This is a genomic window from Flavobacterium sp. ASV13 (assembly GCF_000745775.1).
Taxonomy (GTDB): Bacteria; Bacteroidota; Bacteroidia; order Flavobacteriales; family Flavobacteriaceae; genus Flavobacterium.
Genome location: NZ_KN050752.1, coordinates 57,672 through 115,342, shown reverse-complemented (window position 1 = coordinate 115,342; position 57,671 = coordinate 57,672). Strand labels below are relative to the sequence as shown.

General features: G+C 34.2%; 55 protein-coding genes (2 of these 55 cut by a window edge). 34 read left to right on the top strand and 21 right to left on the bottom strand.

Annotated features, from left to right (window positions below; translation table 11 throughout):
- Both serS and GQ47_RS21125 read right to left on the bottom strand, forming a co-directional pair.
- On the bottom strand, positions 1-728 hold the 5' portion of the coding sequence (gene serS, locus GQ47_RS21130) for a serine--tRNA ligase (RefSeq protein WP_035652801.1). 544 nt of this gene lie to the left of the window's left edge; 728 of the gene's 1,272 nt are visible here — the first part of the coding sequence; its start codon is at positions 726-728; the stop codon falls past the left edge of the window.
- Positions 729-999: 271 nt separating this feature from the next.
- The gene (locus GQ47_RS21125; RefSeq protein ID WP_035652799.1) at positions 1,000-1,422 is read right to left on the bottom strand and encodes a lipocalin-like domain-containing protein; all 423 of its coding nucleotides are present in this window, start codon (positions 1,420-1,422) and stop codon (positions 1,000-1,002) included.
- Between the two features lie 232 nt (positions 1,423-1,654).
- Here GQ47_RS21125 and GQ47_RS21120 point away from each other — a divergent pair, with 232 nt between their 5' ends.
- Complete coding sequence (locus tag GQ47_RS21120) at positions 1,655-2,137, top strand: hypothetical protein (protein ID WP_035652797.1); 483 nt, start codon at positions 1,655-1,657, stop codon at positions 2,135-2,137.
- Between the two features lie 62 nt (positions 2,138-2,199).
- Here the strand turns inward: GQ47_RS21120 and GQ47_RS21115 are convergent, their stop codons facing one another.
- The 4 genes from GQ47_RS21115 to GQ47_RS23665 form a co-directional block, all read right to left on the bottom strand.
- Positions 2,200-3,750, bottom strand: coding sequence for a patatin-like phospholipase family protein (locus GQ47_RS21115; RefSeq protein ID WP_081909402.1), 1,551 nt, complete (start codon positions 3,748-3,750; stop codon positions 2,200-2,202).
- Positions 3,751-3,834: 84 nt separating this feature from the next.
- Positions 3,835-4,401 (bottom strand): hypothetical protein, encoded by a 567-nt coding sequence (locus tag GQ47_RS21110; RefSeq protein ID WP_035652790.1) that lies wholly within the window; start codon positions 4,399-4,401, stop codon positions 3,835-3,837.
- Between the two features lie 126 nt (positions 4,402-4,527).
- Entirely contained in the window at positions 4,528-5,070 is a 543-nt protein-coding gene (locus GQ47_RS21105; RefSeq protein ID WP_035652787.1) for a DMP19 family protein, read from the bottom strand.
- A 52-nt stretch (positions 5,071-5,122) separates the two neighbouring features.
- Positions 5,123-5,293 carry a hypothetical protein gene (locus GQ47_RS23665; RefSeq protein WP_193745237.1) on the bottom strand — a complete coding sequence of 57 codons (171 nt, stop codon included), beginning with the start codon at positions 5,291-5,293 and terminating at the stop codon, positions 5,123-5,125.
- 321 nt (positions 5,294-5,614) lie between these two features.
- Here GQ47_RS23665 and GQ47_RS21100 point away from each other — a divergent pair, with 321 nt between their 5' ends.
- The 4 genes from GQ47_RS21100 (at position 5,615) to GQ47_RS21085 (ending at position 8,499) form a co-directional block, all read left to right on the top strand.
- Positions 5,615-6,064, top strand: a complete 450-nt coding sequence (locus tag GQ47_RS21100) for a protease complex subunit PrcB family protein (RefSeq protein WP_035652784.1) — start codon at positions 5,615-5,617, stop codon at positions 6,062-6,064.
- A 54-nt stretch (positions 6,065-6,118) separates the two neighbouring features.
- Positions 6,119-6,676, top strand: coding sequence for a YdeI/OmpD-associated family protein (locus tag GQ47_RS21095; RefSeq protein ID WP_035652778.1), 558 nt, complete (start codon positions 6,119-6,121; stop codon positions 6,674-6,676).
- Positions 6,677-6,739: 63 nt separating this feature from the next.
- A complete protein-coding gene (locus tag GQ47_RS21090) occupies positions 6,740-7,642 on the top strand; it encodes a PhzF family phenazine biosynthesis protein (RefSeq protein WP_035652775.1) in 903 nt (300 codons plus the stop codon).
- A 122-nt stretch (positions 7,643-7,764) separates the two neighbouring features.
- Positions 7,765-8,499, top strand: coding sequence for a hypothetical protein (locus GQ47_RS21085; RefSeq protein WP_035652772.1), 735 nt, complete (start codon positions 7,765-7,767; stop codon positions 8,497-8,499).
- A 51-nt stretch (positions 8,500-8,550) separates the two neighbouring features.
- Here the strand turns inward: GQ47_RS21085 and GQ47_RS21080 are convergent, their stop codons facing one another.
- Both GQ47_RS21080 and GQ47_RS21075 read right to left on the bottom strand, forming a co-directional pair.
- Positions 8,551-9,678: a DinB family protein gene (locus tag GQ47_RS21080; RefSeq protein ID WP_035652769.1), complete on the bottom strand. Its 1,128-nt coding sequence runs from the start codon at positions 9,676-9,678 to the stop codon at positions 8,551-8,553.
- A gap of 132 nt (positions 9,679-9,810) precedes the next feature.
- Positions 9,811-10,038 carry a CDGSH iron-sulfur domain-containing protein gene (locus GQ47_RS21075; RefSeq protein ID WP_026727451.1) on the bottom strand — a complete coding sequence of 76 codons (228 nt, stop codon included), beginning with the start codon at positions 10,036-10,038 and terminating at the stop codon, positions 9,811-9,813.
- Positions 10,039-10,404: 366 nt separating this feature from the next.
- Here GQ47_RS21075 and metG point away from each other — a divergent pair, with 366 nt between their 5' ends.
- The 8 genes from metG (at position 10,405) to GQ47_RS21030 (ending at position 19,568) form a co-directional block, all read left to right on the top strand.
- Positions 10,405-12,540 (top strand): methionine--tRNA ligase, encoded by a 2,136-nt coding sequence (metG, locus tag GQ47_RS21070; RefSeq protein WP_035652765.1) that lies wholly within the window; start codon positions 10,405-10,407, stop codon positions 12,538-12,540.
- A gap of 103 nt (positions 12,541-12,643) precedes the next feature.
- Positions 12,644-13,528 (top strand): DMT family transporter, encoded by an 885-nt coding sequence (locus GQ47_RS21065; protein ID WP_035652763.1) that lies wholly within the window; start codon positions 12,644-12,646, stop codon positions 13,526-13,528.
- Between the two features lie 199 nt (positions 13,529-13,727).
- Positions 13,728-14,435, top strand: coding sequence for an HAD family hydrolase (locus tag GQ47_RS21060; RefSeq protein ID WP_035653506.1), 708 nt, complete (start codon positions 13,728-13,730; stop codon positions 14,433-14,435).
- Entirely contained in the window at positions 14,435-15,064 is a 630-nt protein-coding gene (locus tag GQ47_RS21055) for a chloramphenicol acetyltransferase (RefSeq protein WP_035652761.1), read from the top strand. Before GQ47_RS21060 ends, GQ47_RS21055 begins: the two co-directional genes overlap by 1 nt.
- Positions 15,065-15,170: 106 nt before the next feature.
- On the top strand, positions 15,171-16,307 hold the full coding sequence (locus GQ47_RS21050) for an OmpA family protein (protein WP_035652760.1): 1,137 nt from the start codon (positions 15,171-15,173) through the stop codon (positions 16,305-16,307).
- A gap of 155 nt (positions 16,308-16,462) precedes the next feature.
- Positions 16,463-17,914 (top strand): hypothetical protein, encoded by a 1,452-nt coding sequence (locus tag GQ47_RS21045; protein ID WP_035652757.1) that lies wholly within the window; start codon positions 16,463-16,465, stop codon positions 17,912-17,914.
- A 91-nt stretch (positions 17,915-18,005) separates the two neighbouring features.
- On the top strand, positions 18,006-18,524 hold the full coding sequence (locus GQ47_RS21040) for a ferritin (protein WP_035652756.1): 519 nt from the start codon (positions 18,006-18,008) through the stop codon (positions 18,522-18,524).
- Positions 18,525-18,875: 351 nt separating this feature from the next.
- On the top strand, positions 18,876-19,568 hold the full coding sequence (locus GQ47_RS21030; protein WP_035652752.1) for a DUF2461 domain-containing protein: 693 nt from the start codon (positions 18,876-18,878) through the stop codon (positions 19,566-19,568).
- A gap of 62 nt (positions 19,569-19,630) precedes the next feature.
- Here the strand turns inward: GQ47_RS21030 and GQ47_RS21025 are convergent, their stop codons facing one another.
- Positions 19,631-19,954, bottom strand: coding sequence for a single-stranded DNA-binding protein (locus tag GQ47_RS21025; RefSeq protein WP_035653503.1), 324 nt, complete (start codon positions 19,952-19,954; stop codon positions 19,631-19,633).
- 185 nt (positions 19,955-20,139) lie between these two features.
- Here GQ47_RS21025 and GQ47_RS21020 point away from each other — a divergent pair, with 185 nt between their 5' ends.
- Genes GQ47_RS21020 through GQ47_RS21000 form a run of 5 tightly spaced genes read left to right on the top strand, consistent with a single transcriptional unit; the run spans position 20,140 to position 25,740 of the window.
- Complete coding sequence (locus GQ47_RS21020) at positions 20,140-21,669, top strand: bifunctional GNAT family N-acetyltransferase/carbon-nitrogen hydrolase family protein (protein ID WP_035652749.1); 1,530 nt, start codon at positions 20,140-20,142, stop codon at positions 21,667-21,669.
- On the top strand, positions 21,666-22,013 hold the full coding sequence (locus GQ47_RS21015) for a hypothetical protein (RefSeq protein WP_035652746.1): 348 nt from the start codon (positions 21,666-21,668) through the stop codon (positions 22,011-22,013). The genes GQ47_RS21020 and GQ47_RS21015 overlap by 4 nt, the downstream gene beginning before the upstream one ends.
- 10 nt (positions 22,014-22,023) lie before the next feature.
- Entirely contained in the window at positions 22,024-24,417 is a 2,394-nt protein-coding gene (locus GQ47_RS21010; protein WP_035652743.1) for a M28 family peptidase, read from the top strand.
- A 32-nt stretch (positions 24,418-24,449) separates the two neighbouring features.
- The gene (locus GQ47_RS21005; RefSeq protein WP_035652742.1) at positions 24,450-25,319 is read left to right on the top strand and encodes a tetratricopeptide repeat protein; all 870 of its coding nucleotides are present in this window, start codon (positions 24,450-24,452) and stop codon (positions 25,317-25,319) included.
- A 1-nt stretch (position 25,320) separates the two neighbouring features.
- A complete protein-coding gene (locus GQ47_RS21000) occupies positions 25,321-25,740 on the top strand; it encodes an SRPBCC family protein (RefSeq protein ID WP_035652738.1) in 420 nt (139 codons plus the stop codon).
- Positions 25,741-25,877: 137 nt separating this feature from the next.
- On the opposite strand, the gene GQ47_RS20995 is transcribed toward GQ47_RS21000, so the two are convergent.
- Positions 25,878-26,273, bottom strand: a complete 396-nt coding sequence (locus tag GQ47_RS20995; protein ID WP_035653501.1) for a rhodanese-like domain-containing protein — start codon at positions 26,271-26,273, stop codon at positions 25,878-25,880.
- 147 nt (positions 26,274-26,420) lie between these two features.
- Between GQ47_RS20995 and GQ47_RS20990 the strand changes: the two genes are divergently transcribed.
- The 10 genes from GQ47_RS20990 to GQ47_RS20945 all read left to right on the top strand — a co-directional run bounded on the left by GQ47_RS20990 (position 26,421) and on the right by GQ47_RS20945 (position 37,208).
- Entirely contained in the window at positions 26,421-27,320 is a 900-nt protein-coding gene (locus GQ47_RS20990) for a LysR family transcriptional regulator (RefSeq protein WP_035652734.1), read from the top strand.
- Positions 27,308-27,757: a GNAT family N-acetyltransferase gene (locus GQ47_RS20985; RefSeq protein WP_035652733.1), complete on the top strand. Its 450-nt coding sequence runs from the start codon at positions 27,308-27,310 to the stop codon at positions 27,755-27,757. Before GQ47_RS20990 ends, GQ47_RS20985 begins: the two co-directional genes overlap by 13 nt.
- A 109-nt stretch (positions 27,758-27,866) precedes the next feature.
- Positions 27,867-28,682: an NAD-dependent epimerase/dehydratase family protein gene (locus GQ47_RS20980; RefSeq protein WP_035652731.1), complete on the top strand. Its 816-nt coding sequence runs from the start codon at positions 27,867-27,869 to the stop codon at positions 28,680-28,682.
- 68 nt (positions 28,683-28,750) lie between these two features.
- On the top strand, positions 28,751-30,628 hold the full coding sequence (locus tag GQ47_RS20975; protein WP_035652730.1) for a DUF2207 domain-containing protein: 1,878 nt from the start codon (positions 28,751-28,753) through the stop codon (positions 30,626-30,628).
- Positions 30,629-30,709: 81 nt separating this feature from the next.
- Positions 30,710-31,186, top strand: coding sequence for a methylated-DNA--[protein]-cysteine S-methyltransferase (locus GQ47_RS20970; RefSeq protein WP_035652727.1), 477 nt, complete (start codon positions 30,710-30,712; stop codon positions 31,184-31,186).
- Positions 31,187-31,276: 90 nt separating this feature from the next.
- Positions 31,277-31,990, top strand: a complete 714-nt coding sequence (locus GQ47_RS20965) for a 3'-5' exonuclease (protein WP_035652725.1) — start codon at positions 31,277-31,279, stop codon at positions 31,988-31,990.
- Positions 31,991-32,097: 107 nt separating this feature from the next.
- Positions 32,098-33,171 (top strand): winged helix DNA-binding domain-containing protein, encoded by a 1,074-nt coding sequence (locus tag GQ47_RS20960; RefSeq protein ID WP_035652722.1) that lies wholly within the window; start codon positions 32,098-32,100, stop codon positions 33,169-33,171.
- A 110-nt stretch (positions 33,172-33,281) separates the two neighbouring features.
- On the top strand, positions 33,282-34,721 hold the full coding sequence (locus tag GQ47_RS20955) for a nucleoside recognition domain-containing protein (RefSeq protein ID WP_035652720.1): 1,440 nt from the start codon (positions 33,282-33,284) through the stop codon (positions 34,719-34,721).
- 209 nt (positions 34,722-34,930) lie between these two features.
- Positions 34,931-35,392: an IS200/IS605 family transposase gene (tnpA, locus tag GQ47_RS20950; protein ID WP_035652718.1), complete on the top strand. Its 462-nt coding sequence runs from the start codon at positions 34,931-34,933 to the stop codon at positions 35,390-35,392.
- Positions 35,393-35,603: 211 nt separating this feature from the next.
- The gene (locus GQ47_RS20945; RefSeq protein WP_035652715.1) at positions 35,604-37,208 is read left to right on the top strand and encodes a fumarate hydratase; all 1,605 of its coding nucleotides are present in this window, start codon (positions 35,604-35,606) and stop codon (positions 37,206-37,208) included.
- Between the two features lie 104 nt (positions 37,209-37,312).
- Here GQ47_RS20945 and GQ47_RS20940 read toward each other — a convergent pair whose 3' ends face one another.
- Both GQ47_RS20940 and dinB read right to left on the bottom strand, forming a co-directional pair.
- Positions 37,313-37,813, bottom strand: coding sequence for a PAS domain-containing protein (locus tag GQ47_RS20940; protein WP_035652712.1), 501 nt, complete (start codon positions 37,811-37,813; stop codon positions 37,313-37,315).
- A 97-nt stretch (positions 37,814-37,910) separates the two neighbouring features.
- Complete coding sequence (gene dinB, locus GQ47_RS20935) at positions 37,911-38,993, bottom strand: DNA polymerase IV (protein ID WP_035652710.1); 1,083 nt, start codon at positions 38,991-38,993, stop codon at positions 37,911-37,913.
- Positions 38,994-39,132: 139 nt separating this feature from the next.
- Here dinB and GQ47_RS20930 point away from each other — a divergent pair, with 139 nt between their 5' ends.
- Both GQ47_RS20930 and GQ47_RS20925 read left to right on the top strand, forming a co-directional pair.
- Positions 39,133-39,867 carry a metallophosphoesterase family protein gene (locus tag GQ47_RS20930; RefSeq protein WP_035652707.1) on the top strand — a complete coding sequence of 245 codons (735 nt, stop codon included), beginning with the start codon at positions 39,133-39,135 and terminating at the stop codon, positions 39,865-39,867.
- Between the two features lie 47 nt (positions 39,868-39,914).
- A complete protein-coding gene (locus tag GQ47_RS20925) occupies positions 39,915-40,445 on the top strand; it encodes a DUF6646 family protein (RefSeq protein ID WP_035652704.1) in 531 nt (176 codons plus the stop codon).
- A 148-nt stretch (positions 40,446-40,593) separates the two neighbouring features.
- Here GQ47_RS20925 and GQ47_RS20920 read toward each other — a convergent pair whose 3' ends face one another.
- The 5 genes from GQ47_RS20920 to GQ47_RS20895 form a co-directional block, all read right to left on the bottom strand.
- Complete coding sequence (locus GQ47_RS20920) at positions 40,594-41,250, bottom strand: 3-oxoacid CoA-transferase subunit B (protein ID WP_035652701.1); 657 nt, start codon at positions 41,248-41,250, stop codon at positions 40,594-40,596.
- Positions 41,251-41,331: 81 nt separating this feature from the next.
- The gene (locus tag GQ47_RS20915; RefSeq protein WP_035652698.1) at positions 41,332-42,033 is read right to left on the bottom strand and encodes a CoA transferase subunit A; all 702 of its coding nucleotides are present in this window, start codon (positions 42,031-42,033) and stop codon (positions 41,332-41,334) included.
- Positions 42,034-42,200: 167 nt separating this feature from the next.
- Entirely contained in the window at positions 42,201-44,507 is a 2,307-nt protein-coding gene (locus GQ47_RS20905) for a penicillin-binding protein 1A (protein ID WP_035652693.1), read from the bottom strand.
- Positions 44,508-44,515: 8 nt separating this feature from the next.
- Positions 44,516-44,995, bottom strand: coding sequence for a gliding motility lipoprotein GldH (locus GQ47_RS20900; RefSeq protein WP_035652691.1), 480 nt, complete (start codon positions 44,993-44,995; stop codon positions 44,516-44,518).
- On the bottom strand, positions 44,979-46,331 hold the full coding sequence (locus GQ47_RS20895) for a PSP1 domain-containing protein (RefSeq protein ID WP_035652688.1): 1,353 nt from the start codon (positions 46,329-46,331) through the stop codon (positions 44,979-44,981). The genes GQ47_RS20900 and GQ47_RS20895 overlap by 17 nt, the downstream gene beginning before the upstream one ends.
- Before the next feature lie 226 nt (positions 46,332-46,557).
- On the opposite strand from GQ47_RS20895, the gene GQ47_RS20890 reads away from it, so the two are divergent.
- The gene (locus GQ47_RS20890; RefSeq protein WP_035652687.1) at positions 46,558-47,991 is read left to right on the top strand and encodes a hypothetical protein; all 1,434 of its coding nucleotides are present in this window, start codon (positions 46,558-46,560) and stop codon (positions 47,989-47,991) included.
- A 60-nt stretch (positions 47,992-48,051) separates the two neighbouring features.
- On the opposite strand, the gene GQ47_RS20885 is transcribed toward GQ47_RS20890, so the two are convergent.
- Together GQ47_RS20885 and GQ47_RS20880 are read right to left on the bottom strand one after the other, a co-directional pair.
- Entirely contained in the window at positions 48,052-49,410 is a 1,359-nt protein-coding gene (locus GQ47_RS20885) for an oxygen-dependent tRNA uridine(34) hydroxylase TrhO (protein WP_035652686.1), read from the bottom strand.
- 109 nt (positions 49,411-49,519) lie between these two features.
- Positions 49,520-50,479: a polyphosphate kinase 2 family protein gene (locus GQ47_RS20880; protein WP_081909400.1), complete on the bottom strand. Its 960-nt coding sequence runs from the start codon at positions 50,477-50,479 to the stop codon at positions 49,520-49,522.
- 248 nt (positions 50,480-50,727) lie between these two features.
- Here GQ47_RS20880 and GQ47_RS20875 point away from each other — a divergent pair, with 248 nt between their 5' ends.
- Genes GQ47_RS20875 through GQ47_RS20865 form a run of 3 tightly spaced genes read left to right on the top strand, consistent with a single transcriptional unit; the run spans position 50,728 to position 56,427 of the window.
- A complete protein-coding gene (locus GQ47_RS20875; protein ID WP_035652684.1) occupies positions 50,728-51,873 on the top strand; it encodes an efflux RND transporter periplasmic adaptor subunit in 1,146 nt (381 codons plus the stop codon).
- 20 nt (positions 51,874-51,893) lie between these two features.
- Complete coding sequence (locus GQ47_RS20870; RefSeq protein ID WP_035652681.1) at positions 51,894-55,067, top strand: efflux RND transporter permease subunit; 3,174 nt, start codon at positions 51,894-51,896, stop codon at positions 55,065-55,067.
- On the top strand, positions 55,060-56,427 hold the full coding sequence (locus tag GQ47_RS20865; RefSeq protein ID WP_035652679.1) for an efflux transporter outer membrane subunit: 1,368 nt from the start codon (positions 55,060-55,062) through the stop codon (positions 56,425-56,427). Before GQ47_RS20870 ends, GQ47_RS20865 begins: the two co-directional genes overlap by 8 nt.
- 171 nt (positions 56,428-56,598) lie before the next feature.
- Here the strand turns inward: GQ47_RS20865 and GQ47_RS20860 are convergent, their stop codons facing one another.
- Complete coding sequence (locus GQ47_RS20860) at positions 56,599-57,009, bottom strand: BrxA/BrxB family bacilliredoxin (RefSeq protein WP_035652677.1); 411 nt, start codon at positions 57,007-57,009, stop codon at positions 56,599-56,601.
- A 201-nt stretch (positions 57,010-57,210) separates the two neighbouring features.
- On the bottom strand, positions 57,211-57,671 hold the 3' portion of the coding sequence (locus GQ47_RS20855) for a tetratricopeptide repeat protein (protein ID WP_035652674.1). The gene runs 337 nt beyond the window's last position; the window shows 461 of its 798 coding nt (coding positions 338-798); its start codon lies beyond the right edge, outside the window — the gene reads right to left on this strand; its stop codon occupies positions 57,211-57,213.

Here is a 57,671-nt window from a genome sequence, read left to right as displayed (position 1 = left end):
CGGAATAAATTTGTAACCGGAACCTCAGCAGTTGGGATTAAATATAAATCATCAACCGTTGCATGGTACATTTGTCCTTCTTTATCTGGCAATTGCCCTGTTCCGTAACCTGAAGCTTCATTTACCAAATGCGGCACCTGAACTTCATTATATCCCGCAGCAGTATTTTTATCTAAAAAATAATTGATTAAAGCACGCTGTAAACGAGCTCCTTTTCCTTTGTAAACCGGAAAACCTGCGCCGGTAATTTTTACACCTAATTCAAAATCGATAATATCATATTTCTTTACCAATTCCCAGTGCGGTTGTGCACCTTCGTGTAAAACCGGAATATCTCCTTCTTGAAAAACATTCAAGTTATCATCTGGTGTTTTTCCTTCAGGAACAATATCAGCCGGAAGATTTGGCAAAGTGTATAATTTGTTTGTCAATTCAACAGCAAGAGCTTCAGCTTTTTCGCCAAGTTCTTTGCTTTTTTCTTTTAATGAAACTGTTTTTTCTTTTAAAATCGCTGCTTTTGATTTCTCTCCAGCTTTCATTAATTCGCCAATGTCTTTGGACAATTTATTAGATTCAGATAAAACATTGTCTAATTCTACTTGCGCAGCACGACGGTTTTCATCTAATTGCACCACCTCTTCAACAACACTTTTAGCATCGATATTTCGTTTTGCCAAAGCCTTGATTACTTTCTCTTGATTCTCTCTAATAAATGCGATTTGTAACATAGCTTAATTTTTGTAACTATTTTATTTTATAACGGAAGCAAATTTAAGGAAATGTTTCCTAAGATTGAGACAAAGTTTATCGGGAAAAAGTTATTTCACAGAGATGCACGAAGATTATGCAAAGATTTGCAAAGTTTTTTACGTGACTTTGTGTTTTTTCTCTATGAATCTCTGTATAATAATGACAATAAAAAACGGAAATAACTTTTAAAAAAGCTATTCCCGTTTCATTATAAATCCTGACAATTCAAGATTTAATATTCATAATTGATTATCTGGTATATACCGTAATCTTTCCACTTGCATCTCTAAGCTTAAGTTCTGAAAGCGTAAGATTTACAATATCTTGCGTTATACTTGCACCACCTGTAATAGAAATGGTTAAATTATTATGTGATCTTGAATAGATTCCTGTTTGCGTTGTTAAAGCACAAGCGCTTACAGTTGAATCATAATCTCCGATTGTTGCAGTGTTATCTAATTTCAACTGCAGATAATCTCTGTCGCATCCACTTTGATTTTGCGGTGCATCGATTAATGTTTCTGTACCTCCTACTGCTGTTCCTGTTTTACTAAGATTCCATTTTCCTTCTAGCGGAATTAGTGTTTCTCCTTCGTTGTCATCACTACTGCACGAAACAGTTGATAATCCAATACATAGTAATAACCCGAATAATATACGTCTAGTTTTCATGTTTGATTTCTTTTAAAAATTAATACTGCTAAATTAATTTTAAAGCATTGCAGGTTTGTTACATAACTTGCTCAAACGTTTATATAATTATTAGGAATTCGTAAGTAAATTCATAAATTTATTAAAAGCGTAAATAATTAAAAATCAATCCTGTGAAAATTATATTAAAAGATAACTTACTAAAATAATTCTGATATATTTGTTTTAACAATAATTTACAACGTTAAAACTTATGAAAAAAATTACTTTATTCCTCTTATTACTCATTTCTGTAGTGTTTACAAGCTGTAATCAGCAGACTACTACGAGTTATAACAATCAAATTGTAGAAGCTCATAAAAAACTTTTTGAAGCAAACGACGCGTTTCTGAACAGCAGTTTAAACTATATCGGTAAACCAGAATCAAAAAAAGATTTACTGAAATTGATCGCTTCAACAAGAAACAAATTAGTTGCTGCACAAAAACCAGTTGATCTTCTGATGCCGTTAAATTCAGATAGAGGTCTTAGAAAAAAGATGCTGGATATGTTTGACATCAGCATAGCCTCAATGGATGGTTTTGAAGCCAACATCGATATTTTAACAACTAAAGATAATGAGGTAAAAGCAGCTACAATGATGCAAGGCGCTTTTAGTGGATTATTAGAACTTGACAAAGAAATTAAAGAAATTCAGGTTGAATATGCAGATTCTAACAATGCTCAATTAAGGTAAAATCTTAATTGGGCATTTGTCCTTTTTACTTTTTATTGAAAGATTTTTAATCGGGATTATATTTACAATCCTTTATCTTCTGTCAACAATTCTTTCAACTCATTTGTTTTTAAAAAAGCGGCAAAACGTCCGGCCAATAATAGCATTTCTTTTTCTTCCGGAGTTGTTTTCAATTTTGTTTCAACGTGCGAAGTATATTCATAAAGCATCAAAAGTTCTTTGGCTCCAAAATCCTTAAACGTTTCTTTTTCTAAACTAGAAAGCAAGAGTTGACCATTTTTATCTTTCTTAAAATGATCATAACCAAATTTTTCAATTAACTGATTTCTGAAATCCTCATAAAGCTTAAGCCAGCTTGCAGCTTCATCATCCGTATTTTTTAGTTGTGTTACCAAATCTTCATATGCCTGATCTTTTTTTAATGTCAACAGATAATCACGCAAAGTTGTAAAACCAATAATCTGGTAATTTGAAGTAGGGATTTTATATTTGTCCAAAACATTTTCAACATCTCTTTCAAAAGTAATATATCGGGTTTGAACCGTATATAAAGATGCTGTTTCTAACAACGAAATCAATTTGATTTTCTCATCGTTTATAAAAGGTGCTTTTTTTCCCGGTCCCAAACAATCAATAAAAAGGGCTTTTTTGTTTTTGTCTTTCACTTTAGTATCGCTGTGGAGCAATTCAATCAAAGTTTCATAACCCATATTATCTGACGCGCCGCCATCGATTACACATAAAATCTTTTCCTGATTTTTGATTCCGAATTTGGTTTTTGGAAGAACTCCTGGAAACGCAGAACTTGCCGTAATAGCATAAGTCAGAGGAAAATCATAACCATTATTGATCTGATTTCCGTCAAGCGGAAGCGCTGCTTTATTTGGAGCTAAAGACGAATTGATTTTCAAGGCATGAATAATGTGCGGCATAAAAGGAAAACGTTCTCCGTTGTTATATGCCGTGCCGTTGGCAACCATCATAGGCAATTGTGGATTTAGCTTGCTTTCTTTCGGAATAAAAAAGTCAGACAAAAGCATTTGAGTTTTGAATTTATTCTCGTTTTCCGGATTTGCGCTATCATATTGTAAAACCTCCAAATCTAATCGTTGCGACATGGAAACTTTCTCGCCTTTTTCATTTCGGCTGTTATTGAGAAGAGAGAGAAGCGTAGCCGATTTATTTACATCTGATTTATAGGCATCATTCTTGGAAAAATAAAATTCATTGAACGTACAATTATCATATTGCAATTTGTTTTTCAGAATTGTCAAATAATATCCAGCCGAATAACAACCTCCTGAAACCGTTGAAAAATAATCGATTTCATTCAAAAAATTACGATTCGAATTATCTTCCTGAACTTCTTCCAAACCCAAAAGCACGCCCAGACTAAAAAACTGCGCGCGTGATCCGCCGCCAGAAATCCCAACTCCTAAAGCAATATTCGGATTTTGCAATTGGCTGCTGCGGTCTTGTACCGATTTATAATCGCTTAAAGAAACAGCGGGAATCGAATTATAATTGATCTCTGAAAAAAGATTGATTTTGTTTTGAGAAAATCCAATTTGCATCAAAAGAAAAAACAATATCTGACTGCATTTATATCTCATTTTGAAACTATTAAAAAGCTTAATCCTTACAAGCGAATTTACAAGAATATGGATAAAGTTGAAAACGAAATTCTGAAATCTTTTTTATTCAATATTGAACAATCGTAAAATATAAGAGAGCTCATAAACGATAAACAAAATTGCCAAAACAGTATGGAAAACTTTATTATGAATTTTAATCGCCACCAGACAAAGCAAAATATGACTAATAATCCTAACGTAATATTCCGTTTGATTATACAAAAAATAATCGCCGCCTTTAATCGCCGTGTCAATCATATCAGCAATAAAACTGATCGCCAAGATGGCAAAAAACCAATTTTTCCTTGAATAAAAATAATCTTCATATCCCGTATAATCAACCAGATCATCGGGATATAAAATCGCGCAAAGCAAATAATAGATTAAGATATAGCAGATTATAAAGAAATAATCGGCAAAATACCATTCGTGAATTAATTTGAGATTAAACTCCCACCACCAAAAATGAATAAGAAGCAAAAAGACATAAAACACCCAGAGGGAGTGCACAAAATAGATTTTCTTTCGTCCTGGATGCTGAATAAAAATAACAGAACCTTTGATTAAGTGTGTTAAACCCAAACCCAAAATAATCCCAATAACCGATTTGATATGTGTAAGTTCTTCCATAAAATTCTCTAGATTTCAGAAACAACTAAAATTAAATCAATTAATTGAAATACAATAATTTAGAAGATAATTTGATAACAAAAAAACTTTGAATCTTTTTAACTTTGCAACTTTGTAACTAAAAAATTAAGCTCTCTTAATCTCATGCCCAACAAATTCCTCCAGAACCGAGAAAATTTCATCAACCGGAAGTGCTTCAAAATCAGGATGATTTTTTAGAAAATTCGCATTCATTTCTGTCAGGTTTTCTTCCAATTCAAAAAAAGCATTATTATTCAACAAATCCCTGGTCGGATTTACACCTTCAAATTTTCCCTTTAAGAATTTAGCAATTTTTACGCTACTCAATAATTTTACTCTTTTTGATTGCGCCTGAAACAATTCTAAATGCTTTTCGGCACCAATTAAAGCAAGACCTTCTTCAATAAGTTCATTCAATTCCTTATTCCAACCCGAATTATAAACAAACTGCGAAAAATTTCCCGCTGCATATTGTTGCGTATAAAAATCCAGATAATAACTCATCAAAGCATCTTCGTGAATCAAATCATCGTCGACTTTTTCCTCGCGCATTAAATTGATTACCGAAATATTTGAATTGATAATATCCTGCGCATTACCACTATTCATTGCCGTTTCTGAAACTATTATTCTACCGAATTCTTCCATTGTATATTATTTTGTATCGTTTAAACTAAAAACCGAAAAACTGCAATTTGATTTACTTATTCTCCGATTCGCCGTTTTTCTTCTGTTCATTTATTTTTGCAACTAACGCCTTCAAGCGAAGTTTCTGCGCTTCTTTCTCCTCACGAAGTTTCGCTTTTTTCCTATTCAGCAATTTAGTATGCAAAGCCTTGTTTTTCGTATTTTTTTCAGGTCCTTTTGCCATGATTTCTCTTCTTTAGTTATGAAATCCTTTTATTCAGGAATTGTTTTGCAAATTTCGGATAAATAGTAATAGCTTCGAAAATATTTTTTTGGGCGTTTCCCGACGCGGCGGGTCGGGCTATCCGTTACAAGTCCTCGCACTTCCTTCGTCAGGCTGTGGGCTTTCCACTTCTATCCCTAACGCAATCCCCGTTTCATAAGAAAAAATCATTTTTTATGTTTTTCAAAAAGATTAAAATGGATACGCAACCTTTTAACAAAAACGCTATCTGTTTAATTAGTAAACCATTACAATTACATTTTCAACCTAAAAACCAAAACCATGAAACAGATTATTTTATTTCTAACCCTTGCATTGACATTAGCAAGTTGCAGCAATAACGATGATGAAAGATCAGATGTTGCTTTTACAACAATTTACCAAAGAGACACTTATGGAGCATACCCCGGAACGATTCCTAAATCAAATCTTGTAATCACAAATCAAACCGACTGGAATGCTTTATTAGAAAAATTAAATATCATCACGCAAGCTTTATATATTTCACCTGACACAACTGTCGATTTTAGCAAATATCAGATCATCGCTGTTTTTGATGAAGTGCGTAAGAGTGGCGGTTATTCAATCGACATCACCAAGATATCACAATCAAACAGCCAGATTATAGTTAAAGTGGAACAATTAAACAAAGGCAATCTAACCTCAGTAATTACACAGCCATTTCATATCATTAAAATAGCAAAATCAAACAAAAAGGTGGTTTTTAAATAATTGCGTTTTTTCTGTTATTTATAATACTTTTACAAATAACAATAACGGAATAAAATGGAACCAACCTTCTTCTCCACTCAAGAAAAATTCAGAGCTTGGTTAGAAAAGCATCATAAAACAGAAACTGAACTCGTAGTAGGTTTCTACAAAGTAAAAAGCAAAAAACCTTGTATGACCTGGTCAGAATCTGTTGACCAGGCACTTTGTTTTGGTTGGATTGATGGCATCCGAAAAACTATTGACGACGAAAGTTACACTATCCGATTTACGCCAAGAAAAAAGTCAAGCATTTGGAGTGCAATCAACATCAAAAAAATCGAACAATTGACAAAAGCCGGACTCATGAAAGAAGCCGGAATTAAAGCTTTCGAATTAAAATCTGACGAAAGATCCCAAATTTATTCCCATGAAAATGAAGCGTATGTTCTAGATCCGGAACTCGAAAAACTATTTAAAGCAAATAAAATAGCTTGGGAATATTTCAGCAATCAGGCACCATCGTACAGAAAAGTAATAATTCACGTGATTATGAGCGCCAAACAAGAAAAAACCAGAATTTCGAGATTGGAAAAAGCAATAAAATTTAGTACCGAAGGAAAACGAATGTTGTAATGCCTATTGCTTTAGTATAGTATAAACAGTAACTTTATTCCGTCTAAAAAAAAAGAAAAAGGAATGGAAGGAAGAAAAGCATTAGAATATTACGTTTTAGATGTATTTTCAAACGAAAGCTATAAAGGAAATCCGCTTTCTGTAGTTTTTACAGACGGCAATTTAAAATTAGAAACTTATAAAGATATTTCTAAAGAATTTCGCTATTCCGAAACCTCTTTTGTCTATTATTCTACAAGAGATAAAGCACTTATAGTTCGTTCGTTTACCCCAACCGGAATCGAAATCGACGGCGCAGGACATAATTTACTCGGCGCAGTCTGTGGAGCTCTGCTAAAAGGAATGCCTATTTTTGACGAACAAAACGAAAGCGAGCCTTTTGTAATTATGAAACATTCTGCAATTCCGTTAACTGTAAGTTTTGACACCAGTACATTTTATCCTGTTGTTCAAATGCATCAAAAATCGGCAGTGATTAAACAGGAAATCCCAACCTATAGAATTGCCGTAGCACTCGGCTTAAAAATTGAAGATTTAGATGTAAATGCTTTTGTTCCAACGATAGTTAAAACAGAAGTTGCACACCTAATGGTTCCTATAAAAAACAGTTATTTGCTCAACAGCTTTGTTCCGGATAATCAGCTTTTGATCGAAATATCAAAAGAATATAATTTTGAAGGTTTTTATTGTTTTACCATTGCAGATGAAGGCCAAGAACATATAGTAGAAACAAGATTTTTCAATCCAATAATCGGAATTAATGAAGATCCGGCGACAGGAACGGCGGCTGGACCTTTAATTGGTTTTTTAACCCAAAAGAAATTCACTAAATCTGATAAAGAATATAAAATTCTTCAGGGCGTAAAATTAAAACAAGCCTCAATGATTGAAGTCATGAACCGTGAAGAAGATATTTTAGTTGGTGGTTCTTCGATTATAACCATGAAAGGCGAGCTTTATATTTAACTACAAAATATTCACATAATTTGACAACAAATTAAAACAGTAATTGTTAAAAGATGGATAAAAATAATATATTTGGGTTAATTTAACATTTAACCCATAATCTACTTTTAACAACTTTTAATATGGATCGAATTATAATTCTTACCAGACTTGCAGTCGCAATTTTCCTATTTTACATTCTTAATTACTTATTATACAGTTCATTTAATCAAATTCCATCTTTTATAAGTGCTCCAATAAATGGAATTTTAGTAATTGGTGCATTGTATTACATTTTTAAAAGTAGAAAACAATTTGTTATTGATAATGAAGATGAAGAAGGAATGCCTCTTCATTTAGAAAAATCAAGTTATTTCTTTATACCGCTAGGAGCTGTAATCGCATTTTTTCTTGTTTCTTCTAGTTTTAGAACGGCACTTTACATTGACAATGGAAAATCTACTCCTGTAGAAATCAAAATAGCTTCAGAAACAGCACAAACCATCGCCCCAAATAGTTTTATTAAAACCGAAGTTCCTATTGGCAAAAATGAATTAATCATCGATGGGAAAACAAAAACCATAAACATACTTGACAAAGGAGAATGGGTTTATAATGTCGATAATTTGAATTCTTATATCGAAGGAACCGTAGATTATGCAGATCAGTCGATAAGAAGTATAAACAATGTAAAAGATACTACTACTACAAAACTCTCGGCAGATAAAATTATCCATAAAGAATTTTTCAAACTAGAATCCGATTTTATTTTTGAAGCTCCTGAAACTATATCTGTTTCAAAAAACGCCCAAACAGGCACAGTACATACTCAAACTGTTTTATATAGATTACCAAAAGAATTATCTCAAGTAAAATAAACACAAAAAAAGCTGCATTAAATGATGCAGCTTTTTTTTTATATCCAATATTTAGTTCTTAATCTCTTGCTTAATTGGTTTAAGTGGTTCTGGTTGAGGCGGAATTCTCTTTTTCAAAAATAAAATTTGTCCCAAATGGCTAGATTGATGTTCCATAACATGAAACCAGCAATACTGATTTGTCCAATCATATCTTGTTTGTACTTCAGTAAACCAGGCATCATCTCTCTTTTTTAATTCTGAAATAGTTTTTGCTCTTACTTCATTATAAATATCCAAATAATACTGAATATCATGCCCTTTTATTTCTCTTCCAGCCTGATCCAGATCTAATGCTGCACCCCACATTTTCTTTTCTTCTTCATTAAATTCTCTATTTTCAAAAGTAAAAACCTGATAATACTTCTCAGCTGCAGCCAAATGCATAACCAAAGCACCTATTCGGTTTGCTTCAGCATCATGAAGGTAATCAATTTCATATTGACTCATGTTTTTAACAGTGCGTTCAACGCGCGACTTAAGATCTTCAAGCATTGAAATCATATCCGCAATTTTCGGCGAAGCACCTTCTACATTTCCTATTCTAGCTTCTAATCTTGGTTTTATTCCCCTTCCTTCAATTACAATACAGCTTTTGCCATCAACACTAGATTTGTCAGAACTAATTTTATACTCTTTAACTTTAACAACAGCATCATTAGATATCCCTTGTGTCCATTTTGGAATTTCTTCATTTTTGACAGGAGTTTCAAAACTTGAATTTAAAATATTTACAGGTTCAAAAACACCTCTGTCATTTTCAATAAACAATTCAAATTTGTCAAAATAAAATTTCCCGTCATACAAACACAAACCTCCAAAATTTAAGGATTTACTATTTTGATCAATTGTTCCTTCAACCCTATAAGACTGCCACTCATTTGATTTTATAGGTCTATCCCTCATATTGTCAAAAAAGCCGTCTTCATCATTTTTAGTATCAACACGCGCCCACACCCCTGCCCAGGCTTTTGGCTCATTAGTTTCAACTTTTACTAAAGCAATTACTCTAAATTTTTTCTTGACAGAAGTTTTAATGTCAATTGTTTGATTGATAGAAGTCCAATCACTTGAGACTGTTTTTTGTGTCTGGGCATAACTTGCAACAAAAAACAATAGTGGTATTATTAGTTTTTTCATTTTTTGGAAATTATTAAGTTGCAGTAAATGTAATATTGTTTTCTAAGTAATAACTTACTTTTTCAAAAAACTACATAAAAAAAACCGCATTCAAGGGAATGCAGTTTCGAGATATTGTAAACTAAAAAAATTTTAGTTAGTTTTCATTGGAGGCAAATCAAACGCCTTTGAATCGTGTTCGAAATTATTACGGTGTGCACCATCGCAAAATGGTTTATTTGCAGAATGTCCACAACGGCAAAGACCTAGTGCTTGTCTTCCTTGTAATCCGTAAACTGTTCCTTCCGGATCCATGATTTCAAAATCACCTTCAATTTTGATTGATCCGTTTTTATTGATAATTAATTTTGTCTTGCTCATAAACTTGTTTTTTGTTTTTTTTCGAAGGGCAAAGATTGCGAAATAAATCCTGAAGATTTTACTGTGAATGCTAGTTTAAACTGGTTCTATTTTAGTGGTGAATTCCACAGAAATTCACAAAAAACTCATGTATTGCACCGAAATAATCTCGCAAAGTCGCAGAGTCGCAAAGTTTTTTAATTTTAGCCACTCCCGATAACTATCGGGATAAAGAATTTAAATGATTTTAACTTAAATCTGCTCAATCTGCATGAAACAAATCTTTGCGACTCTGCGTCTTTGCGAGATTAAAAACTTCAGCGAATCTCCACGTAATAACAAAATCTCAATTCTATTGCTTATTTTTGCACTCAATAAAATTGAGTTATGATACAGAATCCAAAAAGATATACCATCACAGCAGCATTGCCTTACACAAATGGACCAATCCACATTGGGCATTTGGCGGGGGTTTACGTGCCTGCAGATATCTATTCGAGATACTTGCGTTTGCAAGGAAAAGACGTTGCATTTATTTGCGGAAGCGATGAACACGGCGTTGCAATTTCGATGAAAGCCAAAAAAGAAGGAATTACACCACAGGAAGTTATTGATAAATATGACGGAATTATCCGCAAATCGTTTTCTGATTTCGGAATTTCATTCAACAATTATTCTAGAACTTCGGCAAAAATTCATCATGATACGGCTTCAGAATTCTTTAGAACTTTGTATGATAAAGGCGATTTTATTGAAGAAGTTACAGAACAATTGTACGATGCAAAAGCAAATCAGTTTTTAGCAGATCGTTTTGTTGTTGGAACTTGTCCAAAATGTGACAATCCGGAAGCTTACGGCGATCAGTGTGAAAAATGCGGATCGACTTTGAACGCGACTGATTTGATTAATCCAAAATCAACAATTACTGGTGAAACTCCAGTTTTAAAAGAAACAAAACACTGGTTTTTACCTTTAGACAGATATTCTGATTTCTTAACAAAATGGATTTTAGAAGGTCATAAAAACGACTGGAAAACGAATGTTTACGGACAAGTTAAATCCTGGATCGACGCTGGATTAGAGCCTCGTGCCGTAACACGTGATCTTGATTGGGGAATTGACGTTCCGGTTGAAGGTGCCGAAGGAAAAAAATTATATGTTTGGTTTGATGCACCTATCGGATATATTTCTTCTACGAAAGAATGGGCAGCGCGCGAAGGAAAAGACTGGGAACCATATTGGAAAGATGAAGAAACGAAATTGGTTCACTTTATCGGAAAAGACAATATTGTTTTTCACTGTATCATTTTCCCGGCAATGCTAAAAGCTGAAGGAAGTTATATTTTACCAGATAATGTTCCGGCAAATGAGTTTTTGAACTTGGAAGGAAACAAACTTTCGACTTCTAAAAACTGGGCAGTTTGGTTGCATGAATATTTAGAAGAGTTTCCAGATAAGCAGGATGTTTTGCGTTATGCATTAACATCAAACGCGCCGGAAACAAAAGATAATGATTTTACGTGGAAAGATTTCCAAGCTAGAAACAATAACGAATTAGTTGCTGTTTTCGGAAACTTTGTGAATCGTGTTGTAGTTTTAACCAACAAATATTATGATGGTGTAATCCCAACTCCAAATGAATTTACAGAAGTTGATGAACAAACTTTAGCTGAATTAAAAGCGTATCCAGCCGTAATTTCAAGTTCAGTTGAGCGTTACAGATTCCGTGAAGCTTTAGGCGAATTAATGAATGTTGCCCGTTTAGGAAACAAATATCTTGCAGACGAAGAGCCTTGGAAAGTAATGAAAGACAATCCAGAGCGTGTAAAAACACAAATGTATGTGGCGTTGCAAATTGCTGCTGCGTTAAGCGTTTTAGCTGAACCGTTTTTACCTTTTACTGCGGCAAAACTTTCTAAAATCTTGAATTTGGCTGACCTTAAAGAACATTTTGCAGGTTTCAGTAAATTCTTGAAAGAAAAAGATCATGATGCAAAAGACATCATTATTGATAAAACATTAGGTTGGAATGACATTTCTGAAAATTCAGATTTAATTCCGGCAGGACATAAAATTGGCGAAGCAGAATTGCTTTTCGCTAAAATCGAAGACGAAGAAATACAAAAACAAATAGATAAATTGGAAGCAACAAAAACAGCAAATCTTGCTGAAAGCAAACAACCAGAACCACAAAAAGACTTAATTCAATTTGAGGATTTTGCGAAAATGGATATTCGTATCGGAACTATTCTTGAGGCAGAAAAAATGCCAAAAGCAAACAAACTTTTAGTATTAAAAGTAGATACAGGAATTGACGTTCGCACGATTGTTTCGGGAATTGCTGAAAGTTTTTCTCCAGAAGAAATCATTGGAAAACGTGTTTCTGTTTTAGCAAACTTGGCTCCAAGAGCTTTACGTGGTGTTGAAAGTCAGGGAATGATCCTGATGACAACTAATGCCGAAGGAAAATTGGTATTTGTAAATCCAGATGCTGACGCTCCGAATGGATCGACTGTAAACTAAAGATTTATATCCTTATATAAATTGCGTGAGTCGATTATTCTTAATTGATTCACGCAATTTTATTTTTAAACTATACGCCAAAAAACTTGAAAAATAAACTAAAATGAAACTCACCAAACCAAGATTAGCCCTAATCTGCGGTATACTCTGCATTTCGATTTTTCCCATATTGGTAAAACTACGTTTAACACCAGGCCTAATTTCGGCTTTTTACCGAATGTTTTTTGCTGTTATTCTACTTTTGCCTTATACACTGTTGAGCAAAAACTTTAAACTTCCAAGTTTAAAATTTACACTTTTGGCAATACTTTGCGGTGTTTTATTCTCATCTGATGTTGCAGTTTGGAATATCGCAATTCAGGAATCAAGCGCAACACAAGCTTCGCTATTGACAAATTTATCTCCAGTTTGGGTTGGTGTCGGTTCTTTCTTTTTTCTGAAAGCAAAACCGGCAACAAATTTCTGGATCGGAACATTGGTCGCTTTATTCGGAATGGTGACTTTAGTTGGTTTTGAGTTTTTTATAGATTTAAACTTCGATAAAGCATTCCTGTTTGCCGTTTTATCCGGAATCTTATATTCTATTTATCTTTTGGTCAGCAAAAATGTACTTTCAGAAGTTGATGTTTTATCATTTATGACCATCAGTTTATTATCATCAAGCCTTTATTTAGGGATCCTTTGTTATTCATTAAACGAACCTTTTACCGGATTTTCAAATACAGGCTGGTTTGTATTGATTTTGCAGGCAGTAATTTGCCAATTATGCGCATGGCTTTCCATTAGTTATGCAACACAACATATGCGCGCGACCAGAGTTTCGCTTAGTTTATTGAGTCAGGCAGTAATTACATCTATTTTGGCTTGGTTGTTTTTGGAAGAAAAAATAACTTTACAAATGGTTTTCGGCGGAATCATTTTGCTTTTCGGAATCCGAATTACTTTTTACGATAAAACTATTTCTCTGAAAAGGCTATTTTCCAAGTAAAATTGACCCGAGGATTTTAACTGATTAAACGGGTTTACGCTGATTAATTGGTGTAATTGGTGGCAAAGTTACTCACGCAGATTTAGCAGATTTTTTAAAGCAATCTTAGGCCATAGTAATAAAAATTCGTGAATTCGTGGCAAAAACTTGAAACTTGAAACAAAGAAAACCTGAAACAAAACTTGAAACAAAAAACATTATGTTACATAAAACTAAAATTCCAAACTTAAAAGTAATCGCATTTGATGCTGATGATACTTTATTTGTAAACGAACCCTATTTTCAGGAAACCGAACATAAGTTCTGTGCTTTGATGGAAGATTATCTTTCGCATCAAGGTATTTCTCAGGAATTATTCAAAATTGAAATCGCCAATCTTCCTTTATATGGTTACGGAATCAAAGGTTATATTCTTTCGATGATTGAAGCAGCGATGAACATTTCAAATAACACAATTCCGATTGAAGTAATTGAAAAAATTATTCAGTACGGAAAAGAATTACTCGAAAAACCAATCGAACTTTTAGACGGAATCGAAGAAACTCTTGAAGCTTTAAAAGGCAAATACAAATTGGTCGTTGCTACAAAAGGTGATTTAAAAGACCAGCACAGCAAATTACACCGCTCAGGTTTGGGACATTATTTTCACCATATTGAAGTAATGTCAGACAAACAAGAAATCGATTATCAAAAACTACTTGGCCGTTTGGATATTCAGGCACATGAATTTTTGATGATCGGGAATTCATTAAAATCTGATGTTCTTCCTGTTTTAGGAATTGGCGGTTATGCCGTTCATATTCCGTTTCACACCACTTGGGAACACGAAAAAATTAATCACACTATAGAACACGAGCATTTTAGTTCATTTGAAACTATTGCAGAAGTAGTTCCGAATTTATTATAATGAAAACACTTTTAGATTTAGAAAACTGGAACAGAAAAGAGCATTTTGCCCATTTCAGCAGAATGGAAGAACCTTTTTTTGGTGCGACTGTCGAAATTGATTGTACAAAAGCGTATCAAAGTGCAAAAGAACTGAATGTTTCTTTTTTTATTTATTACCTGCATAAAACATTGGTCGCTGTAAATTCGATTGAAAATTTTAAATACCGAATTTCAGAAGATAAAATATACATCAACGATCGTATTGATGCTTCAGCAACAATTGGTCGTGAAGACGGAACTTTCGGATTTTCTTTAATTGAATACAATCCCGATTTTAAAATCTTTGAAAAAAATGCTTTAGCAGAAATCGAACGAATTCAAAACACAAGCGGACTATTCACAAGAGAATTTAATGATGATAATTTGATTCATTTTTCGGCAATTCCGTGGTTGAATTTTACATCACTTACACACGCGAGAAGTTTTACTTTTCCTGACAGTTGTCCAAAAGTTTCCTTTGGCAAAATGATGGTTTCAGAAACGGGCAAAAGAACAATTTCAATGGCCGTATATGTTCATCATGGATTAATGGATGGATTGCATTTGGGTCAATTTGTAGATTACTTTCAGGAATTGATGAATAAATAATACTGTTTTTCGATTAACCTTATAGTGTTACAATTATAACTTTTACTGGGCGATAATTCCTACAATACATTGTTTTTTTGGGGCAAATTTAAAATCTCAAATAACAATGAAAAAAATTGTAATTACTCTGGCATTTGCCTTAAGCATTATGCGTGTAAGTGCACAAACAGAAACGAAAGCGGCAGATAATTTTAATAAATGGTCCGTAGAACTTGATGGCGGTTTTAACAAAGCACAGCGTCCGTTTACTTCAAGTAACTATTACAGCTCACGAATCAGTCCTTTTACTGCTGATTTAGGAGTAAGATATATGCTTAACAATAAGTTTGGTTTAAAAGCTGATTTTGGATACAACCAATTAACAGAGCAAAAAAACAACTCACTTCCTTTTGATTCAAAATATTACAGAGTTGACTTGCAAGCAGTAGCAAACTTAGGCCGTATCATGAATTTTGAAACATGGACTAATACGTTTGGTTTATTAGCACATGCCGGTTTTGGAGTTGCTCAGCTAGAAAACAAGGACTACCATGTTAGAGACAGAATTGGAAACGCAATTGCTGGTTTGACAGGACAAGTAAGATTAACTGATAGAGTTGCTTTAACAGCAGATATGAGTACAATCTTAAATGCATACCAAGATCGTACTTTTGACGGAGCCGGAGCAACAGGAAACAGAGGTGTCTCAGGTTTACTTTTTAACGGAACTGTTGGTTTACAAGTTTACTTAGGTAAAAACACAAAACATGCTGACTGGGTTGTAATGTCTAATAACGCTGATATTGCGGCTTTAGAAAATAAAGTAGCTGGTCTTGAAGAGCAAATTAAAAAAGCTCCGGAAAAACAAATTATTGTTGAAAAACCGGTAAGCAATACTGTTGTTTCAGACAAAGATGTTGTGAAAGAAATGATTAATGATAAATACTACAGTGTTTATTTTGATTTCAACAAATCAACTCCAATCGAAGCTTCGACATCTTCAATTGATGTTATTTTATCTTATTTAAGAAAAAATCCATCGGCATCAATTGACATTGTTGGTCATGCAGATCAGGTTGGAAGTTCTGAATACAACAACAAGTTAGCAAATGCTAGAGCAACAAATGTTAAAACCATTTTAGAAAAAGCTGGTATTTCATCTTCAAGATTAAATGTTATCTCTGAAGGAGCTGACAATTCTATCCAGAAAGAGTCTGAAGAAGCAAGAAGATTAGCTAGAAGAGTTACTTTTAGAATAAAATAATCTCTTTTTATTTTTAAGAATTAAGCCTCAAAGAAATTTCTTTGAGGCTTTTTTTATCATTAAAAAACAAAGAATTATCTCTGAGGGCTTTAAATATTCATTTGTAAAAAATCATTTTATTTCATTAATTTTGAAAATATATCCACCAAATCCTAATGAAAAAATTACTCCTTCTAGGTCTTCTGCTTTCACAATCAATATTGTTGAGCCAAACTATATTAAATTCTGCTGTTTTAAATTTAAATAAGCCTTATGAAAATGGTCAACTTATAAATGCTGAAAACACCAAAACCCACGAAGTATATGTTTTTGCTTCTGATAATAAGACTATCAATATTTTAAAATATAGTAAATCACTATTTCTTTCTAATCAATTCAAGGATACTTTACGTAGTGAACAAAAACGAATCCTGATGGGTTACAGTTTTGGAGAAGACAAAAATCCAACATTATATTGGGGTTCTGATAATCATAAAAATATCCGAATTGTGAAATACAATCTGGAAACCAAAACATCCAGCACTTTAAGTTTTGATTTTCCGGCAAACACTGGAAACATTATAACTTCTTTCCAAAAAAACAATGCTTTTTATGTTCTTTCTAAAGAAAAAGATCAGGAACATTTGCTTTTGTTTGAATTCCGAAATGAAAAATGCGAAATAAAAATGTTCAATTTTACTCCTTTTTCTTTTAAGAATGAAAAAGGACAAGGTGTTTCATTTAGTGCACTTGTTCAGTATCATTATCCGATTGAAAAAATCGAATCCGAAGATTTTTCTTCTTTGGACAAAAGCGAGAAAAAAAGCAAAATGTACGTACAGGATGATCGCATTATCCTGACTTTTGATTACAATACAAAACAAACACAAGTTTTTAATCTTGATTTGCAGACAAATGAGGTAACAGAAAAAATCTTTGACACGCCAGAAGCTCAGCTATCATCGAAAATCACAAACTCTTTTTACCTGGAGAATAAATTATATCAAATTAGTGCAAATGCAGAACAGCTTTTATTCAGTATAAAAGATTTTGATTCGGGCAAAAGCATCAAAAATATTTCAGTTTCAAAAAATGATTCGATCACTTTTAAAAACTCACCAATGTTTTTGCAGATTAACGGAGAAAAACCTCAGAAATTAAAAACAACAGCCAAATTTCTAAAACAGTTATCCACCGTAAATGCAGCACTTTCAGCTTTTAAAAACAAACAAAATATTTTTGTCACTTTTGGCGGATTTGCTTCCTATCAATCTCTGAGCGTAAATTATGGACCAAATGGTTTTCTTGACGGATTTAATAACGTACAAGATGCAAGCAAAATGGTCTTTTTTGATGCTGCATTAAATCCTAATTTTGAGTTTGTAAGCAATCCTAATTTAGATCCTTTGGCGATTGACAATCTGAACTATTTCATGAATACAAGCAAAAACATTTCTTTGGTAAGTGTTCTAAAATTAACCGATTTCTATCTTTTAGGCTATTATGACACAGTCGAAAAAAGCTATATTATGCGCAAATTTACAGATGGTTTTATGGATCAAAACCCAGGAAATCCTATTATGAATAAGTCAATGTTTTCAAAATCTATTCCGTTAAACAGAAATTAATATTGATAATCCATCCAAATGTCCATTGTTTTAGCCATTTCTAAAAAGTGGAATGAATTATTTTCGTTAATTTTACAAAAAAGACATCATTATGCTATCAAAAAATATTGAAACAGCTTTAAACAAGCAAATTCGCATAGAAGCAGAATCTTCGCAAACTTATCTTTCTATGGCTTGTTGGGCTGAAGTACACGGATTAGAGGGAATCGCTCAATTTATGTACACACAGTCAGATGAAGAGCGTGCACACATGCTTAAATTAGTAAAGTATGTAAACGAACGCGGAGGACACGCTCACATAACCGATTTAAAAGCGCCAAAAACAAGCTATTCTACTTTTAAAGAAATGTTTGAGGAGCTTTATAGTCATGAACTTTTTGTTTCGAAATCTATCAATGAATTAGTGCACATTACTTTTGAAGAAAAAGATTATGCAACACATAATTTCTTACAATGGTACGTATCTGAACAAATCGAAGAAGAAGCTACAGCTAAATCTATTTTGGATAAAATCAACCTGATTGGCGATGATAAAGGTGGACTTTATTTGTTTGACCGTGATATTCAGCAATTAACAGTTACAAGCTCGATTGCTATCAATCCAAAATAAAAAAGTTAAAGTTTATTTAGAATACTTAAAAATAACTTTTTTGCTATATATTTGCCACTGTTTTTATAATACAGAGGAAAATTGGGCAAGAAAGAAAAAGACAAGGACAAGAAAAAGGATAAAAAGAAAAATAAGAATAAAGTTATCCTTGAGAACATTAAGAAGTTGGAAAACTGTAAATCTTCTTGCTGTGAGAAATATAAAAAAAACGAAAAGAAGCGTTGCTCGCGCTGTCCAATGTTTGATTTATTCAAAAAAACTGCTTAACGATATAAAACAAAACCCATCAGATTTCTCTGGTGGGTTTTTTAGTTTTAAATTGCAGTCCGCTTCTGATTTTTAAATTTAATTATGGAAAACAATATTACGATCCCAAAATCTAGTCTTGACTTTTTGGTTCAACTCAAAGAAAACAACAACAAACCTTGGTTTGAAGCCAATAAACCACAATATTTAATCGAATTAAATCATATTGAGAATTTTGCTGGCGCTTTACTAAAAGAACTTTCCAAAACCGATGTTTTAGAAAATACTTCGGGCAAAAAAAGTGTTTATAGAATTTACCGTGATATCCGTTTTTCTAAAGATAAAACTCCTTTTAAACATTTTTGGGGAGGAAGTTACACGCGTGCAACTGCTGCCAGACGCGGCGGATACTATTTTCATTTGGAAAAAGGAAATAGCTTTTTTGCCGGAGGATTTTGGGGACCAAATACCGCAGATTTAAAACGAATAAGAACAGAGTTTGCACTAGATCCTGAAACTTTTCAGAAAATATTGAATGCAAAATCTTTCGTCAGCAACTTCGGAACTTTACAAGGCGAGCAACTCAAAACAAAACCAAAAGGCTTCGATGTTGATCATCCGGCGATTGATTTACTGCGTTTCAAACAATTTTTGGTTATAAAACGTTTTACTGACGAAGAAGTATTGAGTCCGCAATTTTTGGAAATGGCTTTAGACGCTTTCAAAAATATGAGACCTTTTTTTGATTATATGAGTGAAGTACTTACTACTGATATAAACGGCGCTTCTGTTTTATAAATAAACTAAAAAAACCCGACAGGTTTTAAAAACCTATCGGGTTTGTTGTACTCAATCAAAGATTATTTACTGAGCAATAAAATATCATTTACAATTACTTCTGTAACATATCTTTTTTCGCCGTTTTTATCATCATAACTTCTGTGCGTTAATTTGCCTTCAACAGCGATTTCTTTTCCTTTTACTACATATTTTTCAATAATTTCAGCAACTTTTCCCCAAGCGGTTACGCGATGCCATTCTGTTTGCTGCACTTTTTCACCTTTGTCATTTTTGTAATAATCATTTGTTGCGATGGTCAAATGTGCAACCTTTTTTCCAGTTTCTAAAGTTCTGATTTCCGGTTCACCGCCTACGTTCCCAATCAATTGTACTCTGTTTTTCATTTCATTCATGGCTTATACTTTTTAATGTTTTTTATAAATGTGAATCTGTTTTTCAAATTCAACGATGCAAAGATGTATTCACTCTCAAAAATTAGTCGGTAGGAAACTATTTACTTTCGATTGTAACTATTTGTAAGCGTTTGTAAATGGAAATATTTTTGTATATTTGAGATAAATCCTACGATATGCAGACAAAAATCAATAAAGTTGAGCTTCGTAATTTAGAGATCGAAGACTATAAGCAATTAAAAAATTCGATGATTCAATCCTATCCCGAAATGGCAAATTCATATTGGGAATCGAAAGAAATCGAAAAACTATTAGCCATTTTTCCAGAAGGTCAATTGGTCATTTTAGTAGACGGCATAGTGGTAGGATCGGCATTATCACTTATTGTTGATGAAAAACTCGTTGACAAAAGACACAATTACAGTCAGATTCTAGGCAACTATACATTCTCCACACACAATATTGATGGAGAAATCTTATACGGAATTGATGTTTTTATTCATCCAAATTACCGCGGCCTGCGCCTGGGTCGACGTTTATATGATGCGCGTAAAGAACTCTGTGAACAGCTGAATTTAAAGGCGATCGTATTTGCAGGAAGAATTCCAAATTATGCGCAACATTCTAAAAAATTAACTCCAAAAAATTATATCGAAAAAGTAAAGCATAAAGAATTGTATGATCCTGTACTTTCTTTTCAGCTCAGTAATGATTTTCATGTTTTGAGAATCATCAAAAATTATCTGGAAGGCGACGAAGAATCAAAAGAATTTGCCGTTTTACTGGAATGGAATAATATTTATTATGATGAAAGTCCGAAGCTAATCAATCTTGAAAAAAGCGTCATCAGATTGGGTTTGATTCAATGGCAGATGCGTCAATTGAATAATCTGGAAGAATTTTTTGAACAAGCAGAGTTTTTTATTGATGTAGTTTCTGGTTATGGAAGCGATTTTGCCTTATTTCCAGAACTTTTCATTGCTCCGTTGATGGCCGATTATAATCATTTATCTGAAGCTGAAGCAATTCGGGAACTCGCCCGATATTCGGACCCCATCAGAAAACGTTTCCAGGAATTTTCCATTTCATACAATATCAACATTATAACCGGAAGTATGCCTCTTATGGAAAATGGCAATTTGTATAATGTTGGTTTTTTATGCAAACGAGACGGAACTTCAGAAATGTATACCAAAATTCATATTACACCAAATGAAGTGGTGCATTGGGGAATGAAAGGAGGTTCAGAATTCAAAACTTTTGATACTGATTGTGGTAAAATCGGAATTTTAATCTGCTACGATGTCGAATTTCCAGAGCTTTCAAGATTATTGGCCGATGAAGGAATGAATATCCTTTTTGTTCCCTTTCTAACTGATACTCAAAATGGTTATACGCGCGTAAAACATTGCTCACAGGCTCGGGCAATCGAAAATGAATGTTATGTTGCTATTGCCGGCTGCGTTGGAAATCTTCCAAAAGTAAATAATATGGATATTCAATATGCGCAGGCATCTGTTTTTACACCTTCGGATTTTGCTTTTCCGAGTAATGGAATTAAGGCAGAAGCAACTCCAAATACAGAAATGACATTAATTGTCGATGTCGATTTAAATTTATTAAAAGAACTTCACGAACACGGGAGTGTCCACACTTTAAAAGACAGAAGAACAGATTTATATGAAATTAAAAAACTAAATTCATGAAAACTTGCCTCGAATGCTCCGAAAAAATTGTTGGCAGAGAAGACAAAAAATTTTGCTCAGACAGCTGCCGAAATGCCTACAACAACAAAATAAATAAAGACAGCACTAATTTTATGCGAAATGTAAACAATAAATTACGCAAAAATTACCGTATTTTGGCTGAGTTAAATACCGAAGGGAAATCAAAAGCAACGAGGGAAAAAATGATAAATAAAGGTTTTGATTTTGATTTCTTTACCAATATCTTGCAGACCAAAACAGGGAATACCTACTATTTCTTGTATGACCAAGGATATCGATCTTTGGATAACGATTATTTTATGCTAGTTAAAAAAGAAATATAGACTATTCATCATGAAAAAAAACCCCACCTCAATTCTTGGATTTCTTTGTGTATTAGGCATTTTGGGCATTATTTATGCCACAATGATGCCACAATATATTTCTCGGGAAGAAGAAGCGCTCGCTGAATTCTCGACGGAAAGAGCCTTGAATCAGGTAGAAATAATTGCGCAAAAACCGCATTATGTAGGGTCGACCAATCATGAATTAGTTGCTAATTATTTAATACTTGAACTCAATAGAATCGGTTTAGAGACTTCAGTTCAAGAAGGATTTACACTTAATGACAGAGGTCTTTTGGTAAAATCTAAAAATATTCTGGCGCGCATCAAAGGAACTAATAATTCAAAAGCGCTTTTACTTCTTTCTCATTATGACAGTGCTCCGCATTCTTTTTCAAAAGGTGCCAGCGACGACGCATCAGGAGTTGCAACAATTCTTGAAGGAATTCGTGCTTTTTTATATGCTAAACAGCCTCAAAAAAATGATATTATAATTCTTTTTTCTGATGCTGAAGAATTAGGTTTAAATGGTGCAGCACTTTTTGTAAACAAACATCCATGGGCAAAAGATGTTGGTTTAGTACTAAACTTCGAAGCAAGAGGATCATCTGGTCCGAGTTATATGCTGATGGAAACCAACAAAGGAAACAAAGCTCTTGTAAAGGAATTTGCAAATGCAAAAACGGCTTATCCAGTTTCTAATTCGCTGATGTACAGCATTTACAAAATGCTTCCAAATGATACCGATTTAACTGTTTTTAGAGAACAAGGCAAAATTCAGGGTTTCAATTTTGCTTTTATCGACGGACATTACAATTATCACACACAGCAAGACGACGTACAACATTTGAACAAAACTACTCTGGCACATCAGGGATCTTACTTGATGCCTTTATTAAAATATTTATCAAATGCCGATTTAAACGCTACTGACTCTACAGAAGACGATGTTTATTTTAGTGTTCCTTTTTCTTTCATCAGTTATCCTTTTTCGTGGGTAACACCAATGACGCTGATCGCTTTAGGATTACTTATCCTTTTTATTTTTATTGGAAAAGCCAAACATATCATCAGCTTCAGAGAAATTTTCAAAGGCTTCGTACCACTTATTGGAGCTGTAGTCATTGCTGGATTAGTGACTTTTTTAGGATGGAAAATTGTTTTGGAAATTTATCCGCAATATTCTGATTTGCTAAACGGATTCACTTATAACGGCCACGCTTATATTGGCGCATTCGTTACGCTGAGCATAGCCATTTGTTTTGCATTCTATCATCATTTTTCTGAACCAAAATCATCGATGAATCATTTTGCCACTGCATTGCTGCTTTGGATTATCATAAATGGTTTTATTGCCAATAGTTTGGTTGGAGCAGGTTTCTTAATTGTTCCGGTTTATTTTGGTATAATTTTATTCGGAATTTATGTTCTTACCGGACACAATAGTTTAGCATTAAATTTATTGTTTTCTATTCCGGCTTTAATCATCATTGCGCCATTTATTGTAATGTTTCCAATTGGTTTAGGATTAAAAATTCTTTTTGGAAGTGCAATATTAACCGTTCTTGCATTTGGTTTACTTCTTCCTGTATTTGGTTCTTTTATTAAAAAAGGAGTTTGGACGATGTTCTTCTTTGCCATTTCAATTGGCTTTTTCATCTATGCGGGCTATCATTCCGGATACGAACACGGAAAAGCAAAATCAAACAGTTTGTTATATGTTTATAATGCAAACAACAATTCGGCTGTATGGACCACTTATGATGTTAATTTAGATGATTGGACAAAATCATATTTGGGCGAAAAAAATCAAAAAGCAGTCGGATTAAATAGTCTTCCGCTTGCCAGCAAATACAATTCTGGTTTTACTTATAGCGCGATTGCTCCTGTTGTTGATGTTCCGAAACCAACAATTTCTTTCCTTAGAGACAGCGTAATAGGCAACAAAAGATTTCTAAAAATCAGAATAACGCCAAACCGAAAAGTAAACCGTTACGACATTTTTGCAAATCCAAAAATGACATTTTATAACTTTAAAGCAAACGGTGTTGCAACATCTGGAGAAAAAACCAATAAACTTGAGCGAGAAGGTGCAAAAATATTATGTTATTACGTTGTAGGCAATGAACCTCTGGAAATGGAATTCTATATTAACAAATCATCGATTTTTGATATGGATTTAATTGAGAGCTCTTTCGATTTAATGACTAATCCGTTGCTAAAAGTCAAACCAAGAAGCGATTGGATGATGCCAACTCCATTTGTATTGAATGACGCTGTTTTAGTTCAGCAAAAAATAAAAAGATACACAGCTCCAGTGCCTCAATTGCCTGTTGCTCCGGTAACAGACAGTTTGGCCGTTGTGAAAGACAGTTTGAAACCAGCAGTTGTTAAACCAGAATAAAAACAAATTCAGCCTAATTTTAATTATTTAAAATGAAAAAAAACTTCTTGCTTTTTTTAACTTTTACAAGTCTTTCAGCGCTTCAAGCACAAACGGTTGAAGAAAAAATCGCAGCAAAATCCTGTGAGTGTTTAGAAAAAAGTTCAAAAATTACAGAAGATGTTTACAGAGATTGTCTCACAAAACCAATGGCCGAACTGATTTTAACAGATAAAGACCCAAAAGTCAGGGAATCGATAAATACAGTTGATGGAATTAAAACCATGATTCTTAAAATTCAAGGTGTCGTTTCCAAAAAATGTCCAAACTTGGTTCCGAGTTTAATGGAAAACAAAGACGATGTTTTTTACGGCGAATCAAAAAATAAAAAGGCGCAGAATTTTTATGTAATTGCGAAAGATTTTATGCAAAAGAACAATTACAAACTGGCTATTGAAAGTTTTCTGCTAGCTTTAAATGAAGATCCAAATTTTGTTCTTGCGCTTGATGATATTGCAGTTTCCTACCGACAATTAAATGATTACGATAACGCGATAAAATATTATAAAAAATCATTAGAAGTTTATCCCGAAGGAAATTTTGCTTTGATGAATATTGGCGTCGTTTATACTTTCAAATCTGATTATAAAACGGCAATCAGCTATTATGAAAAACTGATTCAATATCACCCAAATAATGCTGAAGGCTACTTTGGTGCCGGAAAAAACTATTTTCTGATAAAAGACGATGAAAAGGCATTAGACAATATTTTTATGGCGCATATTATTTATACGAATGAAAATTCAGATTATCAGAAAGATTCTGAACAAATGCTAGGTGCTATTTATCAGAAGATGAAATCGGAAAACAAAGAAGATTTATTCAAAAAAATTGCAGAGAAAAACAATGTTAAAATAGAATAAAATGGCAACAAATATTTCTACAATCGTTCTGAATGCCCCAATCGAAAAAGTATGGAATGCCTTGACAAAACCAGAATTGGTGAAACAATGGCAATACGGAAGTGACCTCGTCACAAACTGGGAGAAAGGCAGTGAAATACGATTTAGAAATGAATGGGAAGGCCAGGTTTTTGAACAATGGGGAACGGTTTTAGAAGTAGTTCCAAATCAGAAAATCAGTTACTCTTTATTTTTCCCAAGACCGGGATTAGAAGATAAACCAGAGAACTATTTCATCATGAATTATGTTTTATCTGAAGAAAATCAAAAAGTAAAACTTCAAATTATTCAGGAAGATAATCGTCCCGGAGCTGTTCAGGAAGAACCACAAGGCGAAGAAAATCCAATTTTACAAGGTTTAAAAGCTTTGGTTGAAGGTTAAGATTTAGGTTCAAAGGAGCAAAGCGACAGAGGGACAAAGATTTAAAAAAGCACTATGAAAAATAGTGCTTTGTGTTTTTTTAGATATGCTGAGAAACCTTTGTCACTTTGTACCTCTGCACCTTTTGAACCTTTGTTCTAACATGCACATTCAATTTTCAATCCTTCCTTCACTCCTTTTGTGCCTTCTGTTGCATAACCGTCAAACTTCCACCACTCGATTCCGCCAATTAATTCTTTCACATTAAATCCTAATTTTGTCATATTCAAAGCGCCTTTGGTTGAAGCATTACAACCAATTCCGTCGCAATACGTAACATACAAAACGTCTCGATCTAAATGTTGAGTAGTTTCTAAATTCATTTCGCGATGCGGAATATTAATCGCATTCGGAATATGTTCTGCTTCAAATCCAAAAGCTTTTCTGGCATCAAGTGCAATTACTTTTTCACCATTATTTAAAGCTTCAAATAAATCAGAAGGATCCATTTCAAAGGCCAGTTTATTTTCGTAATGTTTGATTTGCGCTTCCATAGTTTGTTGTTTTAAAGGTTTTTGTTTTTCCAAAAGTAAAACGGTTTCAGCTTTCATAAAAACGAAAAGAATTCATGCAGAACATTACTTTTTTTCATACAAAAGCCACTCTAAAATTTTGTTACTTTGTGTATTAATAGTCTAAAAATGGAAATACGTCACTTAAAATTGATAAAAGCAATTGTTGAAGAAGGAAGCATCACAAAAGCAATCGACAAACTTCATTTGACGCAATCAGCATTGAGTCATCAGCTCAAAGAAGCGGAATATCAACTGGGTACGGCCATTTTTTTGCGAACCAATAAAAAATTGGTTTTAACAAAAGCAGGCGAAAAAATCTATGATTTAGCTAACGAAATCCTAAACAAACTCACTGAAACCCAAACGCAAATCAAACAAATGGTTTTTGGCGAATATGGCGAAATCCGAATCAGTACCGAATGTTTTTCCAGTTACCACTGGCTTCCATCGGTTATGAAACAATTTCATTTGCTTTATCCTAATGTCGAATTGAAAATTGTTGCCGAAGCGACTCATATTCCGCTTCAAAAACTTTTGGATAATACTATCGATATTGCCGTTGTAAGCGACACCATAAAAGACAATAACATTAAATATACCGAGCTTTTTCAAGACGAAGTCGTAATGGCGGTTTCTGAAAATCATCCGTGGGCTGATAAAAAATATGTTGTTGCAGAGGATTTTATAAATGAACATTTGATTATTCATTCGCTTCCGATGGAAACCGTAACCATTCACCAATTTCTTTTGGCTCCAGCCAAAGTTTCACCAAAAAAAATTACACCAATGCCACTGACAGAAGCATCTCTGGAAATGGTAAAAGCCGATATGGGCGTAATGTCAATGGCAAAATGGGCGCTTCAGCCGCATCTAAAGTCAAGTCCGATCAAAGCGATTAAAGTCGGGAAAAATGGTTTGAAACGAAAACATTTCATCGCAACCCGCGCGAATGAAAATTATCCGGATTATTTCCATCATTTCATCAATTTTCTTCAAACCGAAATTAATTTACAATGGAATATTTAATCCGAAATTGTGAAATCTCTGATTTACCTAAACTCTTAGTTTTACTTCAAAAACACGCAGAATTCGAAAAAGCCGAATTCTCTTCTGAAGGAAAAAAAGAAAATCTAAAGAATGCTTTATTCAGCGAAAAACCCAAATTATTCTGTATGGTTGTTACCACAAAAGAAACAATTGTTGGTTATGTTTCGTACACTTTTGATTTTTCAACCTGGGATGCTTCGACATTTTTATATATGGATTGTTTGTTTTTAGAAGAAAACGCACGAAGTTTTGGAATTGGAGAAGTTTTAATTGAGAAGCTCAAGGAAATCGGAACTCAAAACAATTGCGTAAATATTCAATGGCAGACTCCAGAATTTAATGAACGAGCAATTAAATTTTACAAGAGAATTGGTGCAAAAGGAAAAGATAAAGTTCGATTTACGCTAACTTTGTGATATAAATAAAACTGAAGTTATTTAATCTCGCAAAGTCGCAGAGTCGCAAAGAAAATTAAACTTAGCGTCTTAGCGACTTGGCGAGATTATTACTCAAAGCAAACAAAAAATGACAAAAATAAGTATACTTGGTTGCGGCTGGCTAGGATTTCCTTTGGCAAAAAAACTGATTGAAAAAGGAAATTCGATAAACGGCTCAACAACTTCAGAAAATAAACTCGAAATTTTAAAAAATTCGGGAATAAATCCGTTTTTGGTTGCGCTGGAAAGCGAAAGTATTTCAGAAAGCGTAAATGCTTTTTTATCTGAAAGTGAAATCTTAATTATAGATATTCCGCCAAAATTGAGAGCGGTCGATCCAAACGCTGAAAAGAAAGTTTTTGTCGAAAAAATCAAAAATCTAATTCCGTTTATAGAGAAATCATCTGTTGAGAAAGTACTTTTTGTGAGTTCAACTTCCGTTTACGGCGATGAAAATGATTTCATAAACGAAAAAACCGTTCCTAATCCTGAAACAGAAAGCGGCAAACAATTGCTTTTGGCTGAAAATATTCTTCTTGAAAACAAAAACTTCCAAACAACAATTTTACGTTTCGGCGGATTAATCGGCGAAGATCGTCATCCTGTAAAACATTTATCAGGAAAAGAAAACCTTGAAAATCCAGATGCTCTAGTAAATTTGATTCATCAAAATGATTGCATCGGCATTATTGAGGAAATCATAAACCAGTCAAAATGGAACGAAGTTTTCAACGCCGTTGCGCCTTTTCACCCAACAAGAGAGGAATATTATACCCAAAAAGCAAAAGAACAAAATCTGGTTTTACCGAAATTCAGTTCTGAAAAATCGAATATTAAAAAGGTTATTTCAAGCGAAAAAATTGAGCAATTTTTAGATTATAAATTTGGATTGGCTGATTATTAAAACTTACAATTCACAGATTTTAAAATAAAAACACTATTTTTCCTTCATAAAAATAATTGTTTTTCAACATGAAAAAACTCCGCTTTCTATTTTCAATTTGCTTTTTATTACTTTCATTTTTCCAAAGTTACGCTCAGGACGAAGCTTATTCTTCCGGTGAAAATCCCGAAAAGATAAAACAATTTCACGCAGACATTCTCTTAAAAGAAAATGGGAATATTATCGTTACAGAAACGATTAAAGTTTATGCTAAAGGTGAGCAAATCGATCACGGTATATTTAGAGAACTTCCGTCGACGACTGACTCGCCAAAAGTTTCTAAAAATAATTTTTACACTGTTTTAAATGTTACCCGCGACGGTCTCAAAGAATTATATCATATCGATTCAGATAGTGAAACATTTAAAATCTATATTGGCGACAAAGATTATTCGCTTCCAGAAGGAACTTACACTTACAAAGTGACTTATGAGGTTGAAGCGCAAACACATTCTTATGATGAATTTGACGAAATTTATTGGAATGTTACCGGAAACTACTGGCAGTTTGAAATTGAAAATGTTAGCGCAAAAATAATTTTACCAAAATCTGCTAAAGCTTTTCAAACATCTTGTTACACCGGAATTTTAGGATCGAAAGCACATGAATGCAACTCTAAAATAGTTGACAATTGTATTTATTTTACTTCCAAAAATCTAAAAAAAGAAGAAGGTTTTACTGTTGCAGCAGGCTTTCCTAAAGGAATTGTTCATCAGCCATTTTTCTCTCCTCATTATAAAATGGAGGAATTCTTAGCGCTAGATAAAATGCTACTTGCAATTGGTGTGGTTTCGATTTGCTTTGTATTTTATTATTTTTCGTGGAAAAGATATGGCGAGGATCCATTGTTAAAAAATGAAAACAGCAAAATCGATCTGAAAAACCTCTATTCTGCAACTTCATTACACTACATAAAAGAAAGATATGTCAGTTCGCAAACACTTTTGATTGCGATAATTAATCTTTCAAAAAAAGGGGCCATTGAAATTTCCGATAATGGAAAAGAAAATTGGGCAGATGAGTTTCAATATTCCCTTAAAAAAAGAAGTATAACGACCGATTTATCCAAAGAAGAAAATGCAGTTTTAGAAGCTTTATTCGAAGAAAATGATTCTTTCGAAATTGATAAAAAAACCTATTTAATCTTTGATAAAGCCAAAGAAGCACTTGAGAAATCGCTCGAAAGCCAATACAATTTAAAAGATTATTTTTCGAGCAATTACAAACAAATTTTAATAGGTTTTGCAATTACAATTCCGGCATTATTGGGATATTGTTACATTGCAAAAGGAACCATTTTTGGGGCCGCTATTTTTGGTTTTACGCTTCTGATATTTACTATCTTGCTTCTCAGAGGCATGATACAAACAATTATTAAACAAGACTACGGCTCCAGTTTCTTGTGTTTTTTCCTGTCAATCTTTTCGGGCGTTTTTTGCTTTGCATCATTTTTTGCAAGCAATGTAGACAAAAGCTATTCTGTCCTGAATTTGTTGGTTCTCTTTCTAATAATTTTCGGATTTAGTATCTATTTAAGTTTGATAAGCGTTTATACCCAACTCGGAATTGAAACAAAATTTCAAATCAAAAAACTGAAACAGTATTTATTAGATTACAAACCCGAAGAAAACGCAACTTCAATACACATTTATGAAGAAAATCTGCCTTATGCCTTTGCATTAGGAATTGAAGACAAATGGAATCTAAAATTCACTACTATTTTAAAAAAACTGAACTACACCAATAATTGGATAAGAACCTCTGAAGGTTCTTCGGGATTTTCGATTAAAATGATGACACATTTTAGTTCTACCTACAATACATTTTCAAGCAGCTCAAGTAGTGGAAGTTCTGGCGGAGGAAGCTCCGGTGGAGGTGGCGGCGGTGGCGGAGGCGGCGGCTGGTAAAATCTGCCTTAAATTGCAAATGAACCTATACAACAGATAGGATTCAAAAATATTCGCGAACTTTGTGATTAAAATAAAAAAATGGAAACAGCTTACATCAATTCGCCTTTAGGAATCACCAAAATTGTTGGAGATGAAAATGGTATTTCGGTAATTTCTGTTTCTGATGTTGGCACAAATGAAGTTTCTAAAAAAATCCCAAAAGTTTTAAAAGATGCTGTTTCTCAATTAAATGAATATTTTGAAGGCAAAAGAACCGATTTCGACTTAAAACTGAATCCACAAGGTACCGAATTTCAACAAAAAGTCTGGAAAGCATTATTGGAAATTCCGTACGGAAAAACAGTAAGTTATATGGATCAGACCAAAAAATTGGGCGATGTAAAAGCGATTCGAGCTGTAGCATCGGCAAATGGAAAAAATCCGCTTTGGATTGTGGTTCCTTGCCATCGCGTTATTGGGACAAACGGATCTTTAACCGGATACGCCGGCGGATTATCTCGTAAAAAATGGCTTTTGGAACATGAAAATCCAAGTAAACAGCAAAGTTTGTTTTAAAAAATAAGTTAATTCTTATGTAAAGATTGATTTTTCGTACTTTTATAAATCTAAGAAGTCTAAAAATCTAACATCTAAGATGTCTAAATAATGATTGAAAAAATAAACCTCAATAACATTTTATTTCTTGATATTGAAACCGTTCCGGAAGAAGAAAACTTCAATTCGCTTGACGCGGAAATGCAATCGCTTTGGGATTTAAAAACGCAATATCAGCGAAAAGACGATTTCACACCCGAAGAATTTTATGATCGTGCCGGAATTTGGGCGGAGTTTGGTAAGATTATCTGTATTTCAGTTGGCTTTTTCACCATCAAAGGGGATATTCGAAATTTTAGAGTGACATCGTTTTTTGGCGATGAGAAAAAGATTCTGAAAGACTTCAATAATCTTCTGAATAATCACTTCAATCAGCCACAACATCTTTTGTGCGGACATAATGCAAAGGAATTCGATATTCCGTTTATTGCCCGCCGAATGATCATCAACCAAATTGCAATTCCGGATAAACTGAATTTATTTGGGAAAAAACCTTGGGAAATTCCACATTTGGATACTTTAGAATTATGGAAGTTTGGTGATTACAAGCATTTTACTTCTTTAAAATTATTGACAAAAATTCTTGGAGTTCCTTCTCCAAAAGGCGATATCGACGGAAGTCAGGTGGCACATGTTTTTTACGTAGAAAAAGACATTGACCGAATTGTAACATATTGCGAAAAAGATACTATTGCTGTTGCCCAGATTTTTCTTCGTTTACGACGTGAAGATTTATTGATTGATGACGAAATTATTCATGTCTGATTTTTTTTAAGATGCTATCCCGAGGCTTCGGGACTAAGTTGCTAAGATACTGAGGTTTCTTATCATGAACTTATATCACTTATATGGTTTAATAAAAAGTTTTAAAAATGATTCATTCTGAAATTTCACACCATCGTTTGGTTGCTCAAAAATTGTACAAAGAGACCAATTGCTCTCCGCAAGAAGTTGTTTATCATTTTGGAGCAATGCAGGCGCAGGATTATGCAATGGCAAAATGGGCGATTGGTTCTCGTTGCGATGCTAGCGAAAAAGAGATTGAAAAAGCTGTGAATTCGGCCAAAATTATTCGGACACATATTTTGCGTCCAACCTGGCATTTTGTTTCCGCTGAAGATATTTATTGGATGTTGGATCTTTCTGCGCCACAAGTGAAACGTTTTACAGCTTCTGCAGCCAAAAAATTTGGTTATGATGCAAAAAAACTTGATCAGACCAATAATGCAATCGAAAAGCTTTTAGCGGGAAACAATCATTTGACTCGAGACGAAATCATGCAAGAACTTGGCATTAGCAAAACTTCAAAAGAAGATTTTCTAAGCGCAGCCATTATGATGAATGCCGAATTAGATGGTTTAGTTTGTAACGGAAAAATGAAAGGCAAACAAATCACTTATGCTTTACTTGAAGAAAGAGTTCCGAAGCCAAAAAATAAATTAACAAAAGAAGAAGCTTTAGCAAAACTTGCTCTAAGATATTTTGAAAGTCATGGTCCGGCAACTTTGCTTGATTTTTCGTGGTGGTCCGGTTTTCCGCCTACTATTTGCAAAAAAACCATTGATGCAATTATATTGCAATTAAATAGTATTGAAATCAAAAATCAAATTTATTATTTTGTTAATCAAGAAATTGAAAACGCTAACTTCAAGAAAAGCATTCACTTTCTTCCTGCTTTTGATGAAATTTTAATTTCGTACAAAACTCGTGAAGCTTCCTTTTTGGCACAAAATCAATCGAAGGTTTTTACCAATAATGGTATTTTCAAACCGATAATTTTAGAAAACGGAAAAGTAATCGGAATCTGGAAAAGAACGATTAAAAAAGATCACGTCAGAATCGAAACCGAATTTTTTGACGAAACTGAATCAAGCAAAAAACAGCTTCTTTTCGAAGAAATTAAATCTTTTGAAAAGTATCTGGAAACGAAAGTTATTATCGAATAAATAGGATTTTAAGTAAAGAATTGTTCTTTTTAGCGATTACTTCTCGTTTCGCTACTTAAATCTTTATGCTTATTATTGCTAAATAATTACATTTACAAAAAATTACAATTATGGTATTAAGCAGATTTTGGTTAGCGATTTTTATTTCTTCGATTCTCTTTATTGTAGTCAGTTTATTCACTGCCAATACTTACACTATTGATTCTGTTTTGAATGGAAAAAAAGACGACCCAATTTTAGTTTCTGAAAAATACATCGAAGAACTTCCTGCTTTCATCAAAGACAGCATTTCAAAAGCGAAAGATCAAACCATGATTATCAATCGTGATACGCTAAATGCCGACACGACTTATGTTTACAAAAATAAAACGGTAAAAATTTACAGTGGTCTTCAAAAATCTGACGGTTTATTGCCGACTTGCAAAAGCACTTTGGTTGATTTAATTCTTCCCCTTATTGCCTATTTAGCCTTTTTCTGCGGATTAATGGAACTTTTAATTATTTCTGGAGCATCAGGAAAATTAGCTAAAACTTTAAGTCCAGTTTTTGTAAAAGTGTTTCCAACTATTCCTAAAAATCACCCGTCGATTTCTTATATGACTTTAAACTTTGCTGCCAATTTCCTCGGATTAGATTCGGCCGCAACACCATTTGGATTAAAAGCAATGGAAAGTTTACAGGAAATAAATCCCGAAAAAGATAAAGCCAGCGATGCACAAATCATGTTTATGTGTCTGCATGCTTCTGGTTTGACTTTGATTGCGACTTCAATTATTGGTTATCGCGCTGCTGCAAACGCAACAAATCCAGCCGATGTAATTCTTCCATGCGTTATTACTTCGTTTATTGGTACAATTGCAGCTTTCCTAATTGTTGGAATTAAACAAAAAATCAATTTTAAAAGTGCTTCACTTGTAATCGGCTTAATTACTATGATTGCTGCAATTGTAGGTTTACTGATGTATGTGAATCATTTGGATTTAATCGGAAAAAACTACTTTACTTCTAACCTTTCAGGTTTAATTTTACTTACAATTGTTCTTTTTACTTTGATTTTCTCTTTCACGCACGAGAAAAAATTCAAAGAAGCTGACACTACTGTTTTCGACACTTTTGTTGTTGGAGCAAACAACGGAGTTAAAACCGGAGTTACTATTTTCCCTTATGTTTTGGGAATGTTGGTTGCAATTTCATTATTCAGAAACAGCGGATTATTCGAAATCATCAGTGACGGAATTGGATTTGTATTTTCAAATTTAGGTGTAAGCCAGGAAATCACAAATGCGTTGCCAGTTGCGATGCTACGTCCGTTTAGTTCTGCAGGATCAAGAGGATTTTTAATTGATTCAATGAATACTTTTGGTGCCGATTCTTTAACGGCAAGATTAAGCAGTATTTTCCAATGTAGTGCTGAAAGTACGTTTTATGTAATTGCGGTTTATTTTGGTTCTGTGAATATCAAAAATACGCGCTACGCTTTGGGCACGATGCTTTTGGTTGATTTGATTTGTGTGATTACGGCTATTTTTGTGGCGACTTGGTTTTTTTAAAAAATTAACATATACATTAAACTGGACTGAAGTCCAGCCCTACAAGATAAATCGTTCCTCCGGAACTTTATAAAGAGCCAGCAGCTCGAACTATATTGTAGAGCTGGACTTCAGTCCAGTTTAACCATATAAATGATTTAATTGCATCTTTTTGTAAGATTATTTTGTAATTTTGAGATTAAAATTCAATCTTTTAAGTTTATTACAAAATGTCAAACACCTTTCATCAAGTTTATATCCAAGCCGTTTTTGCAGTCAAATACCGAGAAGCTTTAATTACTCCTGAATGCAAATCTAAAATCTTAAGTGTAATTGGAAATTTGATCAATGAAACAGGTTGTAAAACAATTATTGTAAACGGCACCGAAGATCATGTTCACTGTCTTTTAGCACTTAAACCAACTGTTTCAATTTCAGATTTAATGAAAATTGTAAAAGGCAAATCATCAAAATTTATCAATGATCATCAATTGACTAAATGCAAATTTGAATGGCAAGAAGGTTATGGTGTTTTTTCATATAGCAAATCTCATATTGATGCCGTTTATAAATATATTTCAAATCAAGAAAAACATCACAAAAAACAAAATTTCAGGGATGAATATTCCTCCTTTTTAAATAATTATAATGTCAAATTTGACGAAAGATGCGTTTTTGAAAATTTAATATAACTTAAGCAAAACTGGACTGAAGTCCAGCCCTACAAAATAAATCGTTCCTCCGGAACTTTAAAAAGAGCCAGCGGCTCGGCCCATATTGTAGAGCTGGACTTCAGTCCAGTTTAAAACAATAACGATTTTAATTATCTATATCCACACAAACGCCCCTAATTCAAATTCTTTCTTAGGTAAATAATTTCTAACTTTGTAAAAAAACAAAACAATGATTGATTTTATATACCAAGATCCTTATCCAATTTTAAAGGATGAGACACAATACCGCAAAATCACCTCTGATTTTGTAAAAGTTGAAAAATTTGGAGAACGTGAGGTTTTAACAGTAGATCCAAAAGGTTTAGAATTATTGGCTGAAGAAGCCTTGACAGATGTTTCGTTCATGCTTAGAACGACACATTTACAAAAATTAAGAAACATTCTTGACGATCCTGAAGCTACTGACAACGATCGTTTTGTTGCTTACAATTTGCTTCAAAATGCTTCTGTTGCTGCCGAAGGTCAATTACCAAGCTGTCAGGATACTGGAACAGCAATTGTAATGGCCAAAAAAGGTGAAAGTATTTTCACTGGTGTTGATGATGCTGAATGGTTAAGCAAAGGAATTTTCAATACGTACCAAAAGCGTAACTTACGTTATTCTCAAATCGTTCCGATTTCGATGTTTGAAGAAAAGAATTCAGGTTCAAATCTTCCGGCTCAAATTGATATTTATGCTAAAAAAGGAGCTTCTTACGAGTTCTTGTTTATGGCAAAAGGTGGAGGATCTGCAAATAAGACTTATTTATATCAGCAAACAAAATCATTATTGAATGATAAATCTTTAGATGCATTTATTCGTGCAAAAATCAAAGATTTAGGAACTTCGGCTTGTCCTCCTTATCACTTGGCTTTAGTTATTGGTGGAACTTCTGCGGAAGCGAACCTAAGTGCCGTTAAAAAAGCATCTGCAGGATATTATGATCATTTACCAACTTCAGGAAACATGGCTGGTCAGGCATTTCGTGATTTAGAATGGGAAGAACGTGTTCAGAAAATCTGCCAGGAAAGTGAAATTGGCGCTCAGTTTGGTGGAAAATATTTCACGCATGATGTTCGTGTAATCCGTTTACCTCGTCACGCGGCTTCTTGTCCGGTTGGATTAGGAGTTTCTTGTTCTGCAGATAGAAACATTAAAGGGAAAATTACAAAAGACGGAATCTTCGTTGAGCAATTAGAAGTAAATCCGAAACAATTTTTACCGGAAACAGCGCCACATTTAGAAGCTCCGGTTGAAGTTGATTTAGATCAGCCAATGGCAGATATTTTAGCAAAATTATCTCAATACCCTATCAAAACCCGTTTAAAATTAAACGGAACTGTTATCGTTGCAAGAGATATTGCACACGCAAAGATTAAAGAATTACTAGATGCCGGAAAACCAATGCCGGAATATTTCAAAAATCACCCAGTTTATTACGCTGGACCAGCAAAAACTCCGGAAGGAATGGCTTCAGGAAGTTTTGGCCCAACAACAGCTGGACGTATGGATGTTTATGTGGACGAATTCCAGAAAAATGGCGGAAGTATGGTAATGCTGGCTAAAGGAAATCGTACGAAACAAGTTACGGATGCCTGCAACAAATACGGAGGGTTCTACCTTGGTTCTATTGGAGGTCCAGCTGCTATTTTGGCCCAAGACAATATTTTGAAAGTTGAAGTTGTTGATTTTGAAGAATTAGGAATGGAAGCGGTTCGTAAAATTACCGTGAAAGATTTCCCTGCTTTTATCATTACTGATGATAAAGGAAATGATTTCTTCGAGAATTTATAGTCTAAGACACTAAGGTTCTAAGATACTGAGATTCTAAGTTTTCTTTATAAATAAAAAACCGCCCAAAAGGCGGTTTTTTATTTATATATTTTTTGCTTTAAATATTATGCACTAAGCGCATTTTTCTCAAATGCTATAAAATGCGAAACTTCTCCTTTCCAATTATAAACAGGAAAACCGTTGATGTGACAACTGTATACCTTTCCGTTTTTTTTGTAGTTTTCAATTGTCTTTTCAAACGAGGTTTTTAACTGAATTGCTTCTCTAATTTCTTGTAAAACATATGGACACGTTTCCGGGCCTTGAAACATTTTAGGTGTGTTTCCTAAAATTTCTGCTTCGGTATAACCTGTCATTCTTTTAATTTTACTGGATGCAAAAACGATTTTTAAATTCAAATCGGTTATTACAATTACTTCATTTTTAATTCGTTCTTCTATTTTAAGTTCTCTTTCATTCCATGCATATTGAGATGAAATCGTATGCAACCTTTTCAAATCGGCAGTCATGGCTTTCAATTCATTTATATATTCATAGTGAAAATCCCAAGCCAAGATTGGAACCGAATAACGATAAGATGCTTCTTCAGGGTTAGCGTTTTTCATATTGGAGCGATTTAAATTAGATGACTATTCTCTCAAAGATAAGACGAAAACTTGAGTTTTCTTTACGGAAAACCGTAATTTCAAAGATTATAACAAATCAAAAAGAAAATTTCAATTGCACAACAACTGCTTTCTTTTCCTCTGTATTTAAGTTACTTAGCGAAATTCCGAGCAATCGTACAGAATCTTTCATTCGTTCTTGATACAATAATTCTTCCACAATTTCTAAAATCAGACTTTTATCTGAAATAAAATAAGGAAGTGTTTTGCTTCGGGTTTGTTGTGTAAAATCACTGTATTTTATTTTAAGAGTAACTGTTTTACCTGAAATTTTGTGCCTTTTCAACCGTTTTTCTAATGAAGCTGCAATTCTATCAAGCTGCTCAAGCATAAAAATTTCAGAAGATAAATTAACATCAAAAGTATGTTCTGCAGCGACCGATTTTGTTATCCGATGCGCTTTTACTTCGCTGTTATGAATTCCGCGAACTACTTTATAATAAAAAGCACCAGATTTCCCGAAATGTTTTTCCAGAAATTCTATTGTTTTGCTTTTTAAATCGGCTCCGGTAAAAATCCCAAGCTGATACATTTTTTCGGTGGTTACTTTCCCAACACCATAAAATTTCCGAATCGGCAATTCTTCTAAAAAAGCTAAAATCTCATCTGGATTTACCGTTTTTTGTCCGTTAGGTTTATTCACATCGCTGGCAATTTTAGCAACAAATTTGTTTACTGAAATTCCGGCAGATGCCGTAAGTCCAACTTCATTGAGAATTCGCAGTCTAATTTCCTGAGCAAGCAAACTCGCACTTGGATTTCCTTTTTTATTTTGCGTTACGTCAAGATAAGCCTCGTCAAGCGAAAGTGGCTCAACCAAATCAGTATATTCATGAAAAATTTTATGGATTTTAGACGAAATCTCTTTGTAGCGATCAAATCTCGGACGAACAAAAATAATTTCTGGACAGTATTTTTTTGCCAAAACTCCGCTGATAGCACTCCGAACACCAAATTTCCTGGCTTCGTAACTTGCAGCCGAAACCACTCCCCGATTCTCAGAACCACCAACTGCCACAGGTTTTCCTCGCAAAGCAGGATTATCCATCTGCTCGACAGAAGCATAAAAAGCATCCATGTCAATATGAATAATTTTTCGATATGTTGGCACTTCTGACATATTGCAAATTTAAAAAGTAAAGCAATAAAAAGTCACGGCAAATAGTTATAAATAATACCAATCTTTAAAGAATAAAAAATCATTGAGTTGAAACCAATTATTCTTTCTATTTTTGTTCTTCTACTCGAAAATTTAAATAATGCGAACATTTGTTATAGGCGACATACACGGAGGATTACGCGCACTTGAGCAAGTGTTGAATAAAGCCAAAGTTACTACCGAAGATACTCTTATTTTTCTAGGTGATTATGTAGACGGCTGGAGTCAGTCTGCTGAAGTCATCGATTTTTTAATTGACCTTAAAAGCAAACAAAAATGCATTTGCATCAGAGGAAATCATGATCAGCTGGCACTAGACTGGCTTGAAAACAGGCATGAAGATTTTGATGAAGAAATGTGGTACAAACATGGCGGAAAAGCTACTGTTGAAGGATATTCTAAACTTTCTGAGGAAAAGAAGAAAACTCATATTGCTTTTTTAGAATCTTTGAAAGACTATTATCTGGATGATGAAAACCGTCTTTTTGTTCACGCCGGATTCACCAATTTAAATGGTGTGGTCTGGGAATATTTTCCGAAATTATTTTACTGGGACAGAACACTTTGGGAATCGGCACTTGCTTTGAACCCAGCTTTAACACCCGATGATTTATATTATCCAAAACGTTTTACGGTTTATAAAGAAATTTATATTGGACACACTCCTGTTACTCGAATTGGAGAAACGGTTCCTGTAAACAAAGCTTGTGTTTGGAATGTTGATACAGGCGCTGCTTTTAAAGGGCCTTTGACGATTATGAATGTGGATACAAAGGAGTTCTGGCAAAGCGAACCGTTAAATGAATTATATCCTGACGAAAAAGGTAGGAATTAAAATATTAAATATACATTTGCACCGCAAAATAATTAATATTTAATTTTATGAAAAAAGTTATTACACTCTTGTTTTTAGTATCATTTGGATTTGTTAATGCTCAAAAAGCTTTTACAGGCAAAGGAGATATCAGAGTAAATGTTGGTGCTAATCTACAAGATGGTGGTTCTGGAATTCAGGGTTCTGTTGATTTTGGTTTAGGAGAAAATTTCTCTTTTGGTTTTGTTTCAAATTATTTACTTGGTGTAAACAATTTTAACGGAATTTATGGTGATCACCCAACTCCATACAATGATTACAAACCAGAATTCAAAGATCGTTTTGATGCAAAAGCAAGAATTAATGCTAACTTAAGCAGTGTTATTGGAGTTGAACAATTAGATGTTTACCCAGGTTTAAGTTTAGGTTTGAAAAATTTTGGAGGTCACATCGGAGGTCGTTATTTCTTTACTGACGGATTTGGTGTTTTCACAGAAATTGGTTTTCCAATTGCAAAATACAGCAGTGATAATGATGTATTTGATCACTTAAACAATCAAGCTACTTTCAGTTTAGGAGCTTCATTTAATTTAAATTAAACTTTTAAGTTCCAAAGGCTCATGGGTACAGAGGAACAAAGTTTTTAAATAGAAAAACCGCCTTATGGGCGGTTTTTTATTTTTACTATAAATTACTTTGTCACTTTGAACCTTTGTCACTTTGAACCTTTGTCACTTTGAACCCTATTTAAAAAATCATTTCAGGAATTTCACCTTCAATGATCAAATCAGCTTCCGTTGATGCGATGATATGCTCAACAGAAACCCCTGGCGCTCGTTCTAAGAGCTTAAAACCATTTTTAGTCACTTCGAGAACTGCAAGCTCAGTTACAACCTTTTTAACGCATCCTACGCCTGTTAATGGCAAAGTACATTTTTTTAAGATTTTAGATTCGCCTGCTTTGTTCACGTGCATCATGGCAACGATGATATTTTCGGCAGAAGCTACTAAATCCATTGCACCTCCCATTCCTTTTACCATTTTCCCCGGAATCTTCCAATTGGCAATATCTCCGTTTTCAGAAACTTCCATTGCGCCCAGAATCGTTAAATCGACTTTTTGGCTGCGAATCATTCCGAAACTAAAAGCAGAATCAAAGAAACTTGCTCCCGGAAGCGTTGTAATAGTTTGTTTTCCTGCATTTATAATATCGGCATCTTCTTCGCCTGCAAACGGAAATGGCCCCATTCCGAGGACACCATTTTCACTTTGAAATTCTACTGCAATATCTTCTCTTACATAATTCGCAACCAATGTCGGAATTCCGATTCCAAGGTTTACAAAATATCTGTCTTTTACTTCTTTTGCAATTCGTTTTGCTATATCTTCTTTACTAAGTGCCATATTTATAATGTGTCAATTAGAGAATTTGATAATTAGATAATTGGAAAAATAATTATCTAATTGTCACATTTTCTCAATTATCTAATTCTTCGTTCTAACAGTTCTTTGCTCGATTCTCTTTTCGAATTTTTCTCCCTGAAAAATACGCTGTACCATAATTCCTGGAATGTGAATTTGATTTGGATCCAAAGTCCCGACAGGAACTAATTCTTCAACCTCAGCAATTGTTATTTTTCCTGCTCCTGCCATACATGCATTGAAGTTTCGGGCAGTTCCTTTGAAAATAAGATTCCCAGCTTCATCGCCTTTCCATGCTTTAACAATTGCAAAATCGGCTTTGAAGGCTTCCTCCATAATATGCATTTTCCCGTTGAACTCACGAGATTCTTTTCCCTCGGCAACTTCTGTTCCGTAACCTGCCGGAGTAAAAAAAGCAGGAATTCCCGCCTGAGCTGCTCGGCAACGTTCTGCTAAAGTTCCTTGAGGTGTAAGTTCAACTTCAAGTTCGCCTGAAAGCATCTGACGTTCAAACTCAGCATTCTCGCCAACATAAGAGGAAATCATTTTTTTGATTTGTTTCTTTTGTAAAAGCAATCCCAAACCAAAATCATCAACTCCTGCATTATTAGAAATACAGGTTAAATCTGAAATCGAAGTATTAACCAATGCGGCAATAGTATTTTCAGGAATTCCGCATAAACCAAAACCGCCAAACATTATTGTCATACTGCTTTCAATTCCTTGAATTGCATCATGAACATTATTTACTTTTTTTGTTATCATAACAAAGTGTCTTTATTACTATATATTTTTGATAAAAATAAGATTTTTAGATTGAATTATATCGATTTCGTAAAAAATAAAATTTTATCAAAAAAAATATCCTTTTGTCCTCTTCCAGATTTTAGAAGATTTCAAAAGGATAAATTTATTTTAAAGCCAAATTAAGTTTACAACTCAAATTCGTCTGTATTTTGATCTGTCTGAGTAGTGTCTTTTACTACTGCAGGTCTTTGATAACAATCCACTTTTATCGAAAGGTTAGCCGGACGCTCAAATTCCGATTTTGAAACTTGAAGTGCTTCATCAGCGTAGCATTTTTTCATAAAATAAGCCCAAACCGGTAATGCTGCTGTTGCACCTTGACCGTAAGTCAAACTTTTGAAACGTGCTGAACGATCTTCACAACCAACCCAAACTCCAGTTACTAAATTTGGAACCATTCCCATAAACCAACCGTCTGACTGGTTTTGCGTTGTTCCGGTTTTACCCGCAATTGGATTTTTGAACATATAAGGATATCCTGTCCAACGATTATCACCGCTTCCACCGCCTTGTGTACGTAAACGTGCTCCAGAACCAGTTTCTGTAACACCTTCTAATAATTTAATTACTGCAAAAGCAATATCTTTATTTAAAACATCATGAGATTCCGGAATTGGTTCATAAATAACCTCACCGCTTTTATTCTCAATTCTGCTTAAAAATTGTGGTTTTACATAAACTCCCTGATTTGCAAATGTACTATATGCCGCAACCATATCTTCAACTGTAATATCAACCGCTCCAAGAGCAATTGAAGGCTGAACTGGGATTTCAGTTTTAACTCCTAATTTTTTTGTCAATTCAACAACTGCTTCAGGACCAGTTCTGTCAATTAATTTAGCCGAAACGGTATTAATAGAATTCGCCAAACCTTGTTTTAAGGTAACCATTCCGCGATATCTGTTATCAGAGTTTCTTGGTTCCCAATCTTCTGTTACGTGGTGACGTCCTTTGTGAATCATAAAAGGTCCATCCAAAATAGAATCACAAGGAGACATATTCAACTGTTCAATAGCAGTTGCATAAACAAATGGTTTGAAAGTAGAACCAACTTGTCTAGCTCCCTGCCCAACGTGATCGTATTGAAAATATTTATAATTGATACCTCCAACCCAAGCTTTGATATTTCCAGTTTGAGGTTCCATTGCCATCAAACCAGACTGTAAAAAGTGTTTGTAGTAACGAATAGAATCTAATGGCGTCATGATAGTGTCACGCTCTCCTTTCCAAGTAAAAATTCTCATTTGTGTTTTTACTTTGAATGATGCGATAATATCATCTTCACTTTTGTCCATATCTTTCATGATAGCCCAGCGTGAAGAATTTTTCATTGCCTGCATCATGATTCTATCTGTTTCAGCCTGAGTGATATTTACGAAAGGTGCATTTTTATTGGTTTTCATTTCAATAAAAAATTGCTGTTGAAGATTTTTCATGTGTTCAGAAACTGCTTCTTCCGCATAAAGCTGCATTCTTGAATCGATAGTCGTATAAATTTTCAAACCATCTTTGTAGATATCATAATCAGAACCATCTGGTTTTTTGTTTTCAGCGACCCATTTTTTCATGTAATCACGAAGATATTCTCTGAAATAAGTAGCCGTTCCTTCACGGTGACTTTCAAGTTTGAACTTCAATGTAATTGGCAAAGCCTGTAATCTCAATTTTTCTGCAGTGGTAATCATCTTTGCTTTTTCCATCTGCGAAAGCACCACATTACGACGATTTTTTACACCTTGCGGATTACGAACTGGATTATATAATCCAGAGTTTTTGAACATTCCGACTAAAATAGCCGATTCATCCATTGTTAAATCTTTTGGATCTTTAGAGAAATAAGTTTGCGCTGCCGAACTTACTCCAACAGAATAATTTCCGAAATCATAGACATTGCAATACATTGCCAGAATTTCGTTTTTGGTATATTGTCTTTCCAGACGAATGGCGATAATCCATTCTTTTATTTTCTGAACAATTCTGAAAGGCAAAAATTTAGAACCTTCACCGTGAAATAATTGTTTTGCAAGCTGTTGTGTTAAAGTACTCGCACCACCATTTGTTCCTAAAGTAAAAACGGCTCTTAAAGTTCCACGTCCATCAATTCCAGAATGTTCATAAAAACGTGCATCTTCTGTCGCAACTAATGCTTCAACCAAACTTTTTGGCAAATCAGAATATTTCAACTGAGATCTATTGGTTTTAAAGTATTTACCAATTACAACTCCATCAGAAGAAATAATTTCAGTAGCTAAATTTGAATCCGGATTTTCCAAATCTTCAAAAGATGGCATTGAACCGAATAATCCCCAAGAGGCAAATAAAAAGAAAGCCAAAATACCTAGCAAAGTATAAGCAAAAACCCGCCAGAACTTCTTTTTATAGTAATTAATATCTTTAACGCTATTTGATTGATTGTTTTTCTTAGCTGCCATAATTATTTCTAATCTTTTTGTTCTATTCTAAAACCTACGTCTGTAATACCTTCTAAAGCTTCAACACCAGGAATTTTGCCTGATTCTCTAACAGCTTGTTTAATATGAACTTTATATTTTCCTTTAAACTTCACATCTTCTTTATAAAACAGCTTGCTTTCTTTTATGTCTGTAAAACCGTTTCCTAACAAAGTTCCGTCCGGATTTGCCATTTGATATTCTAACGTATCTACTTTTGTAAAACCGCTTGGCGTTTCAATAGCAACAATCAAAAACAAATTATTGAAAGGGTAATTGTTGTTATCTCTCAAATTTACAAATAAGTTGTATTTTTTGGTAGAATCTAAAACTGGCAAATTAAAAGTAACAACGCTGTCTTTGTGCCAAGCACTCCCAACGGATTTGTACTCATCAAACACTCTTTTCTTATCACAAGAGAAGAGTAGTATTGCAACCAAAAGAAGAATTCCGCTATTTTTTATTCTCATTTTTAGTAATAATTATTGGTTTTCTAGGCTCAGCTGGCTTGTTTTCATTCTGTTTATTTTCATTTGGTTTGTTTTTATTAGAATGATTTTGCTTGTTGTGAGGCTTATTCGATTTATTCGGATTTCCTCCGCCTTGCTTGTTATTGTTGTTATTATTTCCTTGCTGTGGTTTGCTCGGTGCCGCGGCAACTACTGCATTTTCAGCATTTGGTTTGCGTTTGCGATTTGGTTTTTTCTTTCTTTTTGGTTGGTCAAAACGAGTTAAACTTTCCTGACCCATTGCATTATTAAAGTCTTTTTCAGGTTCTGAAGTTACTTCAATTGCAAAATCTTCTAACGAAGAAACTTTGTTTTTCTGTTTATTCTCAGCAATAATTTCTTTTACCTGATCAATTTTTAAAACATGCCAGTTTGCAAAATTATTAGTATAAGCGAACCACATTAAGCCTTTAAAAATATCTTGTTTTTGACAAACAGCATCTCCTTTTTCGGTTACTAATTTAGTATCATAATCCGGGAAATCTTTTAAGGCATCCATGTAAGTATCTAACTCATAGTTAAGACAACATTTAAGTTTACCACATTGTCCAGCCAATTTCTGAGGATTCAATGACAATTGTTGATAACGCGCTGCAGATGTATTTACACTTCTAAAATCAGTTAACCAAGTTGAGCAGCAAAGCTCACGTCCACAAGAACCAACTCCTCCTAAACGCGCTGCTTCCTGACGGAAACCAACTTGTTTCATTTCGACTCTGGTGCTGAATTCTTTCGCAAAATCCTTAATCAGCATTCTAAAATCGACACGATCATTTGCCGTATAATAAAACGTTGCTTTTGATCCGTCACCCTGAAATTCGATATCAGAAATTTTCATTTCTAATTTATGCTGAATTGCCAATTCACGTGCACGAACTTTCATTGGTTCCTCGCGATCACGCGCTACTGACCAAATATCGATATCTTTTTGAGATGCTTTTCTGTAAATTTTTGGAACTTCATTACTTTCATGATTTACTCCTTTTTTCTTCATTTGAATTTTTACCAATTCGCCTGTAAGAGTTACAATTCCAATATCATGTCCTGGTGAAGCAACAGTTGCTACAATATCACCAATACTTAAAGTTAGTTTCTCAGAATTTCTAAAAAATTCTTTGCGTCCGTTTTTGAAACGAACCTCAACACAATCAAAAATTGCCTCTCCATTAGACGGACTCATGTTTGAAAGCCAGTCAAAAACAGTCAATTTATTGCAGCTATCGGTGCCGCAAGTCCCATTATTTTTACAACCCTTTGGTGCGCCACCATCTGAGGTTGAACAACTTGTACATGCCATAATTATATATGTAGTGTTGCAAAAGCAACTTAAGTTCATAAACGTTTAATCGGTAAAGATAGTATTTTTTTTATTCTGCCATATATCGATTAAAACTAATGGTTTGTTAAATAAAAAAAGAAATTTTCTGTCTTTAAATAATTCTGAAAGAGAACTAAAATTTGTTAAGTTTACTTGTACAAAAAAAATATTTTAAACCAACCCAAAAACAAACCTCAGCCACTAAATGAATACTGAAATTTTATTAGACAAACCAAAAGACGAAACAAACTACTTTTATCATTTTAATTTTTCAAAGTTTAAAAAGATACTCTACCCCCTTGCTATTGCTGCCTTGCTTTTTATCATCAAGCAATTTATTACTAACAATTTTTACATTCCACGATCCGGAGGTCTAGGTTTACTTGATGCATTTGACTCCTTTGATTCGGCGAAAGAACTACCTGTTTGGGCAGAAATCATAAACAAAATTATCGATATTCTGATTATGGTAGTTGTACTTTGTTGGGAAGCAGTCTATGAAAAAAAGTATAATAAAATTAAATTTATTCTCTTACTCTTCTTGCCATCAACAGTTTTGGATATAGTTTATATGTATGCAGGTCTTAATAGATTAGAATTTTTAAACTCGCTTTATTCTATTTATTTTATTATGAATTTTTTCCCTACCTATTCATTATATGGTGTGTTTAGAAGAAAAATACTTTATGGGGAAAAATTAAGTCTGATGGGATATTTGATTGGAATGATTACCGTAATAAGCATAAGTACAATATATCAGAAAATTGGATCTGTGATACTGATTAACGATTTCCTTACTTCTCTTTACTCTTATGGAAATGCGCTTATAAAAGTTTTTATACCATTATCTTTTTTCTATTTTATATTTCTATCAGATGCTGGATTCTCTTTCAAGAATTTTATAAAAATGCCTGCTACTTCATTATTAACAAACAAAAATTTTACAGCACACTTTATAATTTTATTCAGTTCTTTGTTTGCTCTTCATTTGAATTTGACGGAAAACGTATCACAATATGCTTTTGCAGTTGTAGATCCTACTTTTTCGACTATTTTATATACTTTATTGACGTTTTTTCGCATTATTTTACAAATTGCATTTGTATATTTATTATTCTCTCAGTTATTGTTATTGCAATTGAGTGCACTACGAAGAAAACCTTTATGGATTTACTTTTTTAGTTTTATCCCGGTAATTAATTTGATTCCGCTATTTCTATTTTTTCGCAAAAGTATTCCATTAACGGATACTCAATATTTTGAAGTGCAGAATAAAGATCAGCAAAATAGATCTTTGCTTCAGTTCTTTATTTTATTTTTAGCAACCATATATGCGATACACACGATTGCTAAGATAGGATTAAGTCGCGAATACTTAATTTGCCTAGTTTTACCTGCTGTCTTACTGTATGTTTTTATATTATATTTTAGATTTGGTATTTGGATCGCTTTTACATTAGTGGGTATAGCGATACTATTCTTTTTATTTCAAGATATGGAAACCGGTTTGTATTACACTTGTTTATTACTTTACGGCGCTATCGGCTTATACAATCTACATATTGCTTTATTCTGGACAGCCAAAGAATGGGATGAAATCGAAGAAAACATAATACCTGAAAATATTCAAGAGGTTTAAAAATAAAAAGAGTCGCAATTGCGACTCTTTTTATTTTATGTTCGATTATATATGATGGAACTATTCTAAAATCTTATATACTTTATCAGATAATCTAATTCTGAATGGAACTTCAAAAGTAACCTTATCACCAATCTTAGCAGATTGAATTTCTGCACCATCAACAATAATTTTATCCAAAATCAATTGCTGATCTCCTGTTGTTGGGCCAGAAATAAGGATTTTATCACCCCTATTTAATTCGTGATTTTCTATTGTGAATTGTCCAACTTGTGCTTTTACATAATAATGTTCTGCTTTTCCAAGAAGTACTTTCTTTACTTTTATTTTCTGACGAATATCTGCTGGCTTTTGTGCTGTAGCCAAAGCAGTTTCTGGCAATTCGCCTGAATGTTTGAATTTCAAGTTTTCCGATTTTCCTTTTCTGAAAACTTTATTTCCAACTTGTTTCCCAGTTCTCAAACGAACCTGGTCAACCAAAGGCATGTGGATGATTTCTAAACATTCTGAAGAACAACAATTTTCCATTGCCGCTTTACATTCATCACATTGAATAAATAATAAATGACATCCGTCGTTTTCACAGTTTGTATGATTATCGCAAGGTTTTCCGCATTGGTGGCATTGTGAAACAATATCATCTGTGATTCTTTCGCCTAGACGATTATCAAATACGAAGTTTTTACCAATGAATTTGCTTTCTAAACCTTCTTCTTTTAATTGTTTCGCATAGTTGATGATTCCACCTTCTAATTGATAAACATTTTTGAAACCTTGGTGTTTAAAGTAAGCACTTGCTTTTTCGCAACGAATTCCTCCAGTACAATACATTACCAGATTTTTATCTTCTTTATGGTTTTGAAGTTGTTCGTTGATGATTGGCAAACTCTCTCTAAAAGTTTCTACATCTGGAGTAATCGCGTTTTTAAAATGTCCAACTTCACTTTCGTAGTGATTTCTAAAATCAACTACAATGGTGTTTGGATCATCTAAAATCTCATTGAATTCTTTGGCTTTCAAATGAACGCCAATATTAGTTACATCAAAAGTTTCGTCATTCAAACCGTCGGCAACGATTTTATGGCGCACTTTAATTGTCAATTTTAAAAAGGAATGATCATCATGCTCTACAGCTTCATTTAAACGAATGCCTTTCATGAAATCATAAACTTCAAGAGTTGCTCTAAAAGCCTCTAAATTTTCTTCGGGAATACTCATTTGAGCATTTATTCCTTCGTTGGCAACGTAAATTCGGCCTAATGCATCGAGAGCATTCCAGGCTACAAATAAATCATCGCGAAATTTTTTAGGATCTTCAATTTTGGCATACGCATAGAAAGACAACGTAAGTCGTTGTTGTCCAGCATCATCGATCATGATAGCTCTTTCTTCTGCGCTCAAAGTGTTATACAGTTGCATGCTATAAACAGTTTTAAGTTAAGAATATTTTTTTTGAGCGGCAAAAATAGGGAAAAAGGTTCATAGTTCCAAAGGCACAAAGCGACAAAGGTTTGACATAATAAGACATTTATTCTTCATCAAGCAATGCTTGTTTGACGGCATTTAGCTCCGCGATTTTTTCTTCGCTTACTTTTGGATATTCCAAATCCATTTCATCCAAAGCATGAATAATGGCTGAAGCAATGGCAATTCGGGCATAATATTTATTATCGGCTGGAATTACATACCAAGGCGATTTTTTGGTTGATGTATTCTTGATCAACTCTTCATAAGCAAACATATAATCATCCCAATAACCTCTTTCTTTGGCATCGGCGGCGCTGAATTTCCAGTTTTTATCGGGATTATCAACTCTTTCTATGAATCTTTTCTTTTGTTCTTCTTTCGAAAGATTTAAAAAAAACTTGATTACAACTGTGCCATTTCTGTTTAAATATTTTTCAAAGTTTCGAATATCCTGAAAACGCTCGTCCCAAATATCTTCGGTAATCAATTTTTCAGGGATTTTTTGTCCTCTTAAAATTTGTTCATGTACGCGAACTACTAAAACTTCTTCATAATAAGAGCGATTAAAAATTCCGATGCGACCTCTTTCCGGCAAATGTTTTTGGCAACGCCAAAGATAATCATGGTCTAATTCTTCAGAACTCGGGCCTTTAAAAGAAGAAACCTGACAGCCCTGCGGATTTATACCAGACATAACATGCTTGATGGCGCCATCTTTTCCTGCGGCGTCCATTGCCTGAAAAATAAGCAAAACCGACCATTTATCTTGAGCATAAAGTGTATCCTGCATGGCAGCCAATGCTTTTACTCCCATTTGCAAAGCTTCTTTTATCGCTGATTTCGATTCATCGCCAAAATAAGAAGTCGGTTTGTCCTTTAATGTAAAATTTTTATCGTCACCTACACAAAATTGCTCTGAAAACTTCTTGGCTCTATGCAGCAATTCTTTTTTACTTAATGCTTTTAGATCGCTTGAATCGCTATTCAAATTCTTCGATTTTATTTTATTTTTTTTTGACATAATAGGAGTTTTTTAGAATTAAAACTGGACACTTAAAAAATTCATTCTTACAAAAAGTGCAGTTTAGCGATGTTTTACATCATTTGGTCGGTTTTATTAATATTTGAATATCAATTAGATATAAATTTAATAAAAAATCAAAATGAAAATAATATTTCAAATCGTAATTAAAAAAATGTTAACTTAGCTAAGGAATTATTTGGTTTTTAGTTAGTTGAGTTTTAATAAAATTTAATAAAAAATTAAAAATGAACAAAATCTACCCTCCAGCAATTTTCTTACTTTTTTTATTGTTATCCTGCAAAAAAGAAGCTCCACCACAACCCAAGCCACTTGAAATTTCAGTTACAACTGTAGTACAACAAGATGTTAAAATAGAATCCGAATATACTGGACAAACTTTTGGTCAATCTGATATTCAAATTAATCCTCGAGTCGACGGTGTTATCGAAAGTATAAATTTCAAGGAAGGTAGTTTTGTTACCAAAGGACAACTCCTGTATACAATTGATCCTTTGCCATATAAAGCGAAACTTAATCAAGCTGAAGGAAATGCGGCAGAATCACAAGCGCTTTTGTCAAAAACCAAATCCGATCTTGATATGATTACTCCTCTGGCGAAAATGAATGCAGTCAGCCAGAGAGAATTAGTTTCGGCCAAATCAGCCTACACAGCTTCTATTGCGCAAATCAAGGCATCAGATGCATCTGTTCAAAATGCAAAGATTGAGTTAGGCTATTGTCGAATTGTTGCACCAATTTCTGGATTAATCGGAATCTCTAAAGTAAGAGTAGGCGACTATGTACGTCCAGGCGCTCTATCTATTCTGAACACCATTTCAGATTTAGGAGATGTGCGAGTACGTTTCACCATGAGTGAGCAAGAATTTTTGCATCTTTACAGAGAATTCAACAAACCAAATTCGGCTTTAAAAGGCTCAGGAGCAACTGTTTCTTTAAAACTATCTGACGGCTCGACTTATCCTCAAACAGGAAAAGTGAGTTTTACAGACCGACAAATAGATCCTGCAACTGGTGCCATCACATTTGAAGCCGCATTTCCAAATCCGGATAAATTGCTTCGTCCGGGTCAATATGCAAAAGTTGCATTACTTACAGACATTCGTAAAGATGCCATTGTAATTCCGCAACGTGCTGTAATCGAAGTACAAGGTATCTATCAGGTCTATGTTTTAGGGAATGATAACAAAGTGCAAATGCAAATTGTAAAACCAGGACCAGCGGTTCAAAATGGATACATTATTGAAGAAGGTTTAAAACCTGGCGACAAGATAGCCATGGGAGGTACTTCATTATTGAAAAATGGAAGCGTTATTACACCAAAAGTCACACAATGGCAATTAGGTGATACAGAAACTGCAGTTACTAAATAATAATCTAGATACATTGTATTATGGGAGAATTTTTCGTTCGAAGACCAATCGTTGCTATTGTAATCAGTATTATTATTGTGATACTTGGATTACTGGCTCTACAAAAAACGCCTATTTCGCAATATCCGGATATTAATCCTCCTGTTGTAAAAATCACTACTTCTTTTACAGGAGCAAATGCGCTGAACGTTGAACAGGCAGTTGCAACACCAATTGAGCAAAAAGTAAATGGTGTTGAAAACATGTTGTACATGAAATCCATCAACACTTCTGATGGTGCTTGTACTATTGAGGTAACTTTTGATGTGGGAACTAATTTGGATAATGCCAATATGCTCACCCAAAACAGACAAAACCAATCGGCTCCATTTATGCCTTCAAGTGTAAAACAACAAGGAGTTGTGGTAAAGAAATCTTTGTCTTTTCCAATGATGCTATTCACCGTTACCTCAACCAATCCAAAATATGATGCGAAGTTTTTGAACAACTATGCCAGTATCAATATTGTAGATCAATTGGCCCGTATCAAAGGTGTTGGAGAAGTTACCCTTTTTGGAGGAAGTGATTATTCGATGAGAATTTGGCTTAAAGCTGATATGATGAGCAAACTCGGCATTACGGTCGAAGATGTTAAAAATGCTCTGAATGCTCAAAATATGATTAGTCCGGGAGGAAAATTTGGCGCTGAGCCAGCTCCAGCTAATACCGAATTCACATACGGTGTAACACTTCAGGACCGATTAGTTACGGAAAAAGAATTTGGAAACATCGTCGTTCGAAGCAAGGAAGACGGAGCACAAGTTTTGATGGGTGATATCGCCCGAATTGAATTAGGAACTGAAAATTATAGTTCAACCGCCCGAAGAAACAGTTCGCCAAGCGCCGTTGTAGCCGTATATCAAATGCCGGGAAGTAACGCTCTTGATGTAGCTGAAACTGCAAAAAGCACCATGAAACTTTTATCGGAGAAGTTTCCAAAAGATATCGAATATCAAGAATCCTTAGATACAACTTTAGCCATTACCGCGGGAGTTGACGACATTGTACACACCCTTTTCGAAGCCATTATATTGGTAATTTTAGTAGTATTCATTTTTCTTCAAAACTGGCGCGCTACTTTAATTCCGTTAATTACCGTTCCGGTTTCGCTTATCGGAACCATTGCGGTTTTCCCAATGTTAGGATTTTCCATCAATACATTATCACTTTTAGGATTAGTACTTGCAATTGGAATTGTGGTCGATGATGCGATTGTGGTTGTGGAAGCCGTTATTCATCATATCGAACACGGTAAAAGTCCTAAAGACGCCACCGTTCAAGCGATGCGTGAAGTATCTGGTCCTGTAATTGCGATTGCTTTAATTTTATGCGCCGTGTTTATTCCGGTTGCGATGACGCCTGGAATTACTGGACGTTTTTATCAGCAATTTGCCATAACGATTGCCGTCTCGGTCGCGTTCTCAGCATTTAGTGCGTTATCGTTAAGTCCCGCCCTTTGTGCCATGTTATTAAAACCGACGAAACCAATTGAAGAACAAACGGGATGGCTGGCGAAGTTTTTTGCGGGATTTAATAGAATCTTCGAAAAAGTTACCGGAAAGTACATCAGCGGAGCAACTTTTTTTGCTAAAAAGGCTATTCGAATTGTCCTTTTATTGGTAGTGATATTAATTGCGACTGCATTTTTAGGAAAGAAAATTCCATTAGGATTTATTCCCGAAGAAGATCAGGGTTATGTTTTGGTAAATATTGCATTACCTCCTGCATCGTCATTACAGCGTACAGATGAAATTTCAAAAAAGGTAGACAGTTTCCTAAAAGAAGAAAAATCAATCTTGTCTTATACCACGATCAATGGATTTAGTATGCTTACTAACTCTTATCAACCGAACAACGCTTTTATTTTCATCTCATTAAAACCTTGGGAAGACAGAGCAGAAACGGCCAAACAATTTGTGGACAGATTTAACATGAAACTTGCCACCCAAATTACAACAGCAACCTGTTTTTCATTTGGCCCACCCGCAATTCAAGGTTTAGGTGCTTCTGCAGGTTTTAGTTTAATGTTGCAGGACAGAGGTGGAAATACGCCTCAATATCTTGCAGAACAAACTCAGGCTTTTATTGCCGCCGCACAGCAACGTCCAGAAATAAAACGAATTTACACCACTTTTAATGCCGGTACCCCACAAATTAAATTAGATATTGACAACGACAAAGCCATGAAATTGGGTATTCCTGTTTCTAAAGTTACTGAAGCTTTGGGAGCCTTTTTAGGAGGAAGTTATGTAAATGACTTTAACCGATTTGGGCGCCAATATAAAGTTTATCTTCAAGGTGAAGCAGCTGATCGTGTACGACCAGAAGATTTGAATCTGATTTATGTCAAAAATAATGCTGGCGATATGTTGCCAATATCAACTTTGGTTACAGCAACAAAAGTCACCGGGCCAGACTTTACAAACCGCTTGAATTTATTCCGATCAGCAGAAATCGGCGGAAGCCCAAATGATGGCTACAGTAGTGCGCAAGCTTTGACAGCTCTCGAAGAAGTCGCTAAACAGACTTTGCCGGCAGATATGAGTTTCGATTACATCAACTTATCTTATCAGGAAAAACATTCACCGGGAGGAGGATCCGTTTTCATCATGGCATTGGTATTTGTGTTCTTAATTCTTGCTGCACAATATGAAAGCTGGAAACTGCCTTTCAGTGTACTACTTGGAGCTCCTTTTGCAGTATTTGGCGCCTTTTTGGGACTGATGCTCGCGAGATTTGGAAGCGATGCTTATGTAAATAACGTTTTTGCCCAGATTGGACTCGTATTATTAATTGGATTAGTCGCCAAAAATGCCATTCTGATTGTGGAGTTTGCCAAAGAAGAATACGAAAAAGGAAAACCGCTTTACGAGTCGGCGATGGTTGCGGCGAAACTCCGTTTCCGTCCAATTTTAATGACGGCTTTTGCATTCATTCTCGGAGTAGTTCCGTTATTGACAGCAACTGGTGCGGGTTCGCAAGCTCGTATTGTAATGGGAATGGCGGTATTCAGCGGTATGTTAATCGCCACGGTTTTGGGTGTATTAATTGTACCTGGTCTATTTGTAATGATTGAAAACATCGGAAAAAAGAAAGATGATGCGGTCGTATCTACGGAAGATAATGTGGAACCAAATACTACAGACCATGATTAAGAGACATAAAATAGTCGTTGTTATATTTATCCTGATACTATTTCCTTTGGGCTGTATGGTTGGACCAAAATATAGCAAACCAGAACAGCAAAAATCAGATTCGTATAAAAACGAAAGAAACTTAGACAGTCTGGCGAATGTAACCAATTTAAAATGGTTTGATCTTTTTAATGATGACGTTTTAAAAGACCTGATTAAAAAAGGATTAGAAAATAATTACGATCTAAAAATCGCTGTTTCCAGAATCGATCAGCTTCGCGCCCAATTGGGTTATGCTAAAGCCGATTTATTTCCTTCTTTTCAATACGGAGCCACAATAAACAGCAACGATAAAAACTTTACGCCCTCAACTGCCGGAGCAAGTATGTCTTGGGAACTTGATTTTTGGGGGAAATATCGTCATGAAAATAATGCGGTACAAGCCGAACTTTTAGCTACTGAAGAAGCCCGTAAAGTTGTACTTTCAGAAATCGTGAGCAATATTGCGTATGCCTATTTTCAAATGCGAAATCTGGATGAACAATTAGAAATTACAAAGTCAACACTTGAAACAAGAGAGAAATACTATGAAATTATAAACCAAAGATTTAAAAACGGTTATATTTCTGAAGTTGACAAAGTACAAATTGAACAACAAGTTGCCATTGCAGAAGCCGCAATTCCGAACATCCAACGACAAATAACTTATCAGGAAAATACAATTGCGCTGCTTACCGGACAGCTTCCTACTGAAATTCCGAGAGGAAAAAGCAATACTGAACTGCGAATTGTTAGTGAAATTCCACTTTCTCTTCCATCTGCATTATTAGAAAACAGACCGGATGTAAAAGCAGCCGAATTAAGATACAAAGCAGCAAATGAAAGAATTGGCGTAGCGCAGGCGATGCGTTTTCCTTCTCTAAATCTAGCCGCAATTGCCGGCTTCGCGAGTGCCGATTTAAGCAATTTATTTCTGGGAAGTTCCTATTTACAAAATGCATCGGCAGGAATTGCGGGCCCGATATTTGCCTTTGGAAAAAACAAAAGAAGAGTCGAAATCAACAGACAACAAGCGGAACAATTTAAGTTCATTTATCAAAAAACCTATATCGGCGCCGTTTCCGAAGTCGAACAATCTATTCAAAACATCAGAACGTATAAAGAAGAATGGAAAGCAAGAAACAGACAAGTTCAGGCCGCTTTAATCAACTTTAATCTTTCCCGCGAAAGATATGACAGCGGTTACGTTTCTTACTTAGAAGTTTTGGATGTCGAAACCAACTTGTTCAACGCACAATTAAGCCTTGCACAATTATCTGAAAGACAATTAAGTTCAATGGTTGAATTGTACAAAGCACTTGGCGGGGGATGGAGCCTTTAAAAGGTTCTGAGATTCTAAGGGGCTAAGGTTCTAAGGTTTTGATCCAAAATGTATAAAAAAAAACGAAAAGCACTATATTTCTATAGTGCTTTTCGTTTTTAATCTTTGTACCTCTGTCACTTTGTATCTAAAACCTTAGAACCTCAGCAACTCAGAACCTTAGTCCCTTAATTAGCAAAACTCGTTAAACGCATCTTGCAAATTCTCAGCGATCATTTCAGCTGGACGTCCTTCGATGTGGTGACGTTCTAACATGTGAACCAATTCTCCGTTTTTGAACAAAGCCATAGATGGCGATGATGGAGGAAAAGGAAACATATGTTGTCTTGCAGCATCAACCGCTTCTTTGTCAACACCAGCAAAAACTGTAATAAGGTGATCTGGTTTTTTAGCGCCTTCTAAACTCATTTTTGCTCCCGGACGTGCATTTCTTGCAGCACAACCGCAAACAGAGTTCACAACAACTAAAGTGGTACCTTCAGCTTTGATAGCATTCTCAACAGCTTCGGCACTATGTAAATCTTGAAAACCAGCAGAAGTCAATTCAGCTTCCATTGGTCTTACCATGTCTAGTGGATACATATTCTTGTTTTTTTAAATTAACTTTTGAGTTGCAAAGTTACAAAGTTTAGTCGCAACTCTTTAATTTGAAGTATAAACTTTTGTTATAGTTCGATTGATAAAGTCGAAAGTTGAAAAGTCATAAAGTCGAAAATCAAACCAAATCTTAAAAAAGCTGCTTTTTTATGGATTAAAATCCAACAAAAAATCTATTTCTCAACATTATTTACCAAACTTCATTTGATAAGGATATGTCTCATAAAAAGCATTGTCCTCATTAATAGAAAAACCTTTTACAGCATCTTCTCTTGCAATTTTTATTAAAGCCATTACTTCCTCTTTAGTCTTCCCTTGTTTTAGCCAACACACTGCCTTATAAAACTTTGCATCTGAAAATTCAGGATAGATTTTTAGAGCTTTATCAAAAATAGCAATTGCTACATCCCATTTCTTAAGCTCATATTTAGCAATTCCCTGATAAAAATAAGCCGTTGGATGTTCTAATTGTTGCCTGTTTTTATAAATATCAGCGACATAATCATCCAAAAGCTTTTCTGCTTTTTCATATTCATTAAGTTGCAAATAACAAAGTGCGATATAAAAACTATAGGTATGATCCATTCTGTAATTATTACCGTAAAGCTTGATAGATTCTTCCAAGTCGACGATGGCTTCCTTATAGT

What these genes read in the sequence shown, in the direction of transcription:
- GQ47_RS20945 (WP_035652715.1), top strand. Translation starts at nt 35,604, where the DNA reads ATGATTGATTTTATATACCAAGATCCTTATCCAATTTTAAAGGATGAG.
- GQ47_RS20865 (WP_035652679.1), top strand. Translation starts at nt 55,060, where the DNA reads ATGATTAAGAGACATAAAATAGTCGTTGTTATATTTATCCTGATACTA.
- GQ47_RS20925 (WP_035652704.1), top strand. Translation starts at nt 39,915, where the DNA reads ATGAAAAAAGTTATTACACTCTTGTTTTTAGTATCATTTGGATTTGTT.
- GQ47_RS20940 (WP_035652712.1), bottom strand. Translation starts at nt 37,813, where the DNA reads ATGAAAAACGCTAACCCTGAAGAAGCATCTTATCGTTATTCGGTTCCA.
- GQ47_RS20985 (WP_035652733.1), top strand. Translation starts at nt 27,308, where the DNA reads ATGGAATATTTAATCCGAAATTGTGAAATCTCTGATTTACCTAAACTC.
- GQ47_RS20955 (WP_035652720.1), top strand. Translation starts at nt 33,282, where the DNA reads ATGGTATTAAGCAGATTTTGGTTAGCGATTTTTATTTCTTCGATTCTC.
- GQ47_RS21115 (WP_081909402.1), bottom strand. Translation starts at nt 3,750, where the DNA reads ATGAGATATAAATGCAGTCAGATATTGTTTTTTCTTTTGATGCAAATT.
- GQ47_RS21055 (WP_035652761.1), top strand. Translation starts at nt 14,435, where the DNA reads ATGAAAACACTTTTAGATTTAGAAAACTGGAACAGAAAAGAGCATTTT.
- GQ47_RS21075 (WP_026727451.1), bottom strand. Translation starts at nt 10,038, where the DNA reads ATGAGCAAGACAAAATTAATTATCAATAAAAACGGATCAATCAAAATT.
- GQ47_RS21090 (WP_035652775.1), top strand. Translation starts at nt 6,740, where the DNA reads ATGGAAGGAAGAAAAGCATTAGAATATTACGTTTTAGATGTATTTTCA.
- GQ47_RS21085 (WP_035652772.1), top strand. Translation starts at nt 7,765, where the DNA reads ATGGATCGAATTATAATTCTTACCAGACTTGCAGTCGCAATTTTCCTA.
- GQ47_RS20885 (WP_035652686.1), bottom strand. Translation starts at nt 49,410, where the DNA reads ATGCAACTGTATAACACTTTGAGCGCAGAAGAAAGAGCTATCATGATC.
- GQ47_RS20895 (WP_035652688.1), bottom strand. Translation starts at nt 46,331, where the DNA reads ATGGCATGTACAAGTTGTTCAACCTCAGATGGTGGCGCACCAAAGGGT.
- GQ47_RS21025 (WP_035653503.1), bottom strand. Translation starts at nt 19,954, where the DNA reads ATGAAAAACAGAGTACAATTGATTGGGAACGTAGGCGGTGAACCGGAA.
- GQ47_RS20880 (WP_081909400.1), bottom strand. Translation starts at nt 50,479, where the DNA reads ATGTCAAAAAAAAATAAAATAAAATCGAAGAATTTGAATAGCGATTCA.
- GQ47_RS21105 (WP_035652787.1), bottom strand. Translation starts at nt 5,070, where the DNA reads ATGGAAGAATTCGGTAGAATAATAGTTTCAGAAACGGCAATGAATAGT.
- GQ47_RS20995 (WP_035653501.1), bottom strand. Translation starts at nt 26,273, where the DNA reads ATGGAAGCGCAAATCAAACATTACGAAAATAAACTGGCCTTTGAAATG.
- GQ47_RS20915 (WP_035652698.1), bottom strand. Translation starts at nt 42,033, where the DNA reads ATGATAACAAAAAAAGTAAATAATGTTCATGATGCAATTCAAGGAATT.
- GQ47_RS21065 (WP_035652763.1), top strand. Translation starts at nt 12,644, where the DNA reads ATGAAACTCACCAAACCAAGATTAGCCCTAATCTGCGGTATACTCTGC.
- GQ47_RS21100 (WP_035652784.1), top strand. Translation starts at nt 5,615, where the DNA reads ATGAAACAGATTATTTTATTTCTAACCCTTGCATTGACATTAGCAAGT.
- GQ47_RS21030 (WP_035652752.1), top strand. Translation starts at nt 18,876, where the DNA reads ATGGAAAACAATATTACGATCCCAAAATCTAGTCTTGACTTTTTGGTT.
- GQ47_RS20900 (WP_035652691.1), bottom strand. Translation starts at nt 44,995, where the DNA reads ATGAGAATAAAAAATAGCGGAATTCTTCTTTTGGTTGCAATACTACTC.
- GQ47_RS20875 (WP_035652684.1), top strand. Translation starts at nt 50,728, where the DNA reads ATGAACAAAATCTACCCTCCAGCAATTTTCTTACTTTTTTTATTGTTA.
- GQ47_RS20920 (WP_035652701.1), bottom strand. Translation starts at nt 41,250, where the DNA reads ATGGCACTTAGTAAAGAAGATATAGCAAAACGAATTGCAAAAGAAGTA.
- GQ47_RS20870 (WP_035652681.1), top strand. Translation starts at nt 51,894, where the DNA reads ATGGGAGAATTTTTCGTTCGAAGACCAATCGTTGCTATTGTAATCAGT.
- GQ47_RS20990 (WP_035652734.1), top strand. Translation starts at nt 26,421, where the DNA reads ATGGAAATACGTCACTTAAAATTGATAAAAGCAATTGTTGAAGAAGGA.
- GQ47_RS20860 (WP_035652677.1), bottom strand. Translation starts at nt 57,009, where the DNA reads ATGTATCCACTAGACATGGTAAGACCAATGGAAGCTGAATTGACTTCT.
- GQ47_RS21010 (WP_035652743.1), top strand. Translation starts at nt 22,024, where the DNA reads ATGAAAAAAAACCCCACCTCAATTCTTGGATTTCTTTGTGTATTAGGC.
- GQ47_RS20930 (WP_035652707.1), top strand. Translation starts at nt 39,133, where the DNA reads ATGCGAACATTTGTTATAGGCGACATACACGGAGGATTACGCGCACTT.
- GQ47_RS21050 (WP_035652760.1), top strand. Translation starts at nt 15,171, where the DNA reads ATGAAAAAAATTGTAATTACTCTGGCATTTGCCTTAAGCATTATGCGT.
- dinB (WP_035652710.1), bottom strand. Translation starts at nt 38,993, where the DNA reads ATGTCAGAAGTGCCAACATATCGAAAAATTATTCATATTGACATGGAT.
- GQ47_RS20975 (WP_035652730.1), top strand. Translation starts at nt 28,751, where the DNA reads ATGAAAAAACTCCGCTTTCTATTTTCAATTTGCTTTTTATTACTTTCA.
- GQ47_RS20970 (WP_035652727.1), top strand. Translation starts at nt 30,710, where the DNA reads ATGGAAACAGCTTACATCAATTCGCCTTTAGGAATCACCAAAATTGTT.
- GQ47_RS23665 (WP_193745237.1), bottom strand. Translation starts at nt 5,293, where the DNA reads ATGGCAAAAGGACCTGAAAAAAATACGAAAAACAAGGCTTTGCATACT.
- GQ47_RS20960 (WP_035652722.1), top strand. Translation starts at nt 32,098, where the DNA reads ATGATTCATTCTGAAATTTCACACCATCGTTTGGTTGCTCAAAAATTG.
- GQ47_RS21020 (WP_035652749.1), top strand. Translation starts at nt 20,140, where the DNA reads ATGCAGACAAAAATCAATAAAGTTGAGCTTCGTAATTTAGAGATCGAA.
- GQ47_RS21095 (WP_035652778.1), top strand. Translation starts at nt 6,119, where the DNA reads ATGGAACCAACCTTCTTCTCCACTCAAGAAAAATTCAGAGCTTGGTTA.
- GQ47_RS21000 (WP_035652738.1), top strand. Translation starts at nt 25,321, where the DNA reads ATGGCAACAAATATTTCTACAATCGTTCTGAATGCCCCAATCGAAAAA.
- GQ47_RS21110 (WP_035652790.1), bottom strand. Translation starts at nt 4,401, where the DNA reads ATGGAAGAACTTACACATATCAAATCGGTTATTGGGATTATTTTGGGT.
- GQ47_RS21125 (WP_035652799.1), bottom strand. Translation starts at nt 1,422, where the DNA reads ATGAAAACTAGACGTATATTATTCGGGTTATTACTATGTATTGGATTA.
- GQ47_RS20890 (WP_035652687.1), top strand. Translation starts at nt 46,558, where the DNA reads ATGAATACTGAAATTTTATTAGACAAACCAAAAGACGAAACAAACTAC.
- GQ47_RS21015 (WP_035652746.1), top strand. Translation starts at nt 21,666, where the DNA reads ATGAAAACTTGCCTCGAATGCTCCGAAAAAATTGTTGGCAGAGAAGAC.
- GQ47_RS20980 (WP_035652731.1), top strand. Translation starts at nt 27,867, where the DNA reads ATGACAAAAATAAGTATACTTGGTTGCGGCTGGCTAGGATTTCCTTTG.
- GQ47_RS21080 (WP_035652769.1), bottom strand. Translation starts at nt 9,678, where the DNA reads ATGAAAAAACTAATAATACCACTATTGTTTTTTGTTGCAAGTTATGCC.
- GQ47_RS21060 (WP_035653506.1), top strand. Translation starts at nt 13,728, where the DNA reads ATGTTACATAAAACTAAAATTCCAAACTTAAAAGTAATCGCATTTGAT.
- GQ47_RS20965 (WP_035652725.1), top strand. Translation starts at nt 31,277, where the DNA reads ATGATTGAAAAAATAAACCTCAATAACATTTTATTTCTTGATATTGAA.
- GQ47_RS21045 (WP_035652757.1), top strand. Translation starts at nt 16,463, where the DNA reads ATGAAAAAATTACTCCTTCTAGGTCTTCTGCTTTCACAATCAATATTG.
- tnpA (WP_035652718.1), top strand. Translation starts at nt 34,931, where the DNA reads ATGTCAAACACCTTTCATCAAGTTTATATCCAAGCCGTTTTTGCAGTC.
- GQ47_RS20905 (WP_035652693.1), bottom strand. Translation starts at nt 44,507, where the DNA reads ATGGCAGCTAAGAAAAACAATCAATCAAATAGCGTTAAAGATATTAAT.
- metG (WP_035652765.1), top strand. Translation starts at nt 10,405, where the DNA reads ATGATACAGAATCCAAAAAGATATACCATCACAGCAGCATTGCCTTAC.
- GQ47_RS21040 (WP_035652756.1), top strand. Translation starts at nt 18,006, where the DNA reads ATGCTATCAAAAAATATTGAAACAGCTTTAAACAAGCAAATTCGCATA.
- GQ47_RS21120 (WP_035652797.1), top strand. Translation starts at nt 1,655, where the DNA reads ATGAAAAAAATTACTTTATTCCTCTTATTACTCATTTCTGTAGTGTTT.
- GQ47_RS21005 (WP_035652742.1), top strand. Translation starts at nt 24,450, where the DNA reads ATGAAAAAAAACTTCTTGCTTTTTTTAACTTTTACAAGTCTTTCAGCG.